49 protein-coding genes and 1 tRNA gene (2 of these 50 only partly in view) are annotated in these 57,671 nt (G+C 54.8%); 12 read left to right on the plus strand and 38 right to left on the minus strand.

The window, feature by feature from the left end; genetic code table 11:
• The 11 genes from ACP5OT_RS02315 to ACP5OT_RS02365 all read right to left on the minus strand — a co-directional run.
• On the minus strand, positions 1 to 1,009 hold the 5' portion of the coding sequence (locus ACP5OT_RS02315; protein ID WP_424674725.1) for a WD40 repeat domain-containing serine/threonine protein kinase. Its footprint begins 860 nt before the window's first position; 1,009 of the gene's 1,869 nt are visible here — the first part of the coding sequence; the start codon lies at positions 1,007 to 1,009; its stop codon lies beyond the left edge, outside the window.
• A gap of 299 nt (positions 1,010 to 1,308) precedes the next feature.
• Positions 1,309 to 2,538 carry an anaerobic glycerol-3-phosphate dehydrogenase subunit C gene (locus tag ACP5OT_RS02320; protein ID WP_428111372.1) on the minus strand — a complete coding sequence of 410 codons (1,230 nt, stop codon included), beginning with the start codon at positions 2,536 to 2,538 and terminating at the stop codon, positions 1,309 to 1,311.
• 221 nt (positions 2,539 to 2,759) lie between these two features.
• Positions 2,760 to 3,998: a glycerol-3-phosphate dehydrogenase subunit GlpB gene (glpB, locus tag ACP5OT_RS02325; protein WP_424674781.1), complete on the minus strand. Its 1,239-nt coding sequence runs from the start codon at positions 3,996 to 3,998 to the stop codon at positions 2,760 to 2,762.
• A gap of 17 nt (positions 3,999 to 4,015) precedes the next feature.
• The gene (gene glpA / locus ACP5OT_RS02330; RefSeq protein WP_424674780.1) at positions 4,016 to 5,686 is read right to left on the minus strand and encodes an anaerobic glycerol-3-phosphate dehydrogenase subunit GlpA; all 1,671 of its coding nucleotides are present in this window, start codon (positions 5,684 to 5,686) and stop codon (positions 4,016 to 4,018) included.
• Positions 5,687 to 5,839: 153 nt separating this feature from the next.
• The gene (gene glpK / locus ACP5OT_RS02335) at positions 5,840 to 7,336 is read right to left on the minus strand and encodes a glycerol kinase GlpK (protein ID WP_424674779.1); all 1,497 of its coding nucleotides are present in this window, start codon (positions 7,334 to 7,336) and stop codon (positions 5,840 to 5,842) included.
• A 46-nt stretch (positions 7,337 to 7,382) separates the two neighbouring features.
• The gene (gene dhaL, locus ACP5OT_RS02340; protein WP_428131203.1) at positions 7,383 to 8,027 is read right to left on the minus strand and encodes a dihydroxyacetone kinase subunit DhaL; all 645 of its coding nucleotides are present in this window, start codon (positions 8,025 to 8,027) and stop codon (positions 7,383 to 7,385) included.
• Between the two features lie 70 nt (positions 8,028 to 8,097).
• The gene (gene dhaK, locus ACP5OT_RS02345; RefSeq protein ID WP_424674777.1) at positions 8,098 to 9,096 is read right to left on the minus strand and encodes a dihydroxyacetone kinase subunit DhaK; all 999 of its coding nucleotides are present in this window, start codon (positions 9,094 to 9,096) and stop codon (positions 8,098 to 8,100) included.
• Positions 9,097 to 9,207: 111 nt separating this feature from the next.
• Positions 9,208 to 9,942, minus strand: a complete 735-nt coding sequence (locus ACP5OT_RS02350; protein WP_424674776.1) for an MIP/aquaporin family protein — start codon at positions 9,940 to 9,942, stop codon at positions 9,208 to 9,210.
• A gap of 459 nt (positions 9,943 to 10,401) precedes the next feature.
• A complete protein-coding gene (locus tag ACP5OT_RS02355; RefSeq protein ID WP_428111376.1) occupies positions 10,402 to 12,279 on the minus strand; it encodes a sigma-54-dependent Fis family transcriptional regulator in 1,878 nt (625 codons plus the stop codon).
• Between the two features lie 131 nt (positions 12,280 to 12,410).
• Positions 12,411 to 13,595, minus strand: coding sequence for an acyl-CoA dehydrogenase family protein (locus ACP5OT_RS02360; protein WP_424674774.1), 1,185 nt, complete (start codon positions 13,593 to 13,595; stop codon positions 12,411 to 12,413).
• A gap of 211 nt (positions 13,596 to 13,806) precedes the next feature.
• Positions 13,807 to 14,109 carry a fibronectin type III-like domain-contianing protein gene (locus tag ACP5OT_RS02365; protein ID WP_424674773.1) on the minus strand — a complete coding sequence of 101 codons (303 nt, stop codon included), beginning with the start codon at positions 14,107 to 14,109 and terminating at the stop codon, positions 13,807 to 13,809.
• A gap of 289 nt (positions 14,110 to 14,398) precedes the next feature.
• Between ACP5OT_RS02365 and ACP5OT_RS02370 the strand changes: the two genes are divergently transcribed.
• Positions 14,399 to 14,698 carry a DUF507 family protein gene (locus ACP5OT_RS02370; RefSeq protein WP_012615411.1) on the plus strand — a complete coding sequence of 100 codons (300 nt, stop codon included), beginning with the start codon at positions 14,399 to 14,401 and terminating at the stop codon, positions 14,696 to 14,698.
• Between the two features lie 24 nt (positions 14,699 to 14,722).
• Here the strand turns inward: ACP5OT_RS02370 and ACP5OT_RS02375 are convergent, their stop codons facing one another.
• From ACP5OT_RS02375 to alaS, 4 genes are all read right to left on the minus strand, one after another.
• Entirely contained in the window at positions 14,723 to 15,178 is a 456-nt protein-coding gene (locus tag ACP5OT_RS02375; protein ID WP_428131206.1) for a GNAT family N-acetyltransferase, read from the minus strand.
• Positions 15,179 to 15,182: 4 nt separating this feature from the next.
• Entirely contained in the window at positions 15,183 to 15,611 is a 429-nt protein-coding gene (ruvX, locus tag ACP5OT_RS02380) for a Holliday junction resolvase RuvX (protein WP_424674771.1), read from the minus strand.
• Positions 15,604 to 17,685, minus strand: coding sequence for a hypothetical protein (locus ACP5OT_RS02385; protein ID WP_424674770.1), 2,082 nt, complete (start codon positions 17,683 to 17,685; stop codon positions 15,604 to 15,606). The genes ruvX and ACP5OT_RS02385 overlap by 8 nt, the downstream gene beginning before the upstream one ends.
• Positions 17,686 to 17,752: 67 nt before the next feature.
• Positions 17,753 to 20,437, minus strand: coding sequence for an alanine--tRNA ligase (gene alaS / locus ACP5OT_RS02390; protein WP_428131209.1), 2,685 nt, complete (start codon positions 20,435 to 20,437; stop codon positions 17,753 to 17,755).
• A gap of 190 nt (positions 20,438 to 20,627) precedes the next feature.
• On the opposite strand from alaS, the gene ACP5OT_RS02395 reads away from it, so the two are divergent.
• Positions 20,628 to 21,404 carry a hypothetical protein gene (locus ACP5OT_RS02395; RefSeq protein WP_428131211.1) on the plus strand — a complete coding sequence of 259 codons (777 nt, stop codon included), beginning with the start codon at positions 20,628 to 20,630 and terminating at the stop codon, positions 21,402 to 21,404.
• A gap of 173 nt (positions 21,405 to 21,577) precedes the next feature.
• A complete protein-coding gene (locus ACP5OT_RS02400) occupies positions 21,578 to 22,906 on the plus strand; it encodes an acyl-CoA dehydrogenase family protein (RefSeq protein ID WP_424674767.1) in 1,329 nt (442 codons plus the stop codon).
• Positions 22,907 to 23,913: 1,007 nt separating this feature from the next.
• On the opposite strand, the gene ACP5OT_RS02405 is transcribed toward ACP5OT_RS02400, so the two are convergent.
• The 3 genes from ACP5OT_RS02405 to ACP5OT_RS02415 form a co-directional block, all read right to left on the minus strand.
• Positions 23,914 to 24,150 (minus strand): hypothetical protein, encoded by a 237-nt coding sequence (locus tag ACP5OT_RS02405; RefSeq protein ID WP_424674766.1) that lies wholly within the window; start codon positions 24,148 to 24,150, stop codon positions 23,914 to 23,916.
• Positions 24,151 to 24,205: 55 nt separating this feature from the next.
• The gene (locus tag ACP5OT_RS02410; RefSeq protein ID WP_424674765.1) at positions 24,206 to 24,997 is read right to left on the minus strand and encodes an HAD-IIA family hydrolase; all 792 of its coding nucleotides are present in this window, start codon (positions 24,995 to 24,997) and stop codon (positions 24,206 to 24,208) included.
• Positions 24,998 to 25,072: 75 nt separating this feature from the next.
• A complete protein-coding gene (locus ACP5OT_RS02415; protein ID WP_424674764.1) occupies positions 25,073 to 25,423 on the minus strand; it encodes a response regulator in 351 nt (116 codons plus the stop codon).
• 161 nt (positions 25,424 to 25,584) lie between these two features.
• Here ACP5OT_RS02415 and ACP5OT_RS02420 point away from each other — a divergent pair, with 161 nt between their 5' ends.
• Positions 25,585 to 27,189: a helicase HerA domain-containing protein gene (locus tag ACP5OT_RS02420; protein ID WP_424674763.1), complete on the plus strand. Its 1,605-nt coding sequence runs from the start codon at positions 25,585 to 25,587 to the stop codon at positions 27,187 to 27,189.
• An 18-nt stretch (positions 27,190 to 27,207) separates the two neighbouring features.
• Here the strand turns inward: ACP5OT_RS02420 and ACP5OT_RS02425 are convergent, their stop codons facing one another.
• Positions 27,208 to 27,969, minus strand: a complete 762-nt coding sequence (locus ACP5OT_RS02425; RefSeq protein ID WP_424674762.1) for an expansin EXLX1 family cellulose-binding protein — start codon at positions 27,967 to 27,969, stop codon at positions 27,208 to 27,210.
• Between the two features lie 88 nt (positions 27,970 to 28,057).
• Positions 28,058 to 29,872 carry an oligoendopeptidase F gene (gene pepF / locus ACP5OT_RS02430; RefSeq protein ID WP_424674761.1) on the minus strand — a complete coding sequence of 605 codons (1,815 nt, stop codon included), beginning with the start codon at positions 29,870 to 29,872 and terminating at the stop codon, positions 28,058 to 28,060.
• Positions 29,873 to 29,962: 90 nt separating this feature from the next.
• Here pepF and ACP5OT_RS02435 point away from each other — a divergent pair, with 90 nt between their 5' ends.
• Positions 29,963 to 30,688: a potassium channel family protein gene (locus ACP5OT_RS02435; RefSeq protein ID WP_424674760.1), complete on the plus strand. Its 726-nt coding sequence runs from the start codon at positions 29,963 to 29,965 to the stop codon at positions 30,686 to 30,688.
• Positions 30,689 to 30,697: 9 nt separating this feature from the next.
• Here ACP5OT_RS02435 and ACP5OT_RS02440 read toward each other — a convergent pair.
• Positions 30,698 to 30,773 (minus strand) — tRNA-Arg (locus tag ACP5OT_RS02440).
• Between the two features lie 62 nt (positions 30,774 to 30,835).
• The gene (locus ACP5OT_RS02445) at positions 30,836 to 31,930 is read right to left on the minus strand and encodes an NAD(P)-binding domain-containing protein (protein ID WP_424674759.1); all 1,095 of its coding nucleotides are present in this window, start codon (positions 31,928 to 31,930) and stop codon (positions 30,836 to 30,838) included.
• Positions 31,931 to 32,224: 294 nt separating this feature from the next.
• Here ACP5OT_RS02445 and ACP5OT_RS02450 point away from each other — a divergent pair, with 294 nt between their 5' ends.
• Together ACP5OT_RS02450 and ACP5OT_RS02455 are read left to right on the plus strand one after the other, a co-directional pair.
• Positions 32,225 to 32,767 (plus strand): DUF7226 domain-containing protein, encoded by a 543-nt coding sequence (locus ACP5OT_RS02450; protein WP_424674758.1) that lies wholly within the window; start codon positions 32,225 to 32,227, stop codon positions 32,765 to 32,767.
• A gap of 488 nt (positions 32,768 to 33,255) precedes the next feature.
• Positions 33,256 to 33,540 (plus strand): RNA recognition motif domain-containing protein, encoded by a 285-nt coding sequence (locus ACP5OT_RS02455; RefSeq protein ID WP_012615442.1) that lies wholly within the window; start codon positions 33,256 to 33,258, stop codon positions 33,538 to 33,540.
• Positions 33,541 to 33,636: 96 nt separating this feature from the next.
• Here the strand turns inward: ACP5OT_RS02455 and ACP5OT_RS02460 are convergent, their stop codons facing one another.
• The 8 genes from ACP5OT_RS02460 to ACP5OT_RS02495 all read right to left on the minus strand — a co-directional run bounded on the left by ACP5OT_RS02460 (position 33,637) and on the right by ACP5OT_RS02495 (position 43,225).
• On the minus strand, positions 33,637 to 33,903 hold the full coding sequence (locus ACP5OT_RS02460) for an acyl-CoA-binding protein (RefSeq protein WP_428131214.1): 267 nt from the start codon (positions 33,901 to 33,903) through the stop codon (positions 33,637 to 33,639).
• A gap of 74 nt (positions 33,904 to 33,977) precedes the next feature.
• Entirely contained in the window at positions 33,978 to 36,515 is a 2,538-nt protein-coding gene (locus ACP5OT_RS02465; protein WP_428131216.1) for an FtsX-like permease family protein, read from the minus strand.
• Positions 36,516 to 36,578: 63 nt separating this feature from the next.
• Positions 36,579 to 37,526, minus strand: coding sequence for an AAA family ATPase (locus ACP5OT_RS02470; RefSeq protein ID WP_428131219.1), 948 nt, complete (start codon positions 37,524 to 37,526; stop codon positions 36,579 to 36,581).
• A gap of 73 nt (positions 37,527 to 37,599) precedes the next feature.
• The gene (locus tag ACP5OT_RS02475; protein WP_424674754.1) at positions 37,600 to 39,564 is read right to left on the minus strand and encodes a protein kinase domain-containing protein; all 1,965 of its coding nucleotides are present in this window, start codon (positions 39,562 to 39,564) and stop codon (positions 37,600 to 37,602) included.
• Entirely contained in the window at positions 39,545 to 40,531 is a 987-nt protein-coding gene (gene galE / locus ACP5OT_RS02480) for a UDP-glucose 4-epimerase GalE (protein WP_424674753.1), read from the minus strand. The genes ACP5OT_RS02475 and galE overlap by 20 nt, the downstream gene beginning before the upstream one ends.
• A gap of 53 nt (positions 40,532 to 40,584) precedes the next feature.
• Positions 40,585 to 41,178, minus strand: a complete 594-nt coding sequence (locus ACP5OT_RS02485; protein WP_424674752.1) for a hypothetical protein — start codon at positions 41,176 to 41,178, stop codon at positions 40,585 to 40,587.
• The gene (aroA, locus tag ACP5OT_RS02490) at positions 41,175 to 42,482 is read right to left on the minus strand and encodes a 3-phosphoshikimate 1-carboxyvinyltransferase (RefSeq protein ID WP_428131222.1); all 1,308 of its coding nucleotides are present in this window, start codon (positions 42,480 to 42,482) and stop codon (positions 41,175 to 41,177) included. Before aroA ends, ACP5OT_RS02485 begins: the two co-directional genes overlap by 4 nt.
• 86 nt (positions 42,483 to 42,568) lie before the next feature.
• Positions 42,569 to 43,225: a winged helix-turn-helix domain-containing protein gene (locus ACP5OT_RS02495; RefSeq protein ID WP_424674750.1), complete on the minus strand. Its 657-nt coding sequence runs from the start codon at positions 43,223 to 43,225 to the stop codon at positions 42,569 to 42,571.
• 148 nt (positions 43,226 to 43,373) lie between these two features.
• On the opposite strand from ACP5OT_RS02495, the gene ACP5OT_RS02500 reads away from it, so the two are divergent.
• Together ACP5OT_RS02500 and ACP5OT_RS02505 are read left to right on the plus strand one after the other, a co-directional pair.
• Positions 43,374 to 44,963 (plus strand): protein kinase domain-containing protein, encoded by a 1,590-nt coding sequence (locus ACP5OT_RS02500; RefSeq protein ID WP_428131224.1) that lies wholly within the window; start codon positions 43,374 to 43,376, stop codon positions 44,961 to 44,963.
• 155 nt (positions 44,964 to 45,118) lie between these two features.
• On the plus strand, positions 45,119 to 46,561 hold the full coding sequence (locus tag ACP5OT_RS02505) for a 1,4-alpha-glucan branching protein domain-containing protein (protein WP_428131226.1): 1,443 nt from the start codon (positions 45,119 to 45,121) through the stop codon (positions 46,559 to 46,561).
• Positions 46,562 to 46,737: 176 nt separating this feature from the next.
• Here ACP5OT_RS02505 and ACP5OT_RS02510 read toward each other — a convergent pair whose 3' ends face one another.
• From ACP5OT_RS02510 to ACP5OT_RS02525, 4 genes are all read right to left on the minus strand, one after another.
• Complete coding sequence (locus tag ACP5OT_RS02510; RefSeq protein WP_424674747.1) at positions 46,738 to 47,610, minus strand: DUF547 domain-containing protein; 873 nt, start codon at positions 47,608 to 47,610, stop codon at positions 46,738 to 46,740.
• Entirely contained in the window at positions 47,607 to 48,389 is a 783-nt protein-coding gene (locus tag ACP5OT_RS02515) for a helical backbone metal receptor (protein ID WP_424674746.1), read from the minus strand. Before ACP5OT_RS02515 ends, ACP5OT_RS02510 begins: the two co-directional genes overlap by 4 nt.
• Before the next feature lie 19 nt (positions 48,390 to 48,408).
• Positions 48,409 to 49,797, minus strand: coding sequence for a circularly permuted type 2 ATP-grasp protein (locus ACP5OT_RS02520; protein WP_424674745.1), 1,389 nt, complete (start codon positions 49,795 to 49,797; stop codon positions 48,409 to 48,411).
• Between the two features lie 102 nt (positions 49,798 to 49,899).
• Positions 49,900 to 50,970, minus strand: a complete 1,071-nt coding sequence (locus tag ACP5OT_RS02525) for an ATP-grasp domain-containing protein (RefSeq protein ID WP_428131229.1) — start codon at positions 50,968 to 50,970, stop codon at positions 49,900 to 49,902.
• 211 nt (positions 50,971 to 51,181) lie between these two features.
• On the opposite strand from ACP5OT_RS02525, the gene ACP5OT_RS02530 reads away from it, so the two are divergent.
• Both ACP5OT_RS02530 and ACP5OT_RS02535 read left to right on the plus strand, forming a co-directional pair.
• Positions 51,182 to 51,595: a nuclease A inhibitor family protein gene (locus ACP5OT_RS02530; RefSeq protein WP_424674743.1), complete on the plus strand. Its 414-nt coding sequence runs from the start codon at positions 51,182 to 51,184 to the stop codon at positions 51,593 to 51,595.
• Between the two features lie 155 nt (positions 51,596 to 51,750).
• Positions 51,751 to 52,797, plus strand: coding sequence for a DNA/RNA non-specific endonuclease (locus ACP5OT_RS02535; protein WP_424674783.1), 1,047 nt, complete (start codon positions 51,751 to 51,753; stop codon positions 52,795 to 52,797).
• Positions 52,798 to 52,987: 190 nt separating this feature from the next.
• Here the strand turns inward: ACP5OT_RS02535 and ACP5OT_RS02540 are convergent, their stop codons facing one another.
• The 4 genes from ACP5OT_RS02540 to ACP5OT_RS02555 all read right to left on the minus strand — a co-directional run bounded on the left by ACP5OT_RS02540 (position 52,988) and on the right by ACP5OT_RS02555 (position 56,500).
• Positions 52,988 to 54,397, minus strand: coding sequence for a glycosyltransferase family 4 protein (locus tag ACP5OT_RS02540; protein ID WP_424674742.1), 1,410 nt, complete (start codon positions 54,395 to 54,397; stop codon positions 52,988 to 52,990).
• On the minus strand, positions 54,394 to 54,918 hold the full coding sequence (locus tag ACP5OT_RS02545) for a type 1 glutamine amidotransferase domain-containing protein (RefSeq protein ID WP_424674741.1): 525 nt from the start codon (positions 54,916 to 54,918) through the stop codon (positions 54,394 to 54,396). The genes ACP5OT_RS02540 and ACP5OT_RS02545 overlap by 4 nt, the downstream gene beginning before the upstream one ends.
• An 88-nt stretch (positions 54,919 to 55,006) precedes the next feature.
• Positions 55,007 to 55,930 (minus strand): GGDEF domain-containing protein, encoded by a 924-nt coding sequence (locus ACP5OT_RS02550; protein WP_424674740.1) that lies wholly within the window; start codon positions 55,928 to 55,930, stop codon positions 55,007 to 55,009.
• An 81-nt stretch (positions 55,931 to 56,011) separates the two neighbouring features.
• Positions 56,012 to 56,500 carry a putative iron-sulfur cluster-binding metallochaperone gene (locus ACP5OT_RS02555; RefSeq protein WP_424674739.1) on the minus strand — a complete coding sequence of 163 codons (489 nt, stop codon included), beginning with the start codon at positions 56,498 to 56,500 and terminating at the stop codon, positions 56,012 to 56,014.
• A 402-nt stretch (positions 56,501 to 56,902) separates the two neighbouring features.
• On the opposite strand from ACP5OT_RS02555, the gene ACP5OT_RS02560 reads away from it, so the two are divergent.
• On the plus strand, positions 56,903 to 57,671 hold the beginning of the coding sequence (locus ACP5OT_RS02560) for a histidine kinase N-terminal 7TM domain-containing protein (protein WP_424674738.1). Its footprint extends 1,523 nt past the window's final position; the window shows 769 of its 2,292 coding nt (coding positions 1-769); it begins with the start codon at positions 56,903 to 56,905; its stop codon lies off the right edge, out of view.

Below are 57,671 nucleotides of genomic sequence, written 5' to 3' on the forward strand. Positions count from 1 at the left end.
TAATCAGGCGACGGATCATTGTGCCGACGGGTGGTGGTGTTGGTCGACTCGGCATTGTTGACGGTTGGGCCGGGGTTGCCGTTGTATCGGCTTGCAGCGGTGGTGAAACTGATGATGGGGTGATTGGAGGAACAGAACTCGGAATGGCGGTCACTGCCGAACGCCCACGTAAGCGGTGCAATGCCTCGCGCATATCACGGGCCGATTGTGGCCGCTGATGAATCAGCGTCGCCATTCCTTGCTCGATGAGTTGAGCGAATCCCTCCGGCACATGCGGTGCGAGTGTACGGATGGGCCGCAAGGGATCGGGTTGTCCGTTAACGATACTCGCCATGCGAGTCATGGCATCTGGCGGTAACACGCCGGTCAGCAGGTGATAAACAGTAGCCGAAAGGGCATAAATATCGCTGCGGGGGTCGGGTTCGCCATCGCGCATCTGCTCATACGGTGCGTATGGTGGGGTAAAGCCATACACTTTGCGAACATTCGGCCCCTCAAGTCCGGCGAAGACGGTCATGCCACCGCGGGCCAGCCCAAAATCAAGCAAAATAATGTCGTGACTTGCGGTGAGTTTGAGATTTTTCGGTTTAATATCACGATGAATAACCGGTATTGGTCGTGTATGCAGATAGTTCAACACATCGAGGAGTTGATCTGTCCACTTGACCACCATTGGCAATAGCTTTGGCGAAGCAAACCGGCGGCCAAGTCGGGCCAACTGGTTACCGAGATCTTCGCCGTGGATAAACTCCATCACCAGGAACTGACCTTGGGGATCGATGAAGTGGTCGATAACTCGTGGTAAGGCTTGATGGCGTAACCGGGCCAAGATTTGGGCTTCACGCTCAAATGCTTCTCGGTATGTCTCATCAGTAAAAAGGGTCTGTTTGAGGGCGACATCAATGCGTAGCCGGAGATCGCGGGCTTGATAGACGGCGCCCATCCCGCCTTTGGCAATTTGGGTGATGATATGGTATCGGCCTTGTAAAACTGTTTCCGGCGCAAGCATGCGCATTACTCCGGTTAATCCGAACACACTGATTCGTATTATAGCAAATGATAGAATGCGCTACGGTAACATCTTTGTAAGGATGGTGCGGGCAGTAGGGACAGGCACGGGGGTCGGGGGCCGGCCCCTACCGTCTGGGCTGGCACGGGGGTAGGCACGGGGCCGGCCCCTACCGTTGGGACTGGCACGGGGTAGGCATGGGGGCAGGCACGGGGGCCGGCCCCTACCGTTGGGGCCAACCGCCGGGGTCGGCATGGGGGCAGGCACGGGGGCCGGCCCCTACCGTTGGGGCTGGCCTTTTATACCGCCAGCCCATACGCTTCGGCAAGGGTTTCTATCGGGTGGCGTGTCGCCACACCGGTAGCGCCGCTGATTTGCCAGCGACAGGTTTCGCTGTCGCAGAGGGCAAGCGGTTGACCACTTGTGCGGACGAACTCGAACAACGGTTTGCCGACATCGATAGCGATCTGATATTTCTCACGCTTGAGGCCATACGTACCGGCAATGCCACAACATTCAGCCCGACTCTCGAGCAGGCGTAAGCCGGGGATCAGAGCTAGCACATCGAGCACAGGGCGCCCGATCCGATGGGCGCGTAGTTGGCAAGGGGGATGGTAGGGCAGTGTACGTTCGAGAGGCCGGAAGTCGGTGCGTAGGCGTCCTTGTTCATGGAGATCGCGCAGGAATTCGAAGATATCGTAGGTACCGGCAGCCACAGCACGAACATCGTCGCCGTGCAAGCCGAGCAGTTCAGGCGCTTCTTCCTTTAACGTCAGTGTGCAACTGGTACTGGTGCCGACAATCGGGATGCCAGATCGAGCGTAAGGCAAAAGTTGAGCAACGTTGTATTCGTGGTGCTTTTGCGCCGCGGGAAAATCTCCGTTCGAGAGCAGTGGTAATCCACAGCAACGCTGCGGCGGCAGAATCACCTCAAAGCCGAGATGCTCAAGCACGGCAATAGCCGCCTTACCAACGTGTGGCTCGTAGTAGTTGGTGCTACAGCCGTGGAAGTAGACAACCTGTGGTCGATGACCGGTTGTTGACGGTTTGCGTCGCTTGAACCAACTACGGAAGGTGTAGGTGCTGGCCTTTGGGAGCGGCGCGTGGCGGTGAATACCCATCACCTGTTCGATCAACCAGCGTGCCGGCGCGAAGCTGAGGGTGAAGTTGACCAGCGGCGCGTGCGGCCCATTACTGAGACGTCCGACCAACCCCGAACGGGCAATGATCCGGTTGCGCAACGGCATCCCGCGTTCGGTGACTATTTGCGCTCTCGCACGTGCGTTCAATTCGGCGATGCGCACTCCGGTTGGGCAGACTTGATTACAGACGCGGCATCCCGAGCAGTAGTCTACCGATGCATCGGGCACCGCTTGAGCTTTGTGACGAAAGCGTTGGGCTTGAGGCCCAACGTATTTGGGTCCGGGGAAGGCGTCGGTAACGGCTGCAACCGGACATGCCGAGGTGCAAATATTACACTTTATGCAGTGATCAAGCGATTGGGTGAGTGAGAGTTCGATATGATCCATAGTGGAGATTCCTCTATTTAGAGCCGCGCCGCCGTGCGGCTGTATTTGAGAGCCGCACCGCCGTGCGGCTGTATTTGAGAGCCGCGCCGCCGTGCGGCTGTATTTGAGAGCCGCACCGCCGTGCGGCTGTATTTGAGAGCCGCACCGCCGTGCGGCTGTATTTGAGAGCCGCACCGCCGTGCGGCTGTATTTGAGAGCCGCACCGCCGTGCGGCTGTACGTTTATGCCTGCCCGGCGGCCCAGCCGGTGGCGATAGCAGCCCCTTCGAGGCAGCCTTCGCGAATCGGATCGTAGCCGGCCAGTGCACCGCCAGTGATCTGCACGTTCTCATACACCAGCCGACCCGCGGCATCGAGAGGGCGTAGGTGTCGATCAACGCAAACCCCGGTTTGGAAGACGGGATGACCGTGTTCGTCGAGGAAGCGCGGCGCAAACCAGCCTGCCCGTGCGGCCGGTGTTTGTAGTGGTAAGTCGAGGGCCGTCTCGTGCAGATGACCTTCCGGTGTGGCGCGCACACCGCCGCCGAGAACGCCACCCGTGGCCAGTACCCAACGCCGGGCAGTGTGGCGCTGCTCGCGGGCCGCTGCTTCGCTGAACACGGCGACGAGAGTGTCGCCAATGCGCTCGGCGCGTTGGACAAATCCACCCAATTGGATGCGACCGCCTAGCCGCAGCAACTCATCCTCGAGGATCTGATACAACCGCATACCAGTCACCGAAACCGGCAGGGTAGGGATTTCAAAGATCAATGCGCCGGCCCGGTTTTGTAGATCGCGCACCACCTCGGTGGCATGCTTAAGGCCAAGGATGGCCGGCAGGCCAATGCGGGCATAACCGCCCTTGCGCACATAGACGGCCAATTGCTCGCCAAGGTTAGCAAGGAAGGCCGGTTGCTCACATAGCCGGGCTAGCGTCACCGGGCTGAAATCGTGTTGGCGCTGGGTAGGCGGCAAGGTTAATTGCGCCGCTTCAGCAGCAATGCCCTGCGCGCGCAGGTTGGCAGCGATCAGCGGCGGAAAGAAATCGCGCAGCTCGGCAAAGCCGGCAATGAGGGTGGGACGGCCATCACGCAGTTGGCGGGCATCACCGGCAATCATCGTCGCGGGCGCGAAGGCAGTGGGGCGAAGGGCACCCAACGCAGTGGGCAAGAGCAAGTTACAGGTAAAACTGCCGACAAGTGGATAGCCGGCAGCTTCGCCGATTGCGCGTAGCTGATTGATCCCATCTTCGATCATCTTCGGCCCGGCCAGTGCATACGGATGTTGCGGGTTCTGGACCGCAACCTGGGCAATCGCTGCCCACGGGTCTTCTCCTCCGGCCAAAAGATCGATACAGCCGGTTGACCAGTGAGTTGCGCCATGACCTTTTGCCAGCACGAGCACCCGTTCACCGCGTTTAGCGCGTCCGATAGCAGCCATCATTCCGGCCAGCCCGGCGCCAATCACAATCGTATCATACATACCAACTCTCCCGGTGGTCAGGCCTGTACATATTCGGTTGCAATTGCCGGATGCTGGGTCACTAAGCCACCACCCGGCTCCGCGAAAGCCCGTAAGTGTTGAATACCCAGCACACCGAGGTAGATCAGCTCGTCAAGCCGTGCCTGCCGCAACTGGTCACCCCATAACACCGGTGTGAGACCTTTCCACCGCTCTTGGAGGAAATGGAGGATTGCCTCATTGACATGCGAATGACTCAAACCGGCAGTGCAGCGTCGTTCGTACAACAGATTTGCGGTACGGTAGATACACCATCCGCCCTGGCATGGCCCCATACCCATTCGCACATCGCGTCGGATGTCATCGAGATTATGGGCACCGGCGTCGATCGCTGCGATAATCCGGTCGCGTGTCACTAACTCACATTCACAGATCAGCTCACCGGCAGCGTGAGCACTCTCAATAAGGGCCAAAGGCTTCCCCAGCCAGTAGTGTGGTGTTTGTGCTGCCGGATCAGGCGATACCGTCACCGTAGCGTGGGCACGATGTTCAAAACGTGGTACGGGTAAGACTTCGCTGGCCGTGCGACATGGTTGAGTATTACCTAAACGGCGGGCAATCTCGTTGACCGTCTGCTCGGCCATCAGACGATAGGTCGTCCATTTGCCACCGACAATCGAGAAGATACCACTGACGCCATCACGTGCTTCGTGATCGAGCAACTTGAAAGTCCGTGGAATGTCGCGATCGCTAGCCACTTCTTTATCTTTGTAGAGTGGACGAACACCGGCCCAGGCCCGGAGAGCGCGATACTGCCGGAACCCAGGAATCAGCTTCTCGCCTTCATCGAGCATAAACTGAATCTCTTCCGGCTCGATCCCAAACACGTCAGGGTCAGGTACATGCACATCGGTTGTCCCGATTACCGCAACCGTATGGATCGGCACGATAATATCGCCGTCCGAAGGCAATTTACAGCGATTCACCACTGTATTGACCATACGGTGGTTCATTGCCACCATCGTCCCTTTACCGGGCACAACGGTTACCGTAACACCGGCCATCGCTGCGATCTTACCGGCCCATGCCCCGGCGGCATTGAGCACATAGGCACAATCGATACGGATGCGCTCACGGTTACGGAGGTCTTCGACGATAGCGCCCATCACGCGGTCACCAACTCGGACAAGTTCGATCACATGATGGTAGGTACGGATATCGGCGCCGTATTCTTTAGCTGCCAACGCAACCGAATGAGTAGCGAGAAACGAGTCGGCAGAGGCATCGGGTACTTCAAACACCCGTGAAATACGAGGGTTCAGCGCCGGCTCACGACGGAGCATTTCGGCGACGCTAATCTCTTGCACCGGTACACCGGTGCGCCGGCAGTTAGCGACAAAGACATCGCCATAGCTTTCGTCGTCCCACGGTGTAATCACGAAGAAACCGGAGGTCTGCTCGATACAATGGGGCATAATCCGGCGAAGGATGGCATTCTCTTGAGCGCATTCGGTGGCCGACTGCGGATCTTTCGTGACATAGCGACCACCAGAATGGAGTAAACCGTGGTAACGACCGGTAGTACCGTGGGTTAGATCACCTTTCTCAACTAACACACAGCGAATGCCGCGCATTGCCAGATCGAGCGCGCAACCGGTCCCGGTTGCCCCACCGCCGATCACCAGCACATCGGTGGAAATGGTTTGCATACGGACTCCTAACGGGCGAGAAGACCGGCAGGATGGGGTTCCGCCGGTCTTCTTATATAGCTAAAGCTTACAGGCGGTCGATCACGCACGCTATATCGGTATCATATCACGACCGATGGTGTTTTCGTACCGCAAAAAGGTATTGGTGTGAACTTACTCGACCCAATCGAAGGTACGAGTAACTGCCTTCTTCCACCCTCGATAGAGTCGCTCGCGGGTTGCCTCATCCATTTGCGGTGTCCACGTATGATCGACCCCCCAGTTGGCCCGCATCTCGTCGGTATTCGACCAGAAGCCGACGGCCAAACCGGCGGCATAGGCTGCCCCAAGCGAAGTCGTTTCGGCCACCTTGGGGCGGATCACCGGTACCCCAAGAATATCGGCCTGGAACTGCATCAGTGTATTGTTATACACCATACCACCATCGACCTTGAGCGCCGTCAGCTTCACGCCCGAGTCCTGCTCCATTGCATCGAGCACCTCGCGTGTTTGATAGGCCGTCGCTTCGAGCACGGCGCGGGCAAGGTGGCCTTTGTTGACGTAACGAGTCAGGCCAACAATCACGCCACGTGCGTCGGAGCGCCAATACGGTGCAAACAGACCGGAGAAGGCCGGTACGAAGTAGATACCGCCATTATCTTCGACCAAATTGGCGAGCGCCTCAACTTCTGCCGAGGTCGTAATCAGACCAAGGTTATCGCGCAGCCATTGCACAAGAGCACCGGTAATGGCAATCGAACCTTCGAGCGCATACACCGCCGGCTGATCGCCGAACTTATAGCAGACGGTTGTGAGCAAACCGCTCTTCGATGGCACGATCTTGGTACCGGTATTGAGCAACATAAACGAGCCGGTACCATAGGTATTCTTCGCCTCACCGACATCGAAACAGGTTTGCCCGACCATTGCCGCCTGTTGATCACCGAGAATACCGGCTACCGGCACTCCGGCCAACTCACCAACAGCCGTACCGTATACCATGCTCGACGGCACGATCTTCGGCAACATCTGGCGCGGGATCCCCATAACGCTGAGAATCTCGTCGTCCCAATCAAGCGTTTCGAGGTTCATCAGCATCGTGCGGGAAGCGTTAGTAACATCGGTAACGTGGACACCACCGTTGGGACCGCCGGTCAACCACCATGTCAGGAAGGTATCGATATTACCAAAGACTACATCGCCAGCCTCGGCAGCTTCACGTGCATCGGGCACATTATCAAGGATCCAGCGGATCTTGGGGCCGGAGAAATAGGTGGCGAGGGGCAAACCAACCTTTGCGCGGAAACGATCCTGACCACCATTGGCGGCCAATTCGTTGCAAATCTGGTCGGTGCGCGTATCTTGCCACACAATAGCGTTATACACAGGGCGACCGGTCTTACGGTTCCAAACCACCGTCGTCTCGCGCTGGTTGGTGATCCCCACCGCAACAATATCGCTCGCGCTCAGACCACCCTTGCTCAACGCCCCACGGATCACACTCTGGGTACGCTCCCAGATCTCATCGGGGCTATGCTCAACCCAACCGGGTCGGGGATAGATCTGCTCGTGTTCTTTTTGGTCGTAGCAGATGACATTCCCACTGTGATCGAAGATCATGCAGCGGGTACTTGTCGTACCTTGGTCAATTGCAGCAGCATACTTTGCCATACGCTAATGACTCCTTTGTCTACACACACACTGCACGGTGTGTAACTTACTGCTGAGCCGCGCGTTCGAGAACCGCGAGCATTGCCTGTGCCATCAAGTAGGCAGAGGCAGCTCCTGGATCACGATGCCCGATCGATCGTTCACCGAGATACGAAGCGCGGCCTTTCGTTGCCAACATCGGCTCGGTCGCAATCATGCCTTGTTCACAAGCGGCGACTGCGGCACGCATGGCGGCCAGCAGATCACCGCTCGCTGCATACTGTTCTTTCAGGGTATCGATTGCAGGTGCGATCGCATCGATCATCGTCTTTTCGCCACGAGTAGCCTTACCGCGCGTCTGAATCCCTTCGAGAGCAGCACTGAGGGCGGCTATTAGCTCATTGGGACCAATGGTTTCGCGATCACCGATCGCCGTACCGGCACGGAGAAAAGCGGTCCCATAGAGAGGGCCACTTGCGCCACCGACAGTAGAAATGAGGGTCATGCCGGTCAGTTTCAGCAAACCACTAATACTACGGTCGGTCGCTGACGGCAATTTACTTATCACCGTGCTGAAGCCACGGTCAAGGTTCACACCGTGATCGGCATCGCCAATCGCTGCATCGAGGCGAGTCAGATAATCGCGCTGTTCTTTTACCCGTTCGGCAACTAGCTCAAGAAAACTGATGACATGATCGGCGGTGATCTGCATGGTTCCTCTGGTTCGTGTGACGGCGGGGTACGGTCACCGGCCCCGCCGTGTTCTTCTCCTGTAGACGAATTCACATACCCCAACGTAACGCGGGCGTATGCACCGGTGCATCCCAGAGCTTGATCATCTCGTCATCGAGGCGGAGTAGCGTAAAGCTGACACCGGCCATCTCAAGCGAGGTGATATAGCTCCCCACCAGTGAGCGGGCAATGGTGATGTTACGATCCTTGAGGATGCGTGCTAATTCATTGTACATCACATACAGCTCGATCAGCGGTGTGCCACCCATACCGTTCACGAATGCCAGCACAGCATCACCACTCTTGAACGGCAGGTCTTCGAGGATAGGGCCGGCCAGCATCTCGGCAATATCGCGGGCCGGAGCCAACTTCTCACGTCGGCGGCCCGGTTCACCGTGGATACCGATACCAACTTCCATCTCATCTTCAGCCAGCTCAAAGCCCGGTTTGCCTGCCTGTGGCACCGTACAGGGGGTCAACGCCATGCCCATGCTGCGCCCGTTGGCATTGACCCGCTCGGCAATCGCCTTGCAGGTAGCCAGATCGGCGCCAGCCTCAGCAGCCGCACCCACGATTTTCTCAAGCAGCACCGTCACACCAACACCACGACGGCCAGCCGTCCACGTGCTATTTTCCACTGCTACATCGTCGTTTGTTACCACACTGGCAACCTCGACACCTTCAGCAGCGGCCAATTCGGCAGCCATCTCGAAATTCATCACGTCGCCGGTATAGTTTTTGACAATGTGCAGTACCCCTTTGCCGCCGTTGACCGCCTTAGTAGCAGCCAGCATCTGATCCGGCACCGGCGATGTAAAAACGGCGCCGGGGCAGGCAGCATCGAGCATCCCGTAGCCGACAAAGCCACCATGCATTGGCTCGTGGCCGGAACCACCGCCGGAGATCACACCGACTTTGTTGTGGGGGGCACCCTTGCGCACGATATAGTCGGGGTCAAAGTGGACATCGATCAGATCGGCGTGGGCAATAGCCATTCCGGCCAATGCCTCTTTGACCACATTCTCCGGTGCGTTGATCAATTTCTTCACAGGCTTCCTCCCTTGAAGCGAAGACTACTGACCGTTCAGGTGATACATGGGCATCATACCAAATCATTCAGCGCGTTGCATGGCATACAGGCTAAGCAACGCGACCAGACGTTACATGCTGAGTGCATTCGCCAGCAGAGCGGCAATCGCACCACCAATGATCGGGCCAACCACCGGTATCCACGAGTAAGCCCAATTGCTATCGCCCTTGCCGGCAATCGGTAAGACGAAATGCGCAATACGCGGGCCGAGGTCTCGCGCAGGGTTAATTGCATACCCGGTCGGGCCGCCGAGCGACAGACCAATACCCCACACGAGCGCTGCGACGAGATAGGGGCCAAGACCACTAGCCGGGCTACCACCGGCAGCGCCTTTGGCGCTGAAGATAGCGAAAATGATGAAGACGAGCGCGAAGGTACCGATAACTTCAGTGATGATGTTGTTAACCGGATTGTGGATTGCTGGACCGGTGCTAAAACAGGCGAGCTTCAGGCCGGGATCTTTAGTAACTTCCCAGTGCGAGAGATAGGTCAGCCATACAAGGGTTGCACCGATAAAAGCACCAATAAACTGGGCGATGATGTGCATCACAGCAGTACCAACATCATAGCCACCGCGAATCATGACAGCAATCGTCACCGCCGGGTTGAGATCGGCACCGGGGCTTCCTAGCGCAGCGGCGGTAAAGACGCCACTCATCACCGCGAAGGCCCACCCTGCGGTAATCACGATCCAACCGCCACCATTACCTTTCGATTGAGTCAACAAAACGTTGGCAACAACACCGTTACCGAACAGAATCAGTACCATTGTGCCAAATAGTTCGCCCAAAAAGGACGCAGGCATAGAAGGTCTCCTCCTTACCATCACACATAGGCGGAACCAGTTCTAGCGAATCGACCCTGATCCAACGTTCAAACGGAGAACGTGATGCGCGCCGAACAGTGGAACGACGTAAAAGTCGTGTTGCACGCGCAACGTGGCGTGTCGGCGCATCTGAACTAGGCGTGCGCGCCGTCAGAAACATTAGCGTCTGGCGACCCCGCCTTGCGCACCTCCTTTCCTTGCTTCATCTATGAGAACACGATGCATTGCACCGTGCAATGCACAACAACATCCGCTCTGATCACCGATCGGTGTCAGTTATGGTGAGGCAGCTTTGCGTATCGAGAGCATACCACGAGATTAATCGTGGCTCTTCATAGTTGCTATGCTGTGCTGTTATCCTAGCAAAGTGCAGCGATCATCGTCAAGCTATGTACAAGCACTATAAGAGATGAAAATGTTTCACTATTGCAACATCGGTCAGGCTCGTAATTCGTCACGTGAAATCTGATAGCGAGTCATCTTGCGCCAGAGGGTTGCCCGGCTGATCCCAAGTAGGGTAGCAGCTCGGCTCAGCCGTCCGCCGGCACTACGTACTGCCCGTACAATTGCGTCGCGTTCACTAAGAGCTTGGGCCTCAGCAAGGCGTGGGTTATCGGCCATTGCCAGTGGTGTCGTATGCCGGGCAATTGCCGGTGGCAGATCGTGAACGGTCAATACACTCTTAGCCATCGTTTGCGCCGTTTGTTCGAGGACAACCTCCAATTCACGGACATTTCCCGGCCATGGATAGGAGTGAAGTGCGGCGAGTGCATCAGGAGCGAGTGCGATCGGGCGACCGAGCTGTTCGCTGAGGCGCTGCACCATATGGTTGGCCAGTAACAGCACATCGTCACCGCGCCGGCGCAGTGGTGGGATATCGATAGTAAAGGCGCTGAGTCGTGCATAGAGATCGGCCCGAAACCGGCCTTCTTGCACAAGCTGTTCAAGATCGTGGCCGGTCACAATGAGGCGTACATCGATAGGGATCGGACGCGTTCCACCCGACCGGATCACACGACCCATCTCGATTGCGCGGAGTAGATTCGTCTGTTGATCGAACGAGAGCGCATCAATGGCTTCGAGATACAGCACCCCGCCATGAGCCAATTCGAGCTTTCCTGGCCGACCGACTTGGTGTTCAGCGCTTTCAATGCCAAACAGCTCACTATCGAGCAATTGGCGGGGAATGGCAGCACAAGCGACGCGCACAAATGGACCACCGGCACGGTTACTTGCGTTATGGATAGCCTGCGCGAAGATCTCTTTACCTACCCCGCCTTCGCCACGAAGAAGGATCGGACCACGACCGGCTGCGGCCAGCCGTGCTTGGCGTAACGCTTGCCGCATTGCCTCACTTTGACCAATAATGTCGCGAAACGTAAAGGTAGCGCGAGCACCAACAACCTGTTGCACCAATTGACGCACACTTTCCGCCGGACGTAACGTAATCACACTACCTAAATACCGCCGACTCCGATCCCATACCGGTCGGACGCTACACATCACCGCTTGTGGGCCAGAGCGTGTCTGCCAGATCACTTCTTGTTCATCGAGGGTGGTGAGTTCTTGCAGGGCAGTACAGATCGCCGGAGGTGGTGGAATAACGCTTACTAACGGCCGACCGGCTGCCGAACGCACATTAATATCGAGGATGGTGGCGACGCGCCGGCTCAAACGGCGAATCTCACCGTTAGGACCGACAAATATCAACCCTTCATTAATACTATCGAGAGTCGCGTAGAGTTCACTCAATTGATCATTCGCTTCGTTGAGCAATCGTTCAGCACGAAGCTGGTTGTGGAACGCCTGTGCTGCAGCAATAACCATTCCTAGCGCATAGGGATGTTGCATCTCGGCACGAGTAAGGATTGCCAGCGCTCCGAGTGCTCGGCCATCTGGGCTGAATATTGGTGCCGCGGCCAAACTAAACGGCTGCAACCAATTGCAATAATGCTCATCACCACTCGTCTGGTAGGGTAGTGCCTCGCGCAACGCTAAATCAACGGCATTGGTACCGGCTACTTCTTCAAGCAGACTAACACCGTATCCAATTCCAGATTGTTGCGCAAGATTGAGAATCGTGCTATCGCCGGCCAAATCAATGATGGTACCCTGTTCATCGCAGATTACTACGGCAAAACCGGGGTGTTCACTTAATTGGTACAGATCTTCAATCGACGAGCGGGCGAGAGCCTGAAGATGGCTCCAGGCTGCTATATTCACCGGTCCCGTTTGCGGTGTGGTTGCCGGATCAAGGCCGCGAGCTTGGCAGCGCATCCATGAGCGTTGGATAGGCGGAAGGGATGGAAGGGCCATACAACCACCTTAATAATATCTATCAGCAATAGATATTATAACGGCATTTCAACTAACGAAGGTAAGGATACGGCAAAAGAGGCATTGCGAAGCAATGCCTCTCGGGAAGTGTTATAGGTTCACCAAGCGCCTTACACGAACGCCGAGATACCGGTAATTTCGCGTCCGACCACAAGGGTATTAATCTCGTTGGTACCCTCGTAGGTATAGACTGCCTCAATGTCGGCGAAGTGGCGGGCAATGTGCCGGTCGAGCAAAATACCGTTCCCGCCAAGCACTTCGCGTCCTAGTGCTACGATCTGGCGTGCCTTCGCCGCACAATACTGCTTGGCCAGAGAGGCCATACCCTCGGTAATCTGGCTCTCATCTTCATCACGCAACTTACTCAGCCGCCATGCCATCAACTGAATAGCGGTCAGATCACCGAGCATCTGCACCAGCTTCTGCTGCACCAATTGAAAGCCGGCGATCGGGCGGCCAAACTGTTCGCGCTGCAAGGTATACTCACGCGCCAATTCGTAAGCTGCCTGGGCGTGACCAACTGCTTCCCATGCTACACCATAGCGAGTGTTCTTGAGAATGTTAGCCGTATCGCGGAACGAGCGGGCCAATGGTAGCCGATTCTCTTCCGGCACAAAGACGTTATTCAGCTTAATATCGGCATTAATGACCGACCGTTTCGCGATCTTACCCTCGATCTTGGTTGCTTGATAGCCAGGCGTTCCCTTTTCGACCAGAAAACCGCCGATCCGACCGGTTGCTTCATCTTGGGCCCAGACGACAACCACATCGGCAAAGGTGGCGTTGCCGATCCAGCGCTTTTCGCCGTTGAGCACATAGCCACCGTCAACCCGCTTGGCGGTGGTGCGAATGTGTGCGGCATCAGAGCCGACGTGCGGTTCGGTAAGCGCGAACGCGCCAATCTTTTCCAGCCGGGCCATCGCCGGTAGCCAACGTTGCTTCTGCTCTTCCGAACCGCAGGCGGCGATCGCTCCCATCGCCAAGCCGCTGGTGACACCGACAAACGTACCCACGCTGCCGTCGCCGCGGGCTAGCTCGGCGGCAATCAGGCCAACTTCGACACTGGTGAATCCCGGACAACCGTACCCCTGAATGGTGCCGCCAACGATGCCAAGCTCGGCGATGCGAGGGATCAGTTCAAACGGGAATTCGGCTCGCTCCCAGTAGTCGTTGATGATCGGTAAGACGTGCTCGTTACAAAACGCGCGCACTTTATCGCGAAGTGCGCGCTCGCGCGGGGTCAGCAAGTCATCGAAATGGAATAGATCAATCCCGCGCTCGCTTGCGATCGTCATTGGTCGCCTCCTGATACGCATGTAAAGAGTATGACGCACTGCGTAATGAATTATACCATAATTGAACGGAATATGGTGGAACAGGGTACTGGAAGTGTCGCGGTCAGTCGGTTACAGATAAGGATTGGTACAAGCGAGGGCTTCGAGCGGACCTGTATCATCAACTGCGTTGCCCAGACCCGCTTGCTGCAAGGAAACAACTCATTTACTGCTAGAGTTCAAATTCACCTTCGAGACCACTTTCACTGTGAGGTGCGATCCAAACCTTGTATCGGCCCGGTTCGGTTCCCCAACTACCATCGGCGCGAGTGAAGGCTAAGTCCGCTTCGTGCAAGGTGAAGGTGACTCGCTGCGCTGCGCCGGGTGGCAAGGTGATGCGCTGGAAGCCTTTCAGTTCGCGCACCGGGCGGGTGAGCGATCCCACTAGATCGCGCACGTAGAGTTGAACCACTTCGGTACCGGCCCGTTCGCCGGTGTTGGTGATCTGGGCGCTCACCTCCAGCACGCCGCGCATACGCGAGCTGCTGAGGCGCAGATCTTTGTTTGTCAAGACAAAAAGTGTAACGTTTCATAAAAAAGTAATTTACGTACAATAATTGAAATAGCGTGTGTCGACGTACAACGATCAATTAGTGAAATGTTTCACTCTAATTGCATTCTTTCAGCCACTGTACATACACCCTCATCACCTACCCCTGACCCCGCAGGATGGTCTCACCACCGACGGCTGCTGATAATGCTGGTACCTGTCGTTCCTTCGTGTACAATACAAGGAGCAATACCTGATGACACCGAGGTGATCTATGCGACTCAGCGAGGATAAAGTGCGTCGTATCGCGGAACGGTTGCACGATGAGTTGGCCGAGCGCGGTCTGTTGGCCTATCGTGATGCTCCCGGTCAGCGACCAAGTGATGCTCGTGCGCTGCGGGTCAAAGCGATCTACGATGCTATCGTAGCCGATTTGAAAATTGAGGAAGAGATTGATGCTGAGGTCGAGCGGATTCTGGCAACCTACAGCCGCGAGATTAAAGGAACCGAACGCGATATTCTCTTCCGCAAACACAAAGAGGAAGTGGCACGCAAGCGAGGATATGTGTTGTGAAGGCGATGCGTCGCTGCATCCTTATCACTGTCGATCCATTGGTATCCAATAGATCAGCACATAGTGTGGCCCTGTTTGCGGTACAACAAACTCATCGCCATGGGTGACAAAACCAAACGCACGATAGAACGATAAGGCGCCGGTGCGGCCATGACACCAAATCATATCGCCGTGGTACCGACGGACGTGTTCGACACCGGTGGCTAACAGTGCCTTGCCAATACCACACCGGCGCAGGTGAGGTACTACTCCCATCCCACGGAGACGCCAGGCCGCCTGTGCTGCTACACCGGGGCAAGCTTCTGGTGCAAATGAAGCGATCCCTACCAGTTGGTCTTCGACAAATGCACCGGCGTGGAGTGTGAGATGATGGTCATCGCCGGGGTACACTAGTTCGTCTACCGTTTGGTGTGGGCGGAGAATCTGCTGGCGGAGCGGCCGAGTGGCGGCGGCGCTTATCGGACGGATGGAGTACGGCATAGCATTAGAACGGGTTTCGTCGGGCGTTAAGATAATCTTGCAAGATGATCGATGCGGCAACCTGATCGATCTGTTCCTTGATTTTTGCCGGTTTCAATCCGAGGTTACGTAACATTTGTTCGGCGGCAACGCTCGTGAGTCGTTCGTCGAACATCTCAACCGGACAATTGAGGACAGCGGCAAGTGCATCGACAAAGCGCTGTACTGCGGCTGCTTGGGGGCCGTGTTCGCCCCGCATGGTGAGTGGTAATCCTACTACCACCCGCCGAACTCCACGTTCAGCAACGAGGCGTGCAATCTGCCCGATCGCCCGTTCGGGAGGGTGGGCAGGAATGGTCGTCAGCGGAGCGGCGATGCGAGCTTCCACATCGCTAATCGCCACTCCGATCCGTCGTTCACCGACATCAAGCCCTAAGACTGTTTGCTCATTCATTGCGAATCCGGATCTGCCAGCTCCAACTCGGAAAGCGCTCGATCTCTTTCGGTAACTCAAACCCGGCCAGCCTCCCGCTCGCGACCAGTGCCTGCAATTCGGCTTCGGCTTCGGCGCGACTTCGGCCAAGCACGGCGTTCTGAATGGCAGCCCGTGTTGCTGGATCAAGCTCGTTACCACAGGCTGGGTCGGGACCAACTTCGCCGTCAATCCGTAGGGTTGACCCATCCCAGCGCCAGCCACGCACGAAGGCCGCTCGGCAATCACCCGGACGTAATTGACCGTTCTGGATGAGCTGCGAGTTAAACGCATCGGCCAGTTGGCGTTGGAATTGCGCGCTATCGCCGGCAATCGCCAGCCCACTATAGCGTGCCTGCACCGTCAAGGTAAACAAGCGAGTATTTCTCAACGATGTACCAATCGGTGGATCAACAATCTGCTCAAAACCGGCCAGTTGTTCGAGTTCGGCCCGACTTGGCGAGACGGTCGTCGGCTCAAGACGCAGGTTGCGGGCCAGTGCCAGCCCATCAAGCTGTCGGCGCGCCTCTTGGTCAAGGCTGGTCAGGACTTCGGCCAAGTAGCGACGCACATCACTCTCTTTTATCACGAAGACCTCTTCGTCAGTCCCACCACCAATTGCATCATGCACGACGGTCAAGATACCACCGGTTAGCGTAATCGTCGGACCGCCGGGAATGCGGACTTCCCGAATGGAGTTAGCCGGGATGTTCGAGGCACTGCCGGGTGAACGGGCCGTGATCGGAACCTGCGCTTCGCCGAGGGTAGTAATGATCTGGTTGCCCAGATTCGAGGTAACAGCACCCGGTACGGTCACTTCAACATTGCTGATAAATGGGATCGGCTGGTTGTTAGGGCCAATCGCGATGAATTCACTCCCTGCCGGGATCGTGATCGGCTGCATGTTGAGGTTGCGGAGGGTTATAACACCGGACGCACTTTCTACCGGTGTGAGGACTCCTTCCGTTACTTCACCACTTCGACTAATGGCTACCGTGGTGCTAATCGGCTCAGCGACGACGGCGCCCTGCGCGGTGGTAGCGGCTACCGGCGACAGTGGAATGACTAAGCCATTGATCGGGACCGTTTCACGTGCCGGCAAACGAACAACGATGGTCACGCTGCGAGTCACAACCAGAAAGATGCCGAAAGCGATAAGGGTGATGAGTAGAATACCGAGTAGGCTCCAACTGAGCCGAGATAATGTACGGTTGGCCGGACGTGCAGCCGCTTTGGGTGTTGCCGGTGGCGGAGTGCGGGTGGGCAAGCGGCGTGGCCTCTCGGCTGTATCGGTTGTCGCAGTTGGGGTTGGCGTGGTGTGCTGCGGTGGCCGCGTCGGGCGTTTTGCTCGCTCGGTTTCACTCCGTTGCCCGATTTGATTCGCGCGTGTCGTTTCCTCCGCCGATAATTGAATATCCTCAGGACGAACCCGTGGCGGTTGAGCGCTTGATTCGCGTGATGAAGGGATAGGTGGTGGCGGTGCCTCAGTCCGCTCTTGCTCGAAAGCTGCGGCCAGGTCATCGAGTGCGTCAAAAAACTCGAGATCATCATCTCCCATCACCGGTGAGGATGTGGGAGTGGCACTATCGGACTGGGCCGGTAGCGGGCGGGTTGTCGGTGCGGCAATGGGACGAGTTTCAGCAGTTGATGGTTTCGCGGGGGGGGTAAAGAGCATGGCAGACGAATCGGTTCCGGTCAACTCATCAAGTGCTGCCAAAAACTCGAGATCCTCGGCGGGAATATCCTCAGTCGTCGGCGAAGAAGTAGCCGGCGGTGGAGATTGCACGTGTGTACCGGTGACTTCAATCGTCGTTAAACCGCTCTGGCGGGCCGCTTTCAGAATCGTCGGATCAGAGCTAATAATCGTCAACGAAATCCCGGCTGCTGCTGCCAACGCACGCAGCGTATCCGTCCCGGCCACACGTTGGAGTACCGTTGTACCTTCAGGGGCCAAGATTTGCACATTAGCAGCATGGGTTGCTCGTACCCGTGCCATGAGCGACTCGGCAGTATCTTCGGGGAGCGCAAGGACAAGCGCCGTCTCATCGGTGATCATAGCCCCTCACCTAGCCTCTGTGCTCACCGGGTGAGCACAGAAGACCTCCAGCAATTTGATGCTTGACCTATCCTGCCTGTTCGGCCAACACGTCTACCGCAGCAGTGATAGCAGCCGCCAAGCGGTCGGGGTTCCGTCCACCGGCTTGCGCTATTTCGGATCGGCCACCACCACCACCACCGACGATAGCGGCAAGCGGTTTGACAATATGCACTGCATTCAGGCCTCGCTTGACCAGGTCGGACGTGACAAGTGTAAGTAATTGTGGTTTGCCGTTGATCTGGGCGCCAAGCACAATCACGGCACTACCCAGCTTATCGCGCAGATATTCACCCATCTCACGCAGGCGTTCGACCGAATCGGCTTCCACCTCTGCTGCCAGCAGTGGAATCCCGGCGACCGTTTGCGTGCGATGTACCAGAGTATCGAGCATCTCGCGCGCCAACTTACTCCGCAGCGCCTCCAGCTCTTGCCGTCGTTGCCGGTTCTCGGCCAAAAGCGCCTCGATTCGTTCGATCAGTTGTGCGGGTTGCGCATTGATCCGTGCAGCCAGATCGCGTAACGTCTGTGCTTGTTCTTCTACCCATAACTCGGCGCCACGCCCGGTCAGAGCCTCGACGCGACGGATCCCACTACCGATACTCCCTTCACTGAGGATGCGGACAAACCCAATCTCACCGGTGCGATTCACGTGTGTGCCACCGCACAGCTCAAGGCTATCACGAGAAGCGTACTCACCGTTCTCAATTCCGGTACCGCGTTCAATGGTCACGACGCGCACAGTATCACCGTACTTCTCACCAAACAGCGCGATCGCACCGCGTGCTATGGCAGACTGGTAACCGGTAATTTCCCAGCGTACCGATGCATCGGCGCGGACCCACGTATTCAGACGGCGCTCGATCTCACGCAATTCTTCAGGATCGAGCGGTTTGGTATGGGTAAAGTCGAAGCGCAGCCGGTCGGGCGCCACCAACGAACCGGCTTGGGCTGCGTGTTCGCCGAGCACGTCGCGTAAGGCGCGCTGGAGCATATGGGTGGCCGTGTGATTCCGCTGAATATCGGCCCGCCGTACCATATCAACCGTAGCTTGCACCTGATCGCCTACACGGATCGTACCACTGACCACGCGACCATAGTGAACGATTAGACCGGGCAATGGCCGGCGGGTATCTTCGATCTGTACCGAACCCTCTGGCCCGACCAGCACGCCGGTATCACCAACTTGACCGCCACTTTCGGCGTAGAAAGGCGTCGTATCGAGCACAATTTGCACTTGCCGTCCGACCGTCGCAGACGTAATCGCATCCCCTTCGGCCAACATACCGATCACCGTTGCTCGGTCGCTCAGGCGCTCGTAGCCGGTAAAATGCGACGCAGGCAGATCAAGTTCGGCCCACAGATCGGCTTCACCGCCACGCTTCCCGGCCGCCGCCGCCCGTGAACGAGCGCGTTGTTCGGCCATTGCCGCCTCATAACCGGCTTCATCGACTGTCAACCCTTGTTCGGCAGCAATCTTCTGGGTCAAATCGAGCGGAAAGCCATACGTGTCTTTCAGTACGAACGCATCGGTACCGGGGATCACCGTCTCGCCACGGGTACGTACCTGCTCGATCACGGCATTGAGGCGGCTCAGGCCACCACTCAGAGTACGCAAAAATTGGCGTTCTTCCTGGTCGGCGGCACTCAAGATAAGTTCGCGTCGATGTACCAATTCGGGGTACACCTCACCCATTTGGTCGATTACCGTTGTAATCACCTCGGCGAGGAATGGTCGTTCAAAGCCAATCGTGCGACCCTGATACGCGGCGCGGCGCAAAATACGGCGTAACACATACGAACGGCCCAGATTACCGGGCAAAACCCCATCGGCGATCAAGAACGCAATTGCGCGTGCGTGGTCGGCGATAGCGCGGTATGCGCTGCGATGAGCCTGATAATGCTCTTCGTCGCTGCCGCGCACAGCAATGATGCGGTTAATAATGGTCACGAACAGATCGGTATCATACGTGCTATGGACGCCTTGCATCACCATTGCCATTCGCTCAAGACCCATACCGGTATCGACCGAAGGCCGTGGCAGCGGCTGCATGGTGGCGCGGTCGTACTGCATGAACACATTATTCCAGATCTCGACATAATTCGGATCGTCGGAATTAACACCCTCGGCACGCATTTGGCTCAGATCATCGCCGATGTAGATGGTAATCTCCGAGCATGGGCCACAAGGACCGGTATCGCCCATCACCCAAAAGTTGTCTTTGCGGCCAAAGCGCAACACCCGCGACGGGTCGGCGCCTTGCGCAATCCACAACGCTGCCGCCTCATCATCGGGTGGCACCTCATCATCACCGGCAAACACCGTAAACCAAAGTCTTTCGACGGGCAACTGGAACTCTTCGGTTAGCAATTTCCACGCCAATCGAATAGCCTCGGCTTTGAAGTAATCACCGAACGAAAAGTTGCCTAACATTTCAAAAAAAGTATGGTGGCGTGGTGAGGGACCAACCTCTTCGAGATCGTTGTGTTTACCGCTAACGCGCAGACACTTTTGGGCAGTTACAGCACGAGTATACGGGCGTTGTTCGCGACCCAAAAAGACATCTTTAAACTGCACCATGCCGGAATTAGCGAACAGCAGCGTTGGGTCGTCGGCAACCACCAACGATGAGCTGGGTACATGGGTATGGCCATGGCGCTTAAAAAACGATATGAACGTTTCACGAATCTGAGCAGCAGTCAGTCTTTGCATATGCATATAGCCTATGATGAAAAAGAAGGCATCTTTGCCTATCTTAACTAGCTTCCTCGCGGTATTGTAGACGATTGTGGCGCTGACCGTCAACCGTTTGCACGGTATAATGGCGCGTAAGACCGGCGCTGCCAATAGTGCTGCGCTGAACAACGGGGTCTCTACCAAACAATGACCACGAGATGGGTGTATGCCATTGCAGATCGTTCCTGTGACTGCCGAACACTACCCTGCGGTAAACGCATTCTTACGCCGGTCGCCGTACCGCAACGCGATTACGTTAGCGTTCTTGTATCGCCGACACGGATCGGTATCAATCAGAGCTGCCCTAAGCAATCATGTAGTGGTCGGGGTCGCTGCTGTGTGGCGCGATGTATCATCGGTTCGTCTATCGTTCACCGTTGACGTACCGCAGGTGCTTCCTATGCTGCTCGAAGCCTTGGCGATGGACAATCCCGAACTATGGAACCGTCCCTTCGAAATCGTTATGCCGGTGGCGAACGTACCGTTATTAAACAACACAACCCATCTTGAATCGGTTCACTTCCTGTATCAGATGGTGGTTGAACCGGAGACATTGCATCCTATCACCCAACCATCTGCCCGTCGGATACAGAAAGATGATGTACAAGCGGTGAAAGACCTGTGGGCAACGGCGGCGCCCTGGCAAACCTGGACACTGAATTCGGTCCCGGCATTTGGTGTATTTGCGGCTGATGGTAGCTTGCTAGCGACCGCCGTGACCTGTTTTGCAACCGGTGATGTGGTTGAGCTAGGCTGGGCGATGCAGACCGGATCACTACCGGCACTACAATCCGCGCTCAGTGCCTTAGTCCAGAGTTGCTTTGGTATCACTTCACGAGTCTATCTCTTCGTTGATGCCACAGATAGTACCCTCTTTGACGCCTGTCGGAGGCTTGGCTTCTGGCCGTCCGAGCGGTTTATCTGGGCAACGACCCGCTTGTAATGAATGCGCACCCTAAGCCAATCTAACACTTTTCTTATCGCTCAGTTTCTTGTTGACATTGAGGATCGTTCTGTGCTACACTGCCCTTGACGCATTGCGTCATCCCGTTCTCCTCTTAAAGCAAGATCGCACAACAATGACGTTACAGATTCAGCGTTGATCAGGAGGTAGATATGTCATTCGTTACCCTTCCAGCTAGCCTCACCCGTATGATGCAGCAGGTACAGGTACCATTCGTTGACACCTTTCGCGCATTACGAGGTGTTACGCCGCAAGAGATTGGTCTGCTGCTAAAAAGTATTACCGCCAAACGACGACCAAAGCGGGTGCCGTCGGTGAATAGTGATTTCTACGATATCCTGGCCGAACTCTCACCCGAAGAGCGAGCAATCCAGCAAAAGATTCGCTCATACATGGAAGAGAAGATTCGTCCAATCGCCAACAGCTTCTGGGAGCGCGGCGAATTTCCGCACGAGATCGTCCCCGGTTTTGCCCGTCTCATCGCCGAGACCTTCGGCTCACGACCCTACGCCATCGACGCGCTCGGTCCAGTCCTCACCGGTGTAGCGTGTATGGAAATGGCACGGGTCGATCCCTCAATTTACACCTTTTTCGGGGTACATTGGGGTTTGTGCATGGGGTCAATCGATCTCTTTGGTTCTCCCGAACAGAAGCAGCGCTGGTTACCACCGATGCAGCGGTTTGAGCTAATCGGCTCGTGGGCACTTACCGAACCGGATGTTGGTTCGGCAACTGCCGCCGGTCTCCAGACCACGGCCCGCTTTGAGCGTGGTCACTGGGTGCTCAACGGTGCGAAGAAATGGAGCGGGAATGCACCGATCGCCGATATTAACATCATTTGGGCACGCGATGTCTCGAACAATCAGGTGCAAGGCTTCATCGTTGAGCGCAACACACCGGGGTACGAAGTCGAGCGGCTCGAAGGAAAGATTGCGCTACGCACCGTACAAAATGCCAACATCCGGCTGGTGAATTGTCGTATACCCGAAGCAAACCGCTTACCCAACGTCGGCGGTTTTCGCGGTGTGGCGCGTCAACTGGCGATCACCCGGGCAGCAGTAGCATGGGCGATGACCGGCGTGGCAATGGGTGCTTACGAACAGGCACTCGTTTACGCCCAACAGCGCATTCAATTCGGGCGGCCTATCGGTAGTTTTCAACTGGTTCAAAATAGTTTAGTGCAGATGCTGGCGAATGTGACGGCGATGCAGACAATGTGCCTGCGCATGAGTCAGATCGCTGCTCGTACCGGCAAAATCAGCCAAGAGCAGGCCTCGCTGGCGAAGGTCTTCTGTGGTGAAAAAATGCGCGAGACAGTGGCGCTGGCTCGCGCGGTTCTTGGCGGTAACGGTATTCTCCTCGAACACGGTGTTGCCCGTTACTTTGCCGATGCTGAGGCGCTCTACTCATACGAGGGCACGCACGAGATGAATACGTTGATCGTGGGCCGAGCAATTACCGGAATCTCGGCTTTTGTCTAGGCGAACGAAGCAGAGTAGTGTTGGAGTACGGGTAGAAACCCTGAGAAACAGTGGTGGCAAGGAACGAACGTAAGCTCAAAGGCTAGGGTATCTTAATGCAGGAGACGTCTCTTACCGACAGAAGCCTGAGGGTACTAACACCGACAGTCAGACCAGAAGCAGTGTCAAGCTGGAAACACAGGCGAGTACTGATGTTCATCCGGCATGCTAGTGGACCAACCCTGATCAATAAAGCGTAGGATGCTCTATACCCGGGCCGAAACGACGGGTAGGAAAGTGGCGAGTAGCAGTGTATTCCTCTTACATGTTGCAGAGTGGTGGACGGAAAGTTACTATCGCGTTCGGTTCCACCCAAGCGCACGGGTTTGACTGCCTTGTAATAGTGCAAAAAGGCATTCTAGTACAGATAAATAACACGTTGCGCCGACAAGGTTGGGGTGGAGTCGAAGTGGGAGTGAATACTGCGATAATTACCAGTATATTTTAATCTAGAACGTGAGGTAAAGGTGTGTCGCCAGCGGGTTAGCGTGTGGTTTCGATGGCGGCTAGATGGTTTATGGGCACGAGCGCTATAGGCTCATCGCTACGTTGGGTTGCTGATCACAACCTGTATTCACGCAGTGTGGCAGAATAACAGAGACTACAGTATGCGGTATTACTCTGAAGCAGCTTTAGTTATCCCAACTCTCTTATAATGCTTTGGGTGTGCGGATAATAACCAATCATGGGGATAAGTTGGAGCTTGTCGAGCAACTGCACAGGCGACGCGATTGCTAGGTACAAATAAAGCGTCAGGTGAGTAAGTGCCCTTGCGTCTGGTTGAGTGCAACCATCCTAGTGGGGTGGGTCTGAGGATAAGCTGCACCTGTGTTACCTGCGTTACTCTGCAAACCGGTTCTGAATCGCCTTGACCCGATCTGAGTTACCGCTGAATCCTCATTATTGGAACATCGAAGAACTACTTAGACCCACCCCGCTGCTGATAGATAACCTGACAGTAACGATGGTTACGCAATATTGGCCGGTTCATCAGAGAGCAGCACCAGACTACCGCGTAACGCAATCTGGTCAGCCTCGGAGAGAGCCGTAAGCGTTGGATCGGACGGTAACGCCACGCCGTGCAGCAGCAGCAATGCCCGCAACGCCAATGGCCACATCGTATCGGCAGTTTCGGCAGGCGATGACTGATCACCGGTCAATCGTGGTTGATACGGGGTAGGGGAAGTATGGCGAGCGGCAGTCATGGATTCTCCTCTCTATACTGTAGTATAGGTAGTGTAGTCGGAAGTAGGCCTCTCGTCAAGCCGTTTCCCGGATCAATTCATCAATCCGCTCGAGCACGTAAGTTGGCCAGTATGGCGAGTGTTCAAGATCGGCACGCCGGCTATCTCCGGTTAACACCAATGCCGTATCCATACCGGCCGTGATCCCCATTGCAATATCGGTCATTAACCGATCACCGACAATAATACACCGTTCAGGTGGTAGGTTGATCAGTCTACTTACCGTGCGGGCCATAATCGGTGATGGCTTGCCGACGATCACCTCGCAACGGGTATCGGTACACGCCTCAATTGCAGCAATGATCGCCGCTGCATCTGGCTCGCCCCCACCCGGAACCGGGCAAAAGCGGTCGGGGTTTGTAGCGACAAGACGTGCGCCGGCCCGGATTGCATCGAAGGCAATCTGGAGTTTACGATAGGTAAACGTGCGATCAAACGAAGCGACAACAAAAGCGATCTCACCCGGTCGCTCACTCAACGGGAACCCAGCCGCCTCGAGTTCACCGATGAGTGGCGCCTCACCGACGACAAATAACGGTGCGCCGGGGGCATTAGCAAGCAACCATTCCACCATCACCGCCGAGCTATTGACAATCTCATGCTCATCGGCGTCAATGCCGAGACGCCGCAAACGCTCGGCGTATTGCCGGCGTGTTTTGGTTGGATTATTCGAGAGAAAGACGATCCGCCGCCCCTCACGGCGGAGTGTCACCAACAGTTCGGCAACACCGGGTAACAGGATGTCGCCGAGATAGATAGTGCCATCAAGATCAAAGATGTATCCATCGTAACGAGGAATGGGTTGCATGATGTCTCCGGTTGCGATCTCGATATCCTAAGCTTGATGGTACCATACCTTGGCGAATATAGATGCATTGGTCGCCTATAAGCCCAACATGTCGAGCATAGTGCGTAGATCGTCAATGTCTATCGGCTTATGGAGAAAGAGGTTTGCTCCGGCTGATACCGCATAACCTCCAACTGCTGGGTCGCCCGATATGAGTACCATCGGAATCATATACCCCTCTTGCCGTAGGGTATAGATCAAGTCAATACCGTCCATCTTTGGCATATGATAATCGGTAATGATCAGATCATACCAATGTTGGCGTGCCAGTTTCAGACCGTCGGCCCCGTTGTTTGCCATGTCGATCTTGGCGTTCCGTAGTTTCGCCATGAGACGCTGTAACGTTGATCGTGTGCTTGATTCGTCGTCTACAATGAGAATACGCATAATCGTCTCACATCTTATTTTCGTGCAATGTCACTTCATCAAACGAGAGAGAAGCTTAGATTTCCGTATGCCTGGCATAACACTCTGTTCATTTCTGATCTTTCAGGCACCAAGGTGTGATACGATTAAAAATACGTCATTGCAAATAAGGAGGCAGCACTATGCAACGACGTCAACGCCTCGGTGTAGTCACCGGTGGTTCGCTCCTCGAGGGCTTAACGGTGCGGCTCGATGCCGGTACTTCGGTTGAGGATGTGCGCGTTGGCAAGTTTGTTGTTGTGCAGGGTCAACGCTTCACCTTTTTTTCGATGGTAACGGATGTGCGACTCGGAGCGGCGACGCCGAAGGTCATGCTCGATCCGCCACCGGCTGATGAATTCTTCGCTAATGTGCTGAGTGGAACTACTACGTATGGTGAACTACGGCTCGATCTGCGGCTGATGTTGCCGCTCGACGGGAGTACCGAGCTATTACCGGTTAAGACGGTCCCCCACCATTTTGCGCCGCTGTTCGAGGCGAACGCAGAAGATTTTCAGCATGTCTTTGGGCGCGAAGAGGGGAGTCAGTTTATGATCGGCTCTCCGCTCGATATGGATGTGCCGGTTTGTATCGACCTCAATCGGTTGGTCGAGCGCTCGAATGGAGTGTTCGGGAAGAGTGGTACCGGCAAGAGCTTTCTGACCCGCCTCTTGGTCTGTGGGGTTATTCTGAGCGACGTGGCTTCTAACCTTATATTCGATATGCACGACGAATACGGATGGGCGGCGCGCTCAGAAGGGGCACATTTCGTTAAGGGATTGCGCCAGCTTTTCGGTAGTAAGGTGTTGCTGTATGCGCTGGCCGGTGGGGCGTTTGATCGCAAATCGATAGATGGGGAGATTGTGATTGGCTACGATCAGATCGAACCTGAAGATGTACTGTTGCTCAGTGAAGAATTGAATCTCAACCCTACCGCCGCCGAGACGGCTGAATTGTTGGTTGATGCCTATGGCGCCGACTGGCTTGCTCAGCTTTGGCAGATGGATCAAGCCGATCTCAAGACCTTTGCCGATGAGAAGAGTGCGAGCCTCGCCTCGTTGAACGCACTCAAGCGTAAGACGTTACAACTCAAACGTTTGGGTTTTGTGCGCGAGCGTGCCGATCTGTCACCGATCGATCATCTCATCAATGCCCTTATGGCCGGGCGGCACGTGGTGCTAAGTTTTGGTCGTTACGACGATCCCTTAGCATACATGCTGGTCGCCAATGTCCTAACCCGGCGGATTCATCAACGCTGGCGCGAACAGACCGAGCAGTATCTTCATTCAAAACTTGAATCTGATCGACCACGCCCATTGATGATTACCATCGAAGAAGCTCATAAGTTTCTCAACCCACGCCTTGCCCGTCAGACCATCTTCGGCGCGATTGCACGCGAGATGCGCAAATACAGCGTGACGCTACTGGTCGTTGATCAACGACCTTCATCGATTGACAGCGAGGTGCTGAGTCAGCTTGGTACTCGAATTACCGCGCTGTTAAGCGATGAACAGGATATCGATGCCGTGTTCACCGGCGTCGGTGGTAGGAACCGACTACGCATGGTGCTGGCTAATCTCGACACCCGCCAGCAAGCTCTCGTGCTTGGCCACGCTGTTCCAATGCCGGTAGTGGTACGAACACGACCCTATGATGAGACCTTTTATCGCTTCATCGAGCAACGCACACGCCGGGCGCGTGATATGGTCACGGCCCAACGAGAGGCCGATGAGCTATTCCCCGATTAAACGCTGACATCAGCCTTGCTACGGTCCGTAGGGAAACTGACCACTGCCACTAACTAACTCGCCGGGTGATAAACCACCGGACGAGAGGGTCGTAAATTGTACCGTCTCGGTGAGTGTATTGCCGTAGATGTCGGTGACTCGCAAGATGAAAGGACCACCTTCGCCGCCGGTACACTGACACTCACGGATGAAGTAGTTATAGGGCGTTCGGTTGAGTTGCACCCACTGCCCTTGCGGTGTACGATACTCGAGTGTGGCAATCGGGTTTCGGTGACGGCGCACCTGAAAAGCTAACCACCACGGATTACTGCCATCTTTGAGATGAAATTGCACCGGATCGGTAAGAGGCGGACTGATCACCCGCCACGTGATCGGCACGCGCCCCCACGCTCGCGGCGCAATACGCTCGAACGCCTCAGGGCTGAGATCGAGATGATTGAGGCCACAACCGGGATTATCGGGACATTCATCGACAATCCGTACTACAACGCTTCCTTGTGGCCCAAACACCTCAACATACGCACCGCAATAGTCGGCGTTACCATAATTGAGATAACTGATTGCCGCCACCATCCGATCACCGGGGATAGGATCGAACAGACATGCACCGCTACCATCGGCTTCAAGATAGAACGTGGCCTCACCGCTCATCAGCGGGTTTTGGCCTATGCGCATCACCAATGGCAGATGAACTCGGTATGGCAACTGCGCGAAGGTTACGGTAGTAAGGAGCAGCAGCACAATACTGATTCCACTAACGACCGGCGTTCGTCGTTTCATAGGTAACATCTTTCGACGGAGAGCCACATGGTGTTAGATACCGTAGCAGTATCCCTTCATGTGACTCTTGTTCTGCTATTCTGCATGATTATGAAACTGATACACCGAACAACTGCTCAAGCCGATCAACGTAAGATGCCATCACTGCAAAGGTCTGCTCAACCGGTTCGGGTGAAGTTAGATCAACACCGGCACGTCGCAACGTATCGAGCGGAAAACGTGAACCACCGGCTTTGAGAAATTCGTTGATGTAGCGATCGGCGGCATCGGCATTACCGGCAAGGATAGGTGCGGCCAGCGCGTGGGCACCGGCAATACCGGTTGCATACTGATAGACATAGAAATTGGCGTACAGATGGGTAGAAAACTGCGCCCACGTATTACCGACGCGCGCCCGATCCACGACGACCTCGCTACCATACCCCTCAGCAAAGAGATCGGCCATCAGCTCGTTAAAGATGGTCGCGGTTAACGGTTGACCGCGTTCAGCGCGCTGATGGATAGCCAACTCAAAGCGAGCCAGCGTCGGCATAATGAAGAAATAGCGATGGAAGTTCGCCATCGCCTCTTCGATTAAGCCGATCTGGGCATTGCGGTCGGTTAACGTTTGGAACAGATACGCGCGCACCAACGCCTGATTGAAATTCGAGGCTACTTCTGCCAGGAAGAGACCATAGTTGGTATAGATCACCGGTTGGGTACGCCGAGTATAGTACGAATGCATCGAGTGACCCAACTCGTGGGCAAGAGTACTAAGGCTGAAGATATCATCGTTGTACGACATCATAATAAACGGGTGGGTACCCGGTGCACCGGTTGAGAACGCCCCGGCCCGCTTGCCCCGATTGGGATAGACATCAACCCAACGCTGTTCGCGCAACCCGCGCCGCATAATCTGGACATATTCATTGCCCAGCGGAGCCATACCGGCGCAGATCCAATCAACAGCTTGCTCGTAAGGCACGACAAGTGGGGTCGCTAACGGCGCTTTGGTATCGTAAACATGCAATTCATCGACACCGAGGGCCGCACGACGTACCCGCCAATACCGGTGCCAGATCGGTACATGACGCTCGAAAGTAGCGATCAGGTTGTGAAAGACCTCAAGTGGAATAAAATTCGGCTTCAGTGCGGCTTCAAGAGCCGAGGCATACCGATGCGCACGGGCAAGAAAGACATTCTGTTTGACGCCGGCGGCTAAGCACTGGGCCATCGTATTTTCGACGGCAATGTGCGCATCAGCATACCCTTCCCACGCCTGCTTACGCAAGGTGCGATCGGGATGGGTAATGAGTGCATTAATCGTGCCTTGCGTAATCTCATACGCCTCACCATTGCTGTCGTAGGCGAGGGGAAAGCGTAATTCAGCATTGGCCAATACACCGTGGACTGCACTTGCCGCAGCGAACGGATCGCGTACCTGCCCCAACAGCTCTTCCACTTCGGCAGAACGCACGTGAGGAGCACGAGCGATCAGGCGTTCAAAATAGTGGCGGTAAGTTGCCAGATACTCATCTTGATCCGCCCAGGCCAACAACTGATCGGCACCGATGGCCAACAACTCAGGCTCACCAAACGCCAGTGCTGCACTCGCTCGGGCTTGCAGCCCAATTGCCCGATCACGCATTGCACTCGCTTCACGGTCATTGGTATCGACGGTATAGAACATCGTGGCAAAGACGGTAATTTGGCCGACGTTGCGCATAATCGTCTCGCTCAGGCCGAGAAAGTCGGCAATAACGGGTGTGCCCTCGTGTAACCGACCACGAAACTGAGCAGCACGTGCAATGAGCGTATCAACCTCGTCAATGGCCGCTTCCCATGCAGCTTGTGAAGGAAAGATACTAAACGGATCCCACTTGTACTGCTCTGGAATCTCACTGCGTTCGCGAACGGTCTGCATTGCTATTAGCTCCTATGATACGATACGGTTCGGGAGTATTATATCCCCTATACGATTATTTCACCATTACTCAAATCGGAGGATGCTTGTATGTCACTTGAACAACGTACATTACTGCTCAATCGTTTTAATCGAATTACCGAAATGCCAATGCTCTTTTTATCGATCTGCTTTCTCGTCATTTTCTTTTTAATCGAAAACAGGACACTCAGCACCATAACTACACTTGTTCTCGATGGCATACTCTGGATCATTTGGGGAATATTTGGAATTGAACTTCTGATCAAATGGTATCTATCTCCCGATCGGGTAGCTTACATTCGTGCGAACTGGATCGAGATAGTGATGATCGCAATTCCATTTCTGCGCCCATTACGGCTCTTATGGCTCCCGATCATTCTCACCCGGCTCTGGCGACAATCGCGCCAAACCTTACGCCAACGCATGCCGGCGTTTATTGGCATCACCAGTCTCATCGTTGTGTTAGTGGCAGCCACCCTCATGTTCGTTGCTGAACAGGGTAGCGGTGGCCCTATCGCCTCGTTTGCCGATGCCATCTGGTGGGCGCTGACCACTATTACAACAGTTGGGTATGGCGACACCTATCCGGTAACAGCGTTGGGGCGCGGCGTGGCAGTCTTTCTGATGCTAGCCGGTATTTCGTTATTTGGGTTGCTGACCGCGAATATTGCCGCTTTGTTTGTTGAGGACGAAGCGGTTGATCGCCAAAGAGAAATGCTCACCGAGATTCAGCAACGCTTAACGCGCATCGAGCAACTATTAGCGCAACGGGTTGGTGTGGAAGAACAATCGTGAAGAAGGGATTGGCGGGGCTGGCGCGACTCGAACGCGCAACCATCGACTTAGAAGGTCGGTGCTCTATCCATTGAGCTACAGCCCCGCACGCTCATTACTATACTCAGACTACGCGATTTTGGCAAGCGTAATTGGGCAATAGAATGCTCAATTCGCGGCAATTTGCTCGAAACCGAGTTGGTAGGTACGCATTGGGATATCGCCCAACCGGGCCGGCCAACGTCCCGTTATTGCTTGGGTAATCTTGCCGGCGTGTTCGTGGCAGTTCTCAATGAAGAGGGTATAACGCTGTTGAATACCGGCCGCTACCGTACCGGCTAAATACAGACCGGGAACGTTCGTCTCCATTGTGACCGGATTATATTCCGGCACGCGGTTCGGTCCGCGCAAGACAACTCCAGCCTGTTCAAGCAATCGCTGATCACCACGAAAACCGGTAGCGAGCAAGACAAAATCGGTCGGATAGTAGAACTGCTCGGTTGTGGGCTGACCATCGTCATCGGTACAAGCCAACGTCACCCCACCGGGATCAATCGCAACTGGCGTCGTATTCGGCAAAAACCGGATCGTCCCGGCTTCAACCTGCGCAACAAAATCGGGTAACAACCAATGCTTCACCCGCTTATCATCAAGCCGAGCGCGCCGGTAGGATAACGTTACCTGGGCGCCGGCCCGCCAGCAGCGTAACGCTGCTTCGACCGCCGAGTTCTTACCGCCAACGATCAACAACCGGCGGCGAAAATAATCGTGCGGATCACGGAAATAATGGCTCACATGGGGCAAATCCTCACCGGGAATATTGAGACGGTGGGGGAAGTGCATATCACCGATCGCCAACACCACACGACGCACACGATAACTCCGTGGCCCGGTCAGTGGCTTCGTTATGAGCGTAAAGCCTTCGTCATCGCGTTGCAATGAGCTAACCGGCTCATAACTCTGCACGTGGAGATCGAACAACTCCACAACCGATCGCAAATACGCTAAGTACTCTTCACCGGTAATCCGTTGCTGATGATTATTGGGAATAGGTACGCCGGCAATCGCCAGTCGCTCGGTTGTGCTGAAAAAACTCGTATTGCGCGGCCACCACGTCATCGTATAACCGATCTGGTGCGCATCAAAGTGAATGTAGTCAACCCCAGCCTGCTTCAAGCAGACTGCCAATTCTAGACCGATCGGACCAGCGCCAACGATCGCCACGTCGTGGGTCGATGTTAGCGGAAGGTCAGTACATGTCATAGGTCATCTCCTCCGAAATAGAGTAACGTCGGTGCATTACTCAACCGTGCCTCGGTTACGCACCATGAGTATGATACTGCAAACGCGCTATCAAATGACACCTACCGGAGCATGAGCTTTCGCATCTCTGCGCCTTTGCGCCTTTGCGCCTTTGCGTCTTTGCGCCTTTGCGCCTTTGCGCCTTTGCGTTTACACGTGAACACGTGTGCAAAATTTCCTATTGACACAAACGTTCGAGTATGATATGGTAGAACTGTAGTACGAGCGAGTACGTGTAAGGAAGAGGAGGCTCTTATGCTGACCACAGTGGACATTCCCCAGGCCGATGTACTTTGGGACGTAGCGCGTGTTGCAGAAGCGATTGCACGCGGACGAGTCACGGCAAGCGAAATCGGTGAATACATTGGAGCCAAAGGTCAGCGACAAGGCCTCTACTACATGCAAGCAGCGAGGATCATTGGCCTGATCGAAATCGGCGAGCAGACGGAAACGGCACAACTAACTAAATTTGGGCTAGCCTTCACCCGCTACAACCGTGCCGATCAACGGGCTGCACTGCGCCGTCAACTGCTCCGTTACGAACCCACTCGTTCAGTGATTGCCGCCCTCCGTGATCATCCCGAAGGCCTCTCCCGGGCAGATGTCGCGCGAATCCTCCAACAACTCGCCCCACTCGCCGAATCAACTGCACTGCGGCGAGCCGCCACTGTTACTTCATGGCTAACCGAAATCGGGCTAGCCGACTGGCGCGAGGATCGACTGTACTACTGTGGTCCAGCATTACCTGTACAACGTTCACCAGCACGCAATACTCTCTCCTTCGCCACCGGGCTATAAGTGCAGGGTGTGATAGAGTGAAAGCCCACCATTGACGGATAAAGCAAAGCATTGTTGGAGGGGGATACAGCAAACGCCGAAGGTTGATAGAGTGAAAGCCCACCATTGACGGATAAAGCTCTAAAGCGTGCCTTCGACGGATAACACCTTCACGATGGTACGATAATTAGTCCCATCGTAACGCCATAACCGTTCATCCGGATCGTTCGCACGACGGATCGCCACGCAAATTGCTACTTGCAATTCTTCAGAAGTATGGTATAGTGAAGAAGTCAATCAACGTCGTGTGCTGCGAGACCGGCATCAGAGAACTCTCCAGGGGTTAGGTCGATCGGCAGTGCTTCATCGCTCGAAGCAAGTACGTTGTCGATCGCCTGAGCGAACGTGCGCTAAGCGATTAGCGGCGGCGGCTGTACGAGAGGTCTGTGATAGCCGGTTTTGACATGCATGGACGTGTGTCGAACCAAGTCTCTGTGGAGTAGAATGCAATGTTAGTGAAACTGTTCGTCGGAAACTTGCCGTGGAGTGTTGGCGATGCTGAGCTGGGTGCGATCTTCGAGCCGCACGGCGAAGTACAGAGTGCGCGCGTCATCAATGACCGTGATACCGGTCGGTCGCGTGGCTTCGGATTTGTTGAGATCGAAACCAATAATGTCGCCGGTGTGATCCGCGCAACCGACGGCCTTGAGATTGGCGGGCGCAATCTGCGTGTGAACGAGGCAGAAGACAAACCGCGCAGTTCATCGCGTGGTGATTTTCGCCGTCGCTATTAATTCGGTCTAGAGGGTGAGCATCTTTGCCACCCTCTCAGCGCAACGATACGTCTAGAGAAAAAGAGGGGTAGTACACATCTACCCCTCTTTTCGTATCTACTTGATCGTCTGCTTGAGCCGCTCGACTAGTTCAATATAACGCTTCATTGCCTCTTCAGCCGTCACGCCTTTTAGTTTCGTCCAAGCATCATACTTCAGCCGACCGGTCATATCGAGCACTCCCGGGCGCGTACCCTGTACATCGCCGACGGTTGCCTGTTTGTACAGGGCGTATAGTTGCAACAACGTCTCATTATCGGGCCGGCGGGGCAGTTCCTGTACCTCTTGAGCGGCTCGTTCAAAAGCTGCGCGTCGATCGCTCATGTTGATCTCCTCACTCAGATTCGGATAACGGCTGTATCGTACCACATTCCACTGCGTTAAGGAGTGCAGCATACTTATTCATCGCGCAGTGCAATTGCCGGGCTGATCCGACTCATACGCAATGCCGGCCAAATTCCGGCCAATAATGCGGCACTAATTGCAACGGCGAACGCTTGAGCGAAGAGTAACGGATCAACCGCTAATTCAAGCGTCCAACCAAATGAACGCTTGTTGATCACGTAGGTCAGCACGAGCGCCAACACCAAACCGAGTGGCGCAGCCAACACACCGGCGGCTAATCCCATCAACCCGGTTTGGCTCAGCACCGATCCCCAAAGTTGGCCAGGCGTGAGGCCAACGGCTCGCAAGACACCAAGCTCGCGCGTGCGCTCAAGTTGTAACGCCATCAGCGCACTCAAGATACCGATGAATGCAACAATGGTCGCCAGTAGTTGCAAGACCGATGTAATCGCAAAGGTGCGATCAAAGACGACTAACGTCCCTTCACGCAATGCTCGACTCGAATTGACCAACACCGTCCCGTACCCAGCACTCACCAAACGGACCTGCTCGATGACGGTATCGACATCGTAACCGTCACGCACATAGATGGCCAGCGACGAAAGAGCCGGATCGTCCCACAATGCACGATACGTCGCAGCATTGATCCGTACCACGCCCCGATCGGAGGTGTAGTCGTAGTAGACACCGGCAATTGGCAGTTCACGGAGACCGCGATCGGTATGCAGCGTGAGCGTATCACCGACCCCCAAACCACTACGGAAAGCGAGCGGTTCGGAGATAAACACCGCACCGCGTTCCCATGCTTTCCATGCGGCATCGTCGCCCCCTTGCTGAAAGCGCAGCGCACGCCGACCACGCTCGGTTGCACCATCAATGGCAACCAGCGTGGTTGGTCCGGTTGGTAGGTCAATTTGAACACTTCGGAACGTCGTAATTGCCTCGACTGCCGGCAATGTTGCTAACGCAGCCGGTAATGTCGGATCGAGCGTCGTATCGATCCGATTTGCCACATTACTCGGTGGCGAGAGATAAATATCGGCTATCAGACTCTGTTCAAGCCAATTGATCACCGTTTGGCGAAAACTGCCGATCATAATGCCCACACCGATAGTCACCGAAACGGCAACCATCAGTGCTGCAACCGCCACCGCAGTCCGCGAAAGACTAGCCACCACATCACGGGCAGCCATCCGCCCGAGCAAGCCCAGGACGCGGCCCAATACCGGTCGGATGACAAACATCAGACCAACCAGTGCGACGGGCGTCAGCAATGCTGATCCGATGACAAGAGCGAACAAACCGGCAAAAGCCAGATACAAACCGGTTGTCCCGACAGTTGCCGGCAATGCCAACAAGACACCTCCGCCGGCCAATAATCCCACGCCGGCTATGGCCAATCGCGGCGTTGCACGTCGCACCCGCTCTTCGATACTCGAACGTCGCAACACGGTGCGTGGTGGCGTATACATCGCTTCAAGGGCCGGAGCCAGTGCCGCCGCGAGTGTCGCCACGATCCCAAGAACAGCACCCTTCACCAGCACGAACGGCTCAAGACTCAGATCGCGAACCGTCACAACAAAGTACAGATCGTTGATTGTCTGCGTCACCAGACCAACCAAACCGCGACCCAGCACAATACCGAGCGTCAAGCCACTTGCCACTCCCAGCAAGCTAATGACGAATGCCTCGGCCAACACCAGAACAGCCAATTGCCCGCGGCTCACGCCAACACAGCGCAGGGTACCGAGCAATGTGCGACGCTGCACCACACTGAACGTCATCGTATTGTAGATGAGAAACATACCGACGATCAGAGCCAACAGACTAAGCGCTGTCAGATTTAGCTCGAATGCAGCCGTCATTTGTTGCAACGCACCTGCCCGTGCTGCAACCGGATGCACCGTCACCCCCGCAGGTAAGAGCGATATCAGTGATTCCAGAGCAAACGCTGGCGGGACAATCAGATCAACTCGGCTCAAACGACCGGTAGTTGCCAATAATTCTTGCGCACTGGCAATATCAACCACGATCAAACCGTCCAATGCGCGTCGGCTGAGATCGTCAGCCGGATCAAGCACCCCAACGACTCGAACCGTTGCCGAACGGGCACCGATCTGGATCGACAGAGTATCGCCCAATTGTAAACCGGCCCGTTCGGCGTTGGCGCGCGACAGCAAGGCTGCCCCCGGCTCGATCAATAATGCCGCCAGATCAACAGTACCATCGGCAGCAAAGTAGGGACGAAACGGTGCTTCGGCAAATGGGTCAACGCCGAACAGTTGATAAACACCGGGACCCAGCGCCGGTGCGGTGACGTAACCTTCGACGATTGGAGCGGCAGCTAAAGCGGGCAATTGCCGGCGTAATGCGGTGTAGACGGTTTCGGCCAATCCTGTTGGGCCACCAACAATCTGGTGGGTAGCCTGACCGGCCACCGTATCACCGGCAAGTTGAAACGCGCGTCGAGCACTGGCATTTGCCAAATCGATGGCAACAACTACAGCCACCCCTAACGCAACACCCAACACGCAGAGCATCATCTGCCACGGGTGGCGAAGAATCCAACGCAGCGAACTGCGAGCAAGCATGGAAGCTTCTCTCTAGGGTACACGACCAATAGGAATTGCACGAGGTAAACGATGACCCTCGCATTAGCGAGGGACTTCGATCCGATTGAGGATACGCCCTATCGCCATATCGGCATTCAAGCCCTCAATTTCAGCTTCTGGCCGCAAAATAATGCGGTGGCGTAGGACCGGACGGGCTAAGGTTTTGACCTTATCAGGTGTAACGTATGCACGGTCGTTGATCGCCGCCAGTGCCTTCGCCGCCAATAACAACGCGATCCCGGCTCGCAACGATGCACCCACGAGCAATTCAGGACTCGTGCGAGTTGCCTGCACAATCGCGACAATGTAGTCGAGAATACCTTGTTCAACCTGAACCTGGGCGATCTCGGCTCGACAGGCGCGCAAGCTCTCGGTGGTGACAATGGGTTGGAGACCGGCGGCAGCTAACTGATGCGCATCAAAACCAAGATGGTAACGTTGCAACACTTCTATCTCAACCTCACGCGGTGCGTAGTCCATGACGATCTTGAACAAAAATCGGTCGAGTTGCGCCTCCGGCAATGGATAGGTACCTTCGTATTCGACAGAGTTCTGGGTCGCAATCACGCAAAACGGCTCTGGTAATGGTAACCGTTGCCCTTCAATCGTCACTTGCCGCTCTTCCATCGCCTCAAGCAACGCGCTTTGAGTTTTTGCCGGAGCACGGTTAATCTCATCGCCGAGCAAGACTTGGGTAAAGATCGACCCCTGTCGTAACCGGAATTGACCACTGCTCAGATCATACACTTGCGTCCCGATCACATCTGCCGGCATCAAATCAGGTGTGAATTGGATACGACGAAACTCGGCCTGGATCATCTGGGCCAATGTCTTCGCCATCAATGTTTTGGCGGTACCAGGGAGGCCTTCTAACAGCACATGACCGTTGCTCAACAGCGCCGTCAATAATAATACCAATATCTCATCCTGCCCAACCAACGCCTTACGCGCTTCAGCGAGCAACGCCGAGGCTAGCTGTGCTGTCTGCATGAGGCGTACTCCACCATTCCATCACCTACTGAATATCGTACCATGAATTACGTCAGATTCGCGGAATCCACCGTTACATTGTCAGGAATACCAAACTCATCACCAAAAAGAACGAGAGGAGACCGACACCGGCAGAAAAGAGAATCCGCTCCCAGTGCAAAAAGCGCCAATCAGGCGGGATTAGGTTCTCGAAACCGTAGATCGCCAAACGGTACGGTTGTTCTGGATTGCCGAGATCGAACTCGATCTCGGTGAGCGGAATAAAATTGATCTGTAATTCGGCCATTACAATTCGGCTATCCTGATCAAGCTCGCGTAGTCGGCGTTCGATCATCTCTTTAACTTCGGTTATCTGCAACCACTCCTTGGGAATACGGTTTTCGCGTTTGCGATAGACCAATTCCTCACGGCAAGTGCGGTGTAGCCAATTTTCATCAACATCAGGTAAGTCGTTCTGCGCCCGATCGAACTTTGGCCAACGCGACCATTCCATCAGCTTACGTTGCAGCAACCGTCCGGTACTTTTACACCGTTCGCAAGGTATCTTGCCAAGTCCACTACATTGAGGACAAGCAGTCACCCGTTGGTGTACTACCGGTGTGTTCGCTGTCGCGGACCGATCATTGGTTGCCGATTGCGCGGGAGCAGGTTCTTCGATGGTTATCCGTTGGGCACCTTTACACGTTGGGCAAACGATAATGCCAAGCCCGCTACAATTCGGACAATTGATCACCCGTTCCGAACCGGGTACGACCACAGGTTTTCCCTGTTCGTGCGCAAACTCTTTTGGCGACGGTAACTCAATCTGCCAGCGATCGTACTCAGGCTGAAGTGGTATTGGTTTTTGGTTGGTATCGGGTTCTTCGGTCACTCCGGCGTCACGGCGTTGCTCGATGAGCAAGCGAAGATGGAAAAAGAACACATTGTAGTGTTTGATTTCATGAATCCGGACCAAACGACCAAGCAATGGCAAGCGTAACGGACGCTCTTGCGACCACTGATCGAGCAACTGGCTAATGCGGACCTCATCGAGCATACGTGCCCGTTCAAGTGCGCGTTCAAGCGGTTCATGAACAAGTAAACCACTCAACGCTTGTTCTACTTTGTTTGGCTCGATGACAACGATCTGCTTCGTCTTACGGATCGGTTGTACGACTGTTTTTCCGGTAACGATCTGAGTTTGCAAGAAATGGGGACCGAGAACCGCTTCCAACTCAGCAGCCGCCATACCGGCGTGTGCATAGCGATGTGATGGATCAAGCGCCAGCAATACCCGAATAATCCGGTCAACTTCTCCGGGCAACTTAACCCCAGCCTCGGCCAACGTTCGCACCCGTTGAAACACTGCGAGCGATGAATCACCCATTTTTGGCATTTCATACCACGGCAATTCACCGGTGAGCATAAAAAATAAAGCAACACCCAGGCTAAAAATATCGGACAGATGAGTTGCATTATTTGCAGAAATCATGCATTCAGGAGCAATAAAACCGGTCGTACCCATCACCATTCCGGTTGAGGTGAGCGATTGATCGGGATTACGAGCAATGCCAAAATCGATCACATAAGCATTTTCTGCATCACTATCGATCAAAATATTACCCGGTGCTACATCACGATGCACAATATTGAGACTATGCGCATAATCAAGCGCATCGGCAATTTGCTGGAAATAGCGCAACACCTTATCGGGCGGTAAACGATGTTCTTTACTTTTCACCAAATCGCGTAACGAGTTACCGTTAATATATTCAAACACCGTATAGTGAAACGGATTCTGTACACCGTAATCGATCAGGCGTGAGATATGGGGATGACGAAGGCGAGCAGCAATGCTCGCCTCTTGGGTAAAGCGTTGGATACGCGCCGTCTCTTGACTCAAGAGCACTTTCAGCGCAACTTTATGCTCAGGGATATAGCGATGATGAGCGCGAAACACTTGACTCGATTCGCCGCGCCCGATGAGGTGGTCGATGTCATATTGCCCAAATGTGCGCGGCAGATTGGTAAATGTCGGTTTATTTATCGTCATAGCCATATGGATGCGTCCAATGCCATTCCCAAGCCGAGGCAATGATCGACTCAAGGTCAGGATACTGTGGTTGCCAACCTAGTTCAGCCCGTATTGTATCTGATGAAGCAACCAATACCGCCGGATCGCCGGGCCGACGCGGACCAACCACTGCCGGAATCGGATGGCCAGTCACTTTACGTGCGGTCTCAATCACCTCACGGACCGTAAACCCTTGACCATTCCCCAAGTTATAGCGACGCTCACCTAGACGGTCGAGCGCTTCCATTGCCAAAATGTGGGCACTCGCCAAGTCGAGCACGTGGATATAGTCACGAACACACGTGCCATCACGGGTCGGATAATCGTCGCCAAAGATAGTAACGTGCGGACGCTGACCAAGCGCGACTTGCAACACAATCGGGATCAAGTGGGTTTCGGGGTCGTGATCCTCACCTCGGTCAGGAGTATCGCCACAAGCGTTGAAGTAACGCAAACAAGCGTAGCGCATGCCATAAATACGGGCCATCCAGTGTAACGTGCGCTCGATGAAAAACTTCGACTCACCGTAAGGCGAACCGGGCACGATCCGTTCGTGCTCGGCAATGGGAATACGTTCTGGCTGATCGAACAGATTGGCCGTAGACGAAAGAATAAACCGACGGACACCGGCAGCAATGGCAGCCTCAAGCAGATTTGCCGCATTCGTCAGATTATCCCGTAGATAGAGAAATGGCTTCTCCATACTCTCGCCAACCAGCGTGTACGAAGCGAAATGCATAATGCCGTCGATACCGGGGTAGGCGGCAAAGATCTCGCTCAGCGTTTTACGGTCGGCCAAATCAGCTTCGATGAAGACGGCTTCCGGGGGCACAGCCGCCCGATGACCTTGATACAGATTATCGATCACAATCACTTCATGACCGGCTCGGATCAGCTCAGCGCTGGTGATACTTCCGATGTAGCCGGCACCGCCGGTAACTAAAATCTTCATGCGGATTGTCTCCCTCCCCTCAAGACAGCATAGCGAAGTGTAGCACACACAACCTACGACCCACTCTGAGCAGTAGAGGTATCTTCCGAAGCTACGGTATGATCTGATGGAGCCGCAATTTCCTCTACCGGTTCAGAAGAACTCGGTTGGCGGATCGCATAGAGTGCCTGTATTGTGCGTTGGGCCAAACACGCAAATGAGCGCTGCAACGGTGTTCCGCCGTGGATCGGGAAAATCGTTGCATTTCGTAATGGAATGAAGTCATCGGTCAGTTCATTGAGCATCTCGTCCAACCCAATATCTGGGCGGCGATATATCTCGGCACGCACGGCAAATTCACCGGTAAAAAACATGACGGGCTCCATTGCCCGTGGAATAACAGCAGTACGATGATCGGGTGGTGGCTCCGGCTCAGCTACCACTGCGACCAACAACGCATCACCCCACGCAACCAATGCTTGTGGCACCCGTTGGGCCTGTTGTGGTCGCCAGAGCGGGGCAATACTCACCTGATGGAGATGAATAAAACGGCTCAAACGATTATTCAGGGCATCGCTGACGCGGCGATACAGAGGGAGAGTATAACTACCGGTATAAAGCATCGTCGGCATGAAAATCTCGACGGTAAACGAAAAGCCGTTGGTCATACGTCCTCCTGGATCGCAGTGAGCGTCTGCCAGAATTCGGGATAACTGATCGCCACCGCTGCCGGCTCAACAATAGTTGTTTCACCACGAGCGACAAGGGCGGCAACGGCCCATGCCATTGCCAAGCGATGATCGTGATAGCTATGCAAGGTAGCACCGGTGAGTTGATCGGGTTTACCGGTGATCACCATACCATCAGCCGTTGGTTCGACTGTAACACCCAAGGCACTCAGTCCGGCAGCGACGGTGGTGATCCGATCGGTCTCTTTGGCACGCAATTCTTGCGCATCGCGAATAACTGTTTCACCATCGGCACAGGCAGCAGCGACCGCCAGCACCGGAATTTCATCAATCAGACGAGGGATCAGAGCCCCGGCGATGGTTGTCCCTCGCAACGCAGAAGAGCGAACGACGACATCGCCGATCAACTCACTCCCTTCCAACCGCTCGTTCATGATTTCAATCTCAGCACCCATCGCACACAGGACATCGAGGGCGCCGGTACGGGTCGGATTGAGACAAACACCAGGAGTGACGAGTTCGGCATCGGGATGGATCGCAGCAGCTACCCACCAGAACGCTGCCGAGGAGGGATCACCGGGGACTCGTAGTGAAAGGGCTACCGGGGTAGTTGCTGCGGTCGGCGGATGCAGGGTAATCCGATCAGGCGTTACGGTTAGCTCTACTCCCATTGCCGCAAGCATCCGCTCGGTATGATCACGCGAATCGATCCGTCCACTGAGCGTTAATGGGCCATCGGCATGCAGTGCAGCCAACAAGAGAGCAGATTTCACCTGAGCAGACGCAATTGTCAATTCGTACTGACCACCACGTAGCGTACTACCGCGAATCGCCAGCGGTGCCCGGTCGCCATCGGCGCGCCCATCGATCTGCGCACCCATTGCTCGCAGTGGCCCTACAATCCGGCGCTGCGGGCGCGAACGCAATGATGCATCACCGTTCAAGACACTAAAAAACGGCTGACCGGACAGGAGACCGGCCAGCAGACGCAGCGTTGTACCAGAGTTACCACACTCGAGCACATCGGTGGCTTCGCGTAATCCGTCTAGACCAACACCGTGAATAATCAATTCACGCTCAGTAGGCTGCTCGACCGTTACCCCTAGGCTTCGCACACAGGCTACCGAGGACAGACAATCAGCACCGGGTAAAAAGTTTGTAATGTGAGCACTGCCGGTAGCAATCGCATTCAACAATACCGATCGATGTGAGATCGATTTATCTCCCGGTACATGAATAACTCCGCGCAAACGCTTGGGCGCGGTTAACGTTATCTCAGTCATCACGACACTTCCACTCTCATCAAAACAACAACTTTAACCTAATGAACGCCTCTGTGCCACATATTGCGCACAACCAAACAAGACGACTACTCAACCTCAGGCGCCACCACGAGCTTATACCCAAATCCACGCTGCGTAATCAAATACCGTGGACGCGATGGATCGGGTTCAATACGCTGACGCAATCGGTAAACAAGTGCATCAATTGCATTGTAATCAAAGATCGCGTAATCCCAAACGTGATTGGCAATCTCTTCCTTGCTAACCACTTCACCCTGTCGGCGGTAGAGTAACGACAGCAATTGAAACTCTTTCACCGTCAGTGGTGGGGTCAATAGCTCGCCGCGGACATAGACCGACTTGGTCGGTTCATCAACCCGGATTTCGGCACGCACAGCACGGAGGAGGGCAGGATCGAGCGTGCCTTTCATGGTTGCCGCCGGATCGTTGAAGATGATTACAGTATCAGCGATCAGAATTTGGTCGGAATGGTGGAGGCTACGGGTACCGATCACCCGTTCTTGATTAAGAAACGTACCATTTGTACTATCGAGATCACGAACAAAAAACCCTTCTTCTGTTTGTTCAAACCGTGCATGCCGTCGCGAAGCGAGCGGATGATCGATAATAATATCGTTGGCTGCATCGCGACCAACAGTAATAGTCGGTCGATCCCAGACAATTTCGCGGTAATCGCCGTTACCGCGTTTGACAATCAGTTGTGGAGCGGAAGCGGATTGCATCGTTCACCAGCCTCCAGCTTTCATACTTTTAATACGTAGATGCAATATGGTATAATCGCTATAGCTTTGCTGATTATACCATGGCATATTCCACTATCGCAGGTTGAATTCGCCACCTCATGGCGATAATAGGCACTCGGAGATACCGGTGAGTAGCATCAGCGGGCGGCGAATTGGTCGGTATGAATTGATCGAGGAGCTTGGCCGTGGTGGTATGGCACGAGTGTATCGTGCTCGTGATACCCAACTGCAACGGATCGTTGCTCTCAAAGTACTGGCCGCACAACTGAGTATGGACGCAGAGTTCATCAAGCGCTTTGAGCGTGAGGCAAGGACTGCCGCAAATCTGCGTCACCCGCATATTGTTACCGTATACGACATTGGTGAGGAGCAGGGTTTACACTACATCGCAATGGAGTATATCGATGGCTTACCCCTACATACCATCCTCGAACGTTATGGCGCACTGGGTTTTGGGTATGCCATCGCGATCCTCGAACCGATAGCCAACGCGCTCGACTACGCCCATCAAGCCGGTGCCATTCACCGTGATGTGAAGCCGCATAATATTTTGATTGACCGCAATGGGCGAGTGGTATTAACCGATTTTGGTATTGCCCAAACCCCAGAGGCGGATGAGCAGCGGCTAACCCGTACCGGTGTGTTTATGGGTACACCGGAATATATCTCTCCTGAACAAGCCGAAGCCCGCCGCGTTGATGGTCGTAGTGATCTGTATTCACTTGCTGTTGTCGCCTACGAGATTATTGCCGGGCGTGTGCCATTCAGCGGTACTACACCGCAGTTGATCGTCGCCCATGCCCAGCTCCCACCACCACCAATCTCCTCAGTTGTACCTGAACTACCAACCGATCTCGATCTGGTGCTCACCCGTGCATTGGCGAAACGACCAGAACGGCGATTTCCGACCGGTAACGCTTTTGTGACGGCGCTGCGCGACATTGCTCAACGTAACGGGATCAAACCGGCTACTACCCTTGAATTGGCGGCCCTAGTTGTACCACCGCAGGCTCAACCAACCGTACCGGCGTCGCCGATGCAGGTAGCAAGTCGTGATGGGACGCTGTCACCACCGATGCATACACCGTCACCTGAGAGGGTAGTACGTCACCGACCCGCAACACCGGACGGCGTAGCACAATATCCACCCCCAAAATTACCACCGGTCACGACAATGCCTCCAGCCCAACCACTTGATCTGCCTCAGAGTGATACGCCGGCTCGCACATATAGATCGATTCCGAATACCGTTGCAACCGTTGATCGAGCCGATCAATTGCCGTTTCTGATCATCGGAGGCCTACTGTTGGTGATCGTTGCTGCCGTGCTTGTGTTCGTTGCCCAGGTATTTAACGACGGTAACCAGCCCACACTGAATCTGACCGTCACAGTTCTGATATCACCAACACTTTTCGTTCCGTTGCCAACGGCGACGGCTACGTTTACCGCCGTGCCTACTATACCCCCGACTGCAACAACGGCACCAACCGATACACCGTCGCCAGTGCCCCTATCGACACCAACAACCATACCAACACCGACCAAGACAGTGACACCAACCGTAACACCGACCGAGACGGCGACACCAACCGTAACACCGACCGAGACGGCGACACCAACCGTAACACCGACCGAGACGGCGACACCAACCGTGACACCGACCGAGACGGCGACACCAACCGTGACACCGACCGAGACGGCGACACCAACACCCTAACGGTACGGTAACAGTTGCATCACCCGCAACGGTGACGCCATCACCAACTGATGAACCAACGCTGCTCCCTACACCTTTACCGGTAACACCAATACATCCGTAGTTCTGACATAACTGCACTATCTGTAGGTCATTCAGGAACCGGCGAGGCTAAGATGCCAATAGCATTTGTGATCGAAGTTCATACACCGTATGTGCGCCATCCCGGACGGCATCCGATTGGTGAGGAGCGCTTACATACCGTCATTGCGCAGTTGTTGATACCGTTACTTGATCTGCTCGGCGAATTGCAACGTCACCACCTCCCGATCACGATCACCCTTGCCTGTTCGCCAATTGCATTAGAACAGTGGCTTGATCCGATTGTGAATAAGCATTTCGGGCAATGGTTAGAGGATCGTATTACGCATCATCAAGCCGAGTTGAACCGTTTTGAAGCGGAAGGCAACAGTCATGGTGCCTACTTAGCCCGGTTTTACCTCGATTGGGATCGTCAACTCTTACGCACGTTCACGACTCGATACCGCCGGAATCTGGCAGGGCGGCTGCAAGAACTCACCCTTGCCGAAATCGTCGTCCCGCTCTGTTTGCCGGCCAGCCATGCGATTCTGCCTTTTTTGAGTCATGAGAGTATGGTGCGCGCACAACTCGAACACGGTTTATTGTACATTTCGCGCCACCTAAGACGACCGGAAGGCTTGTGGTTACCCAACTGTGCCTGGCGACCGGGGATTGAGCACATTGCCCTCGAACTCGATCTGCGGTACGTGTTGGTTGAGCCGACGAGTGTCATATCGGGATCACTGCCCGGTTGGGTTGTGCCGCGCCGGTTGGCGGCAATTGGGATTGACGATACGCTGGCCCGTCATGTGAATTCCGTTGAGCTGGGCTATCCCGGTGACCCGCTCTACCGCAATCCCGACGATCCTACCGGCTATACCGCGAACGGTACGCATATGCCACAGCCCTACGATCCGTATGATGCGCTCCGTCGTGCGCAAGAACATGCTAACCATTTTGTCGAACAACTACTACACCGCCTCCAACAACTGCCTGCGGAAGCGGTTGTTGTCGTCCCGATTGATGGACGCTTGTGGGGAAGCAGATGGTTTGAGGCACCAACTTGGTTCCAAGCCGTCTTGACCCGTTGTGCCACCGATACCCGCTTACGCCTAACGCATCCGGGAACGACGTTGACCGATTTGCGGGTAAGTGACTTGGTGACGTTACGCCCCGATCTCGCGATCGCCGATAAGCATGGACGCCGGCAGAATACCGTTTCACAGCGGTATTGGCAAGCGCTTGCCGATGCCGAGCAGCGCTTTGCCGATTTGGTCGCTACCTACCCGTCTGCGGAAGGTCTTCGCGAGCGTGTACTGACGCAGGCTGCCCGCGAGCTTTTCCTTGCCGAACAAAGTGATTGGATCGATGCACCACACGAGTTGGGCTGGCAACGCCACCTTGATCGTTTTGAGCAGTTGTTGATTCTTGCACGCCAAGAGTCGCTCAGCGCGACCGATCTCTTCACCCTCGAACAAATCGAGACCTACGATGCGATCTTTCCGGTGCTTAATTATCGTTTGTTTGGACGAGGGTGATCCGTCCCGACGGCACGGGAGCTATCGTTTGTTGATGTTCGGTGAGAGGTTTGTGAAGTCGGATACATCTCACCACAGTGCGTGGAGATGTTGCTTGAGCGTCGGGCTAATGTTGACCGACCAGACGATTAAGTTCACCTGCGAACGATTGAGCCGGTCACCACTGCTACCTGTTTCTAGCTACGGTTCAAAGCCCAATTGTACGGACGAAACACAAAACGTCCACGTTGTGTTTGCGACAGCCATGCCCGTCGCTCATCGTCGGGCAATGCGTGCCGTAAGAGCTGTACAATCCCTTGAAGACCACCAAAATCTTCGCGGTACCAGTCAAAAATGCGAGATACATGAATCTCACCACGCTCAGGATCAACGGTCACATCAGTCGCGACAAAATGACGCAACGCCATGTCGAGTTGATGATCGATCTGATCGACGCTATAGACGGCAATTGGCGGGCACGAACGGCTCGCACAGTTTAGTGCAAAATGAATACGCGGATCGGGCGGATCGATCACCCATGCCAAACGTGGATCGTCGGCGGCGAATTGGGGGCCAGGAATAAACGGATGGCCACGATTGGCGCGCAGGATGCCGTGCTCAATATCGTTAAGCGAACAGCGCTGACCACCGATCACATAGGCAGCCGCTTGAAAAAAGCTGAGACCGGCTAATTCGTCGGCAACGCTCTGCTTAACCGCAAAAGCAATCACAGCATCGATCACCAACGTGTTGTAGAGATTGATCCAGAAGGCCAACCGTGTTGCCCGATCGGGTAACGTGGTCGGATCGAACGTCTGTAATTGCGGGGTAAGTTCATGGCGAAACGCCTGGTACGCCGGATGATCACGTAGCCGGTCGTAGTTCACCTGTGTCCCGGTTTCATCCATTGCCAGCGCCTTAAATTGGTTGACGGCCCGTTTGATCGCACCGGCCAGTGCTCCACCATCAACTACCGTAGCCGAAGCAGGGCCACGATTGAGCACATCATTAGCCCGCTTGCCGATCACCAACCCCAACATCGCTTCACGCAGTCTGATTAATTGGTTCATAGCGCATCCTCAAGGAGATGACGGAATGTTGTCAGAGCCGTCACCGTGCGCGGGCCGGGCCATGTCAGCGCCATTCCATCACAAAAAGCGAGACGGCAACGTCCGGTTACCTCGGCAAACGCCGGCAGATCGCGTTCGCTAAACGGATATGGTTCGCTCGGTAGGAGAATAACTTCTGGATCGAATGCGAGGAACTCGGCTAACGTGGCTCGTGGATAGCGACCGGGCAACTCGATGGCGACATTGATCCCACCACTGAGACGCAGCACATCACCGGCGTAAGTAGCTTGCCCGACCGCCATCCACGGATCGCGCCAAATCAAGGCCAGCACCCGTCGCGTTGGCGGAGGAGGCGCAGCAATCGCTGCCTCTATCGCTGCAAGCATCGGCGCTGCTACCGGCGTAACGTCGAGTACAGCAGCCAAAGCAGCCAATTGCTTGACAGCATCGGCAACACTGCGAATAGCAGTGACATAGACATTGATCCCGGCCTCAGACAGTGCCCGCACATCACGTTCGCGATTTTCTTCTTGCTCGGCGATAACCAGGTCGGGCTGGAGCGAAATAATCGCTGCCCGATCCGGATTCTTGGTGCCACGCACCCGTGGCAAATGGGCAATCGCTGCCACCGGTTCGACACAATAGTCAGTCACGGCCACCACGCGCTCGCCGGCGCCAACGCTGAACAACCATTCGGTCATGCTTGGTACCAGCGAGATGATCCGGCGGGGTGGTGCAGGTAGTTCAAGCTGACGACCGAGAGCATCACTGAACCGCATACTTACTCCGATACAGACGTTATGGTCGATCTTTAATCACAAACACCGGCACGGTACTTCCACCACCCGCCGTCACGTTGAGTAACGTGACCGTAGAGAGACGACACAAGCAGCCATGCACGGTGGTGCCAAACAAATAGGGATCACTATCAACCAATCGATCGGCGATCACGACTTGCCCATCGACAAACGCCGGATACGGCTCATAGGCAATCGTCACTCGTTCTTGCACGACGAACGGCGTCTCGAGCGCAGCTTGGAGAGCGGCATCCCACGCATCGGCACTGACTTCCCAGCCAATAGTAATCCCCTTACCGCCGTATTCATCGTTCGGTTTGAGCAACAATCGCTCGCGGTTAGCGCGGGCAAACGCCAGTAAGTCAATCGTTTCTCCCTGATACGTTGTCTGACCGGGCCGTACCACTCGTGTCCATGGGACGTGGGCCACTACTGCTGACCGTTGTTCGGCGCTGAGTGGTTCGTGGAACCGTTCATCAGAGAGAAGTGCAAAGAGAGACTTTTTGTGGAGTAGCTTGGCCCGGAACGAGTTCACGATGACACACGCACCGGCAACATAAGCCTGTACCAGCGGATGCGAAAGCGCATCATCACCGTAATGGCTCAAGAATTCGCTAGTCAGTACGCGCTTGAAGACAATCGTTACCGGCAACTGTCCACCGTCAGCAGTCCTGGCAATTAATTGTCCGTCGCGGAAGACGAGATCGTGCGGTGAACAGATAACGGTGGTCAAGCCGTGCTCACTAAAATACTGTCGGAACATCTCAAACTCGGTAGCCGTCGGCACTCCATACCAATCTACAATCGCCACTCGCGGCTCGTGGCCGGGGCTACCGGCAGTGCGCCAACAATCGAGCAGAGTACGCAACATATATTGACGTGCCGGTAACGGCATAATCGAATAGCGCTTGGAAAACTCTTGCATAACCGGCATCGACAGAAAGGCCTGTGCCAACAGATCTTCGTAAGCAATCGCCGCCGGACTTTCGGCGTTATATTCAACAAACTGCAACGACGAACCATCGACAGTCAAGAACGTATCCATTCGTGAATGTGCGCTCGGCTCGAGGTAGCCGGGGGGCATCGCGATCAACCGTTCTTCAAGCGGGGTCAGCATCAACACCTCACGCACAGCCCGCCCGACTTCATCATCGGCCAACGCCGCTGCGACGATCGAGCGGGCGGCTTCGGCAACCTGCTGTGTACCGCGCTGTAACAACTCATACTGCGTCATCGTCATGAGACGCGGACGGAGGACGGTAGCCAGTGGACGCTCACCAAAATACAAACGTCTTGCCCGCATCTCCTCGGTCAAACATTGCCACGAGACAGCCGCCAGTTTCGGATCGAGTAGGGCATGGTAATCGGCGATTGCTTGAACAAGAGTCATAGGCATCCTTTCAGTTCGATTATGTTAAGCTTTACTAATGATTGACGCCAAGGCTTGCGGGTACACCTGCGCCTTGGCGTTTCATGAACTGTTTTGGGCAGTTTAGGCCTCTTCTGTGGTCTTTTTCTTCGTGGTACGGCGGCGCTTCGGAGCTGCCGGTGCCTCTACCGGATCAGGGGGCGGTGGGTCGCTGTTCACCGTCGCCGCTACAACCGGAGCAGTTGCGGGCGCCATCGGTCCGTTCAACAAACGATGCCACGCAAACTCCTCTGGCTTGGCACGACCCTGTAAGGCCAATTCAATCGTGAAATCGGCCATTGTCCGTACAACCCAATCGAAGTAGAACGGCGTGAGAGAATTCACATCAAAGTCAGGGGCCGGATTAGTAAAATCGATAGCGTAGGCTACACCATCGCGAATCGCGAACTCGACAGTGTTCATGTCGTAGCCGAGCGCCTGATTCAGCTTCAACGCAGCATCAACCACTTGTCGGCCTTCGTCAGGTGTGAGATAGTTGTCATCGCGGAAGTAGCGGTGTGGCCACGGTGCATTGGCGTCAAACTTGATCGTCATGATGTGGCGACGACCAATAACAATGCAGCGTACATATTTCTCCCATGCGATATACTCTTGCAGCATCATGCACTCGATGCCGGTCTCATTGTAGGCGCGCCACAACTCCTCATACGAATGGACTTTGTAGACCTTCTTAAAGCCACCGCCCCACGCCGGTTTGAGAATTACCGGAAAACCACCAACATAATCCACGTGATCCTTCCACGGAATTGGGTAGATCAGATTACGCAGGGACTCTTCAACCACACCTTCAATGTAGGAATGCGAGGGTAAGGCGACGGTGCGCGGATGGGGAATACCAAGAGCCGTCGCCAACGATGCGCCGAAGAATTTATCATCAGCGCTCCACCAGAATGGATTATTGACAATCCGTGTTCCACTGAGCGCCGCCGTCTTCAAAAATGTCCGGTAATACGGGATTTCATGGCTAATGCGATCGACAATCACGTCGTAGTCGCACAACTCTGCCATCCGCGTCCCGCCTAGTTTGATAAACTCAGCCCGCACGCCAACGTTGCGCCGATTGACCTCTTCGATAAACGCAGGCGGCCACGACCACTCGCGACCGACGAGAATGCCGATCTTTTTCTCACTCACGATAACCCTCCTCATCGTTTATCACGCTATACAGGTGGAGCCGCATCTGTTGCTACTCCGCCTTTGCACAATTTCAGATGGTTGCCGGTATCCTTATTCTGTATTCTGTATGCCGGCAAAGCTGATTGTAGCATAAGGTCTCGTTTTACGCGCGACATGGTACTATAGTAGCTCAGTAGTCCGTTGGTGTGGATCAACTGAGGAGATGGCTATGCCGGAACCGTTCTCGCCTGCTGCAACGGCTGCTCTGGCCGCATTCAACGCCGCCACCGGCGACTTGCGTATGCCGAGTGAACGCGATCATCCGTTTATCCCGGTCATACTCGGTATGATCACGTTGTCACCACAGACAGTGGCGCAGGCCCTTGATATTCCGCGCAACACTCCGGTGAGCGTCCAATCGTTTGAGCACTTTTTCGCACCGCTAACAACCCGCCAACCGTGGCATACGACCGATGATTTACCGACACTCGTTGGCTTTGCCGGATTACGTGATACCTTAGCCGCGTCTTTGCGCGATCCGGTGGTCTATCGTTTTGGGGAAGGGACAGTAACCGTACTCATTATCGGTTATCTGGATGATGGCACGATTGCCGGTGTACAAACGAAGGTAATCGAGACATAAGTAGACGCTATCTATAACTTTTACTTCTCCTCCAGATTGCCTTCTTCAGCGCCTATTTCGCGCTGATTGCGGTCAACACATCAACGAGTCGGCATCTCACCCTTGGCAATCCGAGCAATGCTGTAGCCGATCCAGCTTAGCCCAACAACTACTTAATCGAACGCGAGGTATATGCACTGGCCTATCAGCGCGACAGCGGAATTGCACGCTGGGTAAGCTGGCATCTGACCTTGACCGATTTCAGTCCGGCGCAAACCGATCGGTATAGCGGCAATTTTATCGTCGATCCTACCATCAGTGCGCTTGGTTGGTCATACGCGATGCACAGTGATTACACCAACACCGGCTACGACTGTGGTCACCTCACCCCTTCCGGCGATCGTCTCTCGAGCGATCTGGTACAGCGTGAGACCTTCTACCTCGCCAATATCGTACCGCAAGCTCCGGATAATAACCAAGGGCCATGGCGATTACTCGAAGAACATACGCGCAACCGGGTACGTGCCGGTAACGAAGCCTATGTGATCGGGGGAACAATTGGGAGTAATGGTACGATTGGGAACGGGAAGATTGTTGTTCCTGCCGATTTATGGAAAGTCGTGGTCGTCTTACCAGAGGGTGATAATGATCTCGCTCGCATCAATGCCGAGACTGAAGTCGTCGCGGTGATTATGCCGAACATCAATGGTCTCAGCAACGATTGGACTGAGTACCGCTCTTCAATCGCCTGTATTGAACAACGTACCGGACTTGATCTACTCAGCAACGTGGCACCGGAAATCCAAGCGGCATTGGCCGGACCACCTTGCTCAACCAGCACGAATCCCCAGAATATCTTTCTTCCGCTCGTGATCGGTCAGGACAATGGCACGAATGAACCGACGCCGACGTCGATTCCACCGACGGTACGCATCACCTACATCGAATGCAATCCACCGAGTGATGATGTAATGGGTGAATACGTCCGTATTGTGAACGAGGGAACGATACCGGTTGATCTGACCGATTGGATATTACGCGATTGTCTTCCCATTTTTTGTCTTACGTTGGTGGCCGCGTGCAGGTATGGACGGGTAGTAGTAGTATCAATACCAATACCAATGAACATGTGTACTGGGGACGCAATCAAGCCGTTTGGAATAATCAAGACGGCGATGGTGATCGCGATACTGCTGTTCTCATCGACAGGAACGGCAATGTGATCTCAACATACCGGTACTGAGTCACCACGGAAACAAGAATGGGATGACCAACAGGCAGATCACCAGTACGACTACCTGTAATGGAATACCGACACGGGCATAATCGGCGAACCGGCCTCGAACTAGTACCTAGCGTACACCGGACGATCATCGTTGCCAGCACAGTAAAGGACAAAAGCAATCTCTGTCGTCATGCAGTTAATTCGTTAATCCGCACCGCTACCGAACGCAGCGCATCTATGTCGTGTTCGGTCAGACCGATCTCGGCAGCAGCGCGGGCTGCCGATTGTACCAGAAGCGATGGCTGGGTAGGTGCGGTTGTCGTTGGCACCGGCGTTTCTACCGGTTCCGGTTCACAGACCGGTGTTGGATCCCAGAGGGGTTGGGGGTGAATCAAGCGAGGTGGCGGCCAACCGTATACGTCGGCCAAAAAGCGGATCATCGCCTGTGCGGCACTGGGGAGGGTATGTTCGGTGGCAACATATTCCCGCGCCCGTGCCCCCAACGCCGCAGCCAAGGGGCGATCGGACAATAACCGTCGGCAATAGGCGACGATTAAGTCGATCTCACTCCCATCCACATCAACCTGCGCGGCAACGTCAGGAGGTAATTCGCAAAACGCATCGACTGCGCTGACCAGCGTTGGTTTGCCGGCACCTAGTAGTCGCAATAGACTGGCACTCGTTTCACCGGCAGTTGGGTAGCGCAAATTGAAACAAATGTCGGCTGCCGCCACGTAGTACTCAAATTGTGTTCTTGGAACATACCCGGTCACCGTTACCGCCGTTTGCAGGCCAAGACGCCGGATGAGGCTATCGAGGTCATAGTTTGGTGACACCGAACCTACGAGCACACAATGGGCGTCAATACCTTCGCGATGCAGGAGAGCAAGCGCGCGCAGCATTGGCTCGATCCGCTTCCACGCATTGATATGACCAAAACTCGCCAATAGTGGACGGTCGAGCGGAATACCAAGTCGTTGACGGGCCTCGTTGCGGTCAATCAGTGGTGGTAAGGGAATACCCATCGGCACAAGACCACGGGGCAGATCGGGACGGATCGCGGCCACGCGATCGAGGATATGCCGACTATGACCGATCACGGCTTGGGCAGCAGCGAGCACATCTTCGTTGCACGGAAAGCTAAAAGCGGCCGCACTAAAACGTGAGCGGATCATGAGCTGAGCAACATGCCACCCCTCATCTCCGTAGCGTGTGCGCATCATCGTCACATAACGCTGCACATCACGCTGAACGTTCGCGGCATACCAGAGCATAAAGTGGTGTAACACAAAATCATGCAACACCACCACCCCGGGAATACGTTGGGCTGACTGCCAAATTCTGGCGTGAACCGGGCTATTACCCATATGGTAGACAATTGCATCAAATGCCCCACGCCGAACAAAATGTTCGAGTTTGCGCAGGGGTTGAATGGTTAAGTACTGATGAAGGAGCGGATTCGTCGGATGCAGCCCATCGTCGACAAACAGAGTGATGTCGGCGTATTGGGCAAGATAGGGCAATAGATCCTCGCTATAATCGGAAATACCCGACGCAGCCGGGTTAACGGGCGAGCAATACGCGATCCGCGGCATCATACGCGCTCAACCAATGCTGCAACCAGCTCACGACAAAAAGCGGGAATATCTGCGACAACCCGCCCCCACACGAGATTGCCATCACGGAACGCTGCTTCATCGCGCCAGTGGGCGCCGGCATTGATCAGATCGTCTTTAATCCCGGTTGAGCCGGTAGCCGGACGGCCACGGACAATACCCGCCGAGATCGCAATTGAACCACCGTGACAAATGATCCCGATCACCTTACCGTCGGCATCCATAGCGCGTACCAAATCGGTCACCTCGCGATACCGACGCAGCTTATCCGGTGCCCAGCCACCGGGTAATACAAGACCAAAGAGATCATCGGCACGCAGATCGGCAATGGTAGCGGTTGGAGCAATCTCAAGCCCATTCTTTCCCCGCACCGGACGTAAGTCTAGCCCGGCCGCAACCACATCGGCTCCCTCTTCCTGCAACCGCATCATCGGCACGTAGAACTCTAGGTCCTCCACCCCTTCGGCCAGTAGAATAGCGATCCGTTTTCCTGCCAGTCGCATATCATCACACTCCTTCTGCCTATCGCAGCCCTACGTCGCGGGAATAGTTCACGTTGTTCCCGACAAGAGATTGCTGTACATCATCCGGCTATACACCAAACGGGGTTTGCTTCTGAGTACCGGGCCATAAGCGCACACAGTTGCCGCCGGCCGCCTTAGCCGCGTAGAGTGCTTCGTGCGCCTGATTGAGCAACTCAACCGCGTTACGCGCATCATGGGGAAAAGTAGCAATACCAATCGAAATAGTCACTTGTAAATCGAGGGTTCCAGGGCGGATGATCGTTTCTGCAACCGACGCCCGCCATTGCTCGGCACGGTGCAAGATCGTTTCACGGCTCACACGTGGCAACAAAAGCAGCAACTCATCACTTCCATAGCGACAGAAAAGATCACCACCACGTACCTGACGCCCAATCAGAGTGGCCAGATGTTGGATGACTGCATCACCAAGGGCACGACCGAACTGCCAGTTAACGTGCTCGAGTTGGTCAATATCGATCAGGACAGCACTCAACACAATTTGTTCTCGGTCAGCACGACGCAATTCGCGCTCTAACGTCTCGTTAAGATAACGGCGGGTATACAACCCGGTAAGGGGATCACGGATCTGTTCGTTCTGCAACCGCACCGTCAACGCCTGGACTTGCGCCCGTGCCTCGGCGAGTTGCTGACGGCGCATCTGCTCGATCTGCCAACGGATCTGCGCAGTGCTGATGGCGCGATGCAAACAGATCGGTTGCAGATCGGCCATCGTGATGACTTCGTGAGCGCCGGCTCGCAAGACTTCACCGATCGCAGCAATGTCGGCAACTAATCCGATCAGCGGTGCTTGTTCAGCTTGGGCCGCAAGATTAGCCGGGATCGCGACGCGCAGATCGATCAAATGTGGATGGGAGAGATGAACCTCCGTAGCCGACACCAGTTGCCATTCTGCACCTAGTAAGGTCTGTAGATGATCGATCAAATCGTGATCGGTTGTAATGATCGAGATAGTTGTCTCAGCCGTGGTCATAATCATTTTGTGAGAGTGCTGACCGATTGCTGCGACAACGATAGCATACTTCACTGCTCTCGACAAGGATATTTAGAACTTCTAACTATTCTCTTGAGCGCGGATGATGCGCATGACATTCCCCAAACAACATACCCCCTGCGGATTCCGGAGATCGCATGCACACTGGTCGGCAGCAATACCGGCTTTAATATCAGCAACAATCGCTTCGTAATCGACCTGGCTCGCTCCGCTCAGATCACCTACCTGATACTGGAAACAGTAGCACACAAACACATCTGGTTGGTGAGCTTCTTTCTGAAACACGCGCTCACGAACGTGATCTACCGTTAGTGTCTGTGAACCATCATTGCTGAAGTACACAACCGGACAATCTGCCGTTTGACAAAACCGGTACTCTTGTGCCGTTACCCGCCGCAAACTGATCGCAGCTAACGCACGTACCGTTTGGATTGGCACCTTTTTACCGGTTGCCTGACAAGACGGACACAGATGAGCCGAAGACTGAGGCAGCTTCGCGTCACCTGTTACCGCACTCGCATCTACCGCACAACCGTAAGGGGTACACATATACCATCCCTCTCACTACCGATTTGTTACATACACTGAAGATACACCTTCCAGTAACTGGAATGTCAAGTGACTATCGAGAAGGCAGCATATATTCTGTTGATAGCAGTTCGGTAGTGAGTACTTCGTGTCGGGTAACTCCGTTGTCACGCGGTGTGTCAGCAGATGGCATGGTCAAGAATTACGACAAAACCTACAGGGGATCAGAGGTGTGAGCCAAAGAAAAGCCGGGTATCGCATCAGCATAATGTGAAAGATACCGTACCTCTTGTCGTTTATCGTTTTAAGGTACAATAATCGATATAGTCCGAACCTATATTCTGGATGCTGCAACAAGACCATTCGAAGTAAACCAATCTTGTTTGCAAGACCACCAATGCGCACATAGGGTGAGACGCGAGTATGGCGGCAATTCCCTTCATGATGATTTACCTGATCCCGGCCATTATCGCAGCCGGATTGGTAATGTTCATGTGGCAACGCCGTTACTATCGCGGTGGAAGACCATTTACCTTGTTACTGATCGCTATTGCATGGTGGAATCTCTGTCATGCTCTCAGCATCATAGACACGACCTTTGAAGGGACACTCTTCTGGTCGTTGTTGCAGAATTTAGGGATCGTGCTGATCGGACCGTGTTGGCTCTTAATCGCACTCGCCTATTCCGGTGAGTGGTGGCGCGTGCCACGCTGGTTGCGACGAGGTATCTTTGTCCCCGAGTTAGTCGCGCTAATTTTTGCCTTGACCAATAATCTCCACAACCTTTGGTGGTCAACGGTTGTCGCCGACACATCACGACCCTTTCTATGGTTGTCGGTCACCCGTGGCCCAGCCTTTTGGGTGCATAGCGTGTACGCTTATGTCTGTCTGGCGGTTGGGATTATCATACTGATCCGCTCGTCATGGCAAGCACCGCCGGTCCACCGTTTTCACTCACGGCTAATGCTGGTAGCTGCGCTCATTCCTGCGGTGGGCAATATTGCGTTTCTTAGCGGCGTTCGCGTTCCCTGGAATGATGACCCTACCCCTCTTTTACTTTTGATTTCGGCAGCACTTGGGATTTATACCACTGTGCGCTACCACCTCTTCGATTTGGCACCGCTGGCTGAACAAGAGGTGATTGCCAGCTTACCGGATGGTCTGATTATTCTGGATAGTCGCGGGCTAATCG

The sequence above is a fragment of the Chloroflexus sp. genome (assembly GCF_049970315.1).
Classification (GTDB): Bacteria; Chloroflexota; Chloroflexia; order Chloroflexales; family Chloroflexaceae; genus Chloroflexus.

Bases quoted from the DNA above. Each gene is read 5' to 3' on its own strand.
- ACP5OT_RS02550 (WP_424674740.1), bottom strand. From the start codon at position 55,930: ATGACCACGGCTGAGACAACTATCTCGATCATTACAACCGATCACGAT.
- ACP5OT_RS02510 (WP_424674747.1), bottom strand. From the start codon at position 47,610: ATGAACCAATTAATCAGACTGCGTGAAGCGATGTTGGGGTTGGTGATC.
- alaS (WP_428131209.1), bottom strand. From the start codon at position 20,437: ATGCAAAGACTGACTGCTGCTCAGATTCGTGAAACGTTCATATCGTTT.
- ACP5OT_RS02465 (WP_428131216.1), bottom strand. From the start codon at position 36,515: ATGCTTGCTCGCAGTTCGCTGCGTTGGATTCTTCGCCACCCGTGGCAG.
- ACP5OT_RS02555 (WP_424674739.1), bottom strand. From the start codon at position 56,500: ATGTGTACCCCTTACGGTTGTGCGGTAGATGCGAGTGCGGTAACAGGT.
- ACP5OT_RS02425 (WP_424674762.1), bottom strand. From the start codon at position 27,969: ATGAAACGACGAACGCCGGTCGTTAGTGGAATCAGTATTGTGCTGCTG.
- ACP5OT_RS02350 (WP_424674776.1), bottom strand. From the start codon at position 9,942: ATGCCTGCGTCCTTTTTGGGCGAACTATTTGGCACAATGGTACTGATT.
- ACP5OT_RS02540 (WP_424674742.1), bottom strand. From the start codon at position 54,397: ATGATGCCGCGGATCGCGTATTGCTCGCCCGTTAACCCGGCTGCGTCG.
- ACP5OT_RS02400 (WP_424674767.1), top strand. From the start codon at position 21,578: ATGTCATTCGTTACCCTTCCAGCTAGCCTCACCCGTATGATGCAGCAG.
- dhaL (WP_428131203.1), bottom strand. From the start codon at position 8,027: ATGCAGATCACCGCCGATCATGTCATCAGTTTTCTTGAGCTAGTTGCC.
- ACP5OT_RS02520 (WP_424674745.1), bottom strand. From the start codon at position 49,797: ATGACTCTTGTTCAAGCAATCGCCGATTACCATGCCCTACTCGATCCG.
- ACP5OT_RS02355 (WP_428111376.1), bottom strand. From the start codon at position 12,279: ATGGCCCTTCCATCCCTTCCGCCTATCCAACGCTCATGGATGCGCTGC.
- glpK (WP_424674779.1), bottom strand. From the start codon at position 7,336: ATGGCAAAGTATGCTGCTGCAATTGACCAAGGTACGACAAGTACCCGC.
- ACP5OT_RS02415 (WP_424674764.1), bottom strand. From the start codon at position 25,423: ATGCGTATTCTCATTGTAGACGACGAATCAAGCACACGATCAACGTTA.
- ACP5OT_RS02395 (WP_428131211.1), top strand. From the start codon at position 20,628: ATGCCATTGCAGATCGTTCCTGTGACTGCCGAACACTACCCTGCGGTA.
- ACP5OT_RS02385 (WP_424674770.1), bottom strand. From the start codon at position 17,685: ATGATCACCGATGAGACGGCGCTTGTCCTTGCGCTCCCCGAAGATACT.
- ACP5OT_RS02375 (WP_428131206.1), bottom strand. From the start codon at position 15,178: ATGCCGTACTCCATCCGTCCGATAAGCGCCGCCGCCACTCGGCCGCTC.
- ACP5OT_RS02455 (WP_012615442.1), top strand. From the start codon at position 33,256: ATGTTAGTGAAACTGTTCGTCGGAAACTTGCCGTGGAGTGTTGGCGAT.
- ACP5OT_RS02470 (WP_428131219.1), bottom strand. From the start codon at position 37,526: ATGCAGACAGCACAGCTAGCCTCGGCGTTGCTCGCTGAAGCGCGTAAG.
- glpB (WP_424674781.1), bottom strand. From the start codon at position 3,998: ATGTATGATACGATTGTGATTGGCGCCGGGCTGGCCGGAATGATGGCT.
- ACP5OT_RS02475 (WP_424674754.1), bottom strand. From the start codon at position 39,564: ATGGCTATGACGATAAATAAACCGACATTTACCAATCTGCCGCGCACA.
- ACP5OT_RS02460 (WP_428131214.1), bottom strand. From the start codon at position 33,903: ATGAGCGATCGACGCGCAGCTTTTGAACGAGCCGCTCAAGAGGTACAG.
- ACP5OT_RS02545 (WP_424674741.1), bottom strand. From the start codon at position 54,918: ATGCGACTGGCAGGAAAACGGATCGCTATTCTACTGGCCGAAGGGGTG.
- ACP5OT_RS02495 (WP_424674750.1), bottom strand. From the start codon at position 43,225: ATGCAATCCGCTTCCGCTCCACAACTGATTGTCAAACGCGGTAACGGC.
- glpA (WP_424674780.1), bottom strand. From the start codon at position 5,686: ATGCAAACCATTTCCACCGATGTGCTGGTGATCGGCGGTGGGGCAACC.
- ACP5OT_RS02370 (WP_012615411.1), top strand. From the start codon at position 14,399: ATGCGACTCAGCGAGGATAAAGTGCGTCGTATCGCGGAACGGTTGCAC.
- ACP5OT_RS02485 (WP_424674752.1), bottom strand. From the start codon at position 41,178: ATGACCAACGGCTTTTCGTTTACCGTCGAGATTTTCATGCCGACGATG.
- ACP5OT_RS02420 (WP_424674763.1), top strand. From the start codon at position 25,585: ATGCAACGACGTCAACGCCTCGGTGTAGTCACCGGTGGTTCGCTCCTC.
- ACP5OT_RS02515 (WP_424674746.1), bottom strand. From the start codon at position 48,389: ATGCGGTTCAGTGATGCTCTCGGTCGTCAGCTTGAACTACCTGCACCA.
- ACP5OT_RS02445 (WP_424674759.1), bottom strand. From the start codon at position 31,930: ATGACATGTACTGACCTTCCGCTAACATCGACCCACGACGTGGCGATC.
- ACP5OT_RS02450 (WP_424674758.1), top strand. From the start codon at position 32,225: ATGCTGACCACAGTGGACATTCCCCAGGCCGATGTACTTTGGGACGTA.
- ACP5OT_RS02505 (WP_428131226.1), top strand. From the start codon at position 45,119: ATGCCAATAGCATTTGTGATCGAAGTTCATACACCGTATGTGCGCCAT.
- ACP5OT_RS02365 (WP_424674773.1), bottom strand. From the start codon at position 14,109: ATGCGCGGCGTGCTGGAGGTGAGCGCCCAGATCACCAACACCGGCGAA.
- ACP5OT_RS02435 (WP_424674760.1), top strand. From the start codon at position 29,963: ATGTCACTTGAACAACGTACATTACTGCTCAATCGTTTTAATCGAATT.
- ACP5OT_RS02410 (WP_424674765.1), bottom strand. From the start codon at position 24,997: ATGCAACCCATTCCTCGTTACGATGGATACATCTTTGATCTTGATGGC.
- ruvX (WP_424674771.1), bottom strand. From the start codon at position 15,611: ATGAATGAGCAAACAGTCTTAGGGCTTGATGTCGGTGAACGACGGATC.
- ACP5OT_RS02360 (WP_424674774.1), bottom strand. From the start codon at position 13,595: ATGACGATCGCAAGCGAGCGCGGGATTGATCTATTCCATTTCGATGAC.
- ACP5OT_RS02405 (WP_424674766.1), bottom strand. From the start codon at position 24,150: ATGACTGCCGCTCGCCATACTTCCCCTACCCCGTATCAACCACGATTG.
- aroA (WP_428131222.1), bottom strand. From the start codon at position 42,482: ATGACTGAGATAACGTTAACCGCGCCCAAGCGTTTGCGCGGAGTTATT.
- ACP5OT_RS02530 (WP_424674743.1), top strand. From the start codon at position 51,182: ATGCCGGAACCGTTCTCGCCTGCTGCAACGGCTGCTCTGGCCGCATTC.
- pepF (WP_424674761.1), bottom strand. From the start codon at position 29,872: ATGCAGACCGTTCGCGAACGCAGTGAGATTCCAGAGCAGTACAAGTGG.
- galE (WP_424674753.1), bottom strand. From the start codon at position 40,531: ATGAAGATTTTAGTTACCGGCGGTGCCGGCTACATCGGAAGTATCACC.
- ACP5OT_RS02320 (WP_428111372.1), bottom strand. From the start codon at position 2,538: ATGGATCATATCGAACTCTCACTCACCCAATCGCTTGATCACTGCATA.